At 71.7% G+C, this 57,671-nt stretch carries 50 protein-coding genes (2 of these 50 cut by a window edge); 25 read left to right on the forward strand and 25 right to left on the reverse strand.

The features are described 5' to 3' along the window. From KZ829_RS44690 to KZ829_RS33420, 5 genes are all read right to left on the reverse strand, one after another. Positions 1 to 119 carry the beginning of a DUF4082 domain-containing protein gene (locus tag KZ829_RS44690; RefSeq protein ID WP_220147825.1) on the reverse strand. Its footprint begins 3,583 nt before the window's first position, so 119 of the gene's 3,702 nt are visible here — the first part of the coding sequence; its start codon is at positions 117 to 119; the stop codon falls past the left edge of the window. 160 nt (positions 120 to 279) lie between these two features. After that, positions 280 to 543: an acyl carrier protein gene (locus KZ829_RS33405; protein WP_220147826.1), complete on the reverse strand. Its 264-nt coding sequence runs from the start codon at positions 541 to 543 to the stop codon at positions 280 to 282. 26 nt (positions 544 to 569) lie between these two features. Beyond that, entirely contained in the window at positions 570 to 1,796 is a 1,227-nt protein-coding gene (locus KZ829_RS33410; protein ID WP_220147827.1) for a pyridoxal-dependent decarboxylase, exosortase A system-associated, read from the reverse strand. A 73-nt stretch (positions 1,797 to 1,869) separates the two neighbouring features. Beyond that, positions 1,870 to 3,399 carry an acyl-CoA ligase (AMP-forming), exosortase A system-associated gene (locus KZ829_RS33415; protein ID WP_220147828.1) on the reverse strand — a complete coding sequence of 510 codons (1,530 nt, stop codon included), beginning with the start codon at positions 3,397 to 3,399 and terminating at the stop codon, positions 1,870 to 1,872. Positions 3,400 to 3,436: 37 nt separating this feature from the next. After that, positions 3,437 to 4,282 carry a hypothetical protein gene (locus KZ829_RS33420; protein ID WP_220147829.1) on the reverse strand — a complete coding sequence of 282 codons (846 nt, stop codon included), beginning with the start codon at positions 4,280 to 4,282 and terminating at the stop codon, positions 3,437 to 3,439. Positions 4,283 to 4,605: 323 nt separating this feature from the next. Between KZ829_RS33420 and KZ829_RS44225 the strand changes: the two genes are divergently transcribed. After that, a complete protein-coding gene (locus tag KZ829_RS44225) occupies positions 4,606 to 5,733 on the forward strand; it encodes a hypothetical protein (RefSeq protein WP_220147830.1) in 1,128 nt (375 codons plus the stop codon). A gap of 7 nt (positions 5,734 to 5,740) precedes the next feature. Here KZ829_RS44225 and KZ829_RS33430 read toward each other — a convergent pair whose 3' ends face one another. Both KZ829_RS33430 and KZ829_RS33435 read right to left on the reverse strand, forming a co-directional pair. Continuing rightward, positions 5,741 to 7,123 (reverse strand): O-antigen ligase family protein, encoded by a 1,383-nt coding sequence (locus KZ829_RS33430; RefSeq protein ID WP_220147831.1) that lies wholly within the window; start codon positions 7,121 to 7,123, stop codon positions 5,741 to 5,743. An 11-nt stretch (positions 7,124 to 7,134) separates the two neighbouring features. Beyond that, positions 7,135 to 8,019, reverse strand: coding sequence for a hypothetical protein (locus tag KZ829_RS33435; RefSeq protein WP_220147832.1), 885 nt, complete (start codon positions 8,017 to 8,019; stop codon positions 7,135 to 7,137). Between the two features lie 414 nt (positions 8,020 to 8,433). Here KZ829_RS33435 and KZ829_RS33440 point away from each other — a divergent pair, with 414 nt between their 5' ends. From KZ829_RS33440 to KZ829_RS33450, 3 genes are read left to right on the forward strand one after another with little or no spacing between them, the layout of a single operon-like run. After that, positions 8,434 to 9,720, forward strand: a complete 1,287-nt coding sequence (locus KZ829_RS33440; RefSeq protein ID WP_220147833.1) for a glycosyltransferase family 4 protein — start codon at positions 8,434 to 8,436, stop codon at positions 9,718 to 9,720. Further along, positions 9,717 to 10,562 (forward strand): glycosyltransferase family 2 protein, encoded by an 846-nt coding sequence (locus tag KZ829_RS33445; protein WP_220147834.1) that lies wholly within the window; start codon positions 9,717 to 9,719, stop codon positions 10,560 to 10,562. Before KZ829_RS33440 ends, KZ829_RS33445 begins: the two co-directional genes overlap by 4 nt. Before the next feature lie 6 nt (positions 10,563 to 10,568). After that, positions 10,569 to 11,237 carry a polysaccharide deacetylase family protein gene (locus KZ829_RS33450; RefSeq protein WP_220147835.1) on the forward strand — a complete coding sequence of 223 codons (669 nt, stop codon included), beginning with the start codon at positions 10,569 to 10,571 and terminating at the stop codon, positions 11,235 to 11,237. Here the strand turns inward: KZ829_RS33450 and KZ829_RS33455 are convergent. The 5 genes from KZ829_RS33455 to rfbA form a co-directional block, all read right to left on the reverse strand. Continuing rightward, positions 11,229 to 12,164, reverse strand: coding sequence for a glycosyltransferase (locus tag KZ829_RS33455; protein WP_220147836.1), 936 nt, complete (start codon positions 12,162 to 12,164; stop codon positions 11,229 to 11,231). The two genes, KZ829_RS33450 and KZ829_RS33455, sit on opposite strands and share 9 nt — an antisense overlap. Then, positions 12,161 to 13,582 (reverse strand): UDP-glucose dehydrogenase family protein, encoded by a 1,422-nt coding sequence (locus tag KZ829_RS33460; protein WP_372453949.1) that lies wholly within the window; start codon positions 13,580 to 13,582, stop codon positions 12,161 to 12,163. Before KZ829_RS33460 ends, KZ829_RS33455 begins: the two co-directional genes overlap by 4 nt. Next, positions 13,507 to 14,985, reverse strand: coding sequence for a sugar transferase (locus KZ829_RS33465; RefSeq protein WP_308285765.1), 1,479 nt, complete (start codon positions 14,983 to 14,985; stop codon positions 13,507 to 13,509). The genes KZ829_RS33460 and KZ829_RS33465 overlap by 76 nt, the downstream gene beginning before the upstream one ends. 237 nt (positions 14,986 to 15,222) lie before the next feature. Next, complete coding sequence (locus KZ829_RS33470; RefSeq protein ID WP_220147839.1) at positions 15,223 to 15,834, reverse strand: dTDP-4-dehydrorhamnose 3,5-epimerase family protein; 612 nt, start codon at positions 15,832 to 15,834, stop codon at positions 15,223 to 15,225. Further along, positions 15,831 to 16,685, reverse strand: coding sequence for a glucose-1-phosphate thymidylyltransferase RfbA (gene rfbA / locus KZ829_RS33475; RefSeq protein WP_220147840.1), 855 nt, complete (start codon positions 16,683 to 16,685; stop codon positions 15,831 to 15,833). Before rfbA ends, KZ829_RS33470 begins: the two co-directional genes overlap by 4 nt. A gap of 46 nt (positions 16,686 to 16,731) precedes the next feature. On the opposite strand from rfbA, the gene rfbB reads away from it, so the two are divergent. Together rfbB and rfbD are read left to right on the forward strand one after the other, a co-directional pair. Beyond that, complete coding sequence (gene rfbB / locus KZ829_RS33480) at positions 16,732 to 17,709, forward strand: dTDP-glucose 4,6-dehydratase (RefSeq protein WP_220147841.1); 978 nt, start codon at positions 16,732 to 16,734, stop codon at positions 17,707 to 17,709. Then, positions 17,709 to 18,587: a dTDP-4-dehydrorhamnose reductase gene (gene rfbD / locus KZ829_RS33485; RefSeq protein ID WP_220147842.1), complete on the forward strand. Its 879-nt coding sequence runs from the start codon at positions 17,709 to 17,711 to the stop codon at positions 18,585 to 18,587. Before rfbB ends, rfbD begins: the two co-directional genes overlap by 1 nt. A gap of 74 nt (positions 18,588 to 18,661) precedes the next feature. Here the strand turns inward: rfbD and KZ829_RS33490 are convergent, their stop codons facing one another. The 3 genes from KZ829_RS33490 to KZ829_RS33500 are packed head-to-tail and all read right to left on the reverse strand — an operon-like array spanning position 18,662 to position 21,634. Then, positions 18,662 to 20,173, reverse strand: a complete 1,512-nt coding sequence (locus KZ829_RS33490; RefSeq protein WP_308285773.1) for a tripartite tricarboxylate transporter permease — start codon at positions 20,171 to 20,173, stop codon at positions 18,662 to 18,664. 25 nt (positions 20,174 to 20,198) lie between these two features. Beyond that, positions 20,199 to 20,648 (reverse strand): tripartite tricarboxylate transporter TctB family protein, encoded by a 450-nt coding sequence (locus KZ829_RS33495; protein ID WP_220147843.1) that lies wholly within the window; start codon positions 20,646 to 20,648, stop codon positions 20,199 to 20,201. Beyond that, on the reverse strand, positions 20,645 to 21,634 hold the full coding sequence (locus tag KZ829_RS33500) for a tripartite tricarboxylate transporter substrate binding protein (protein ID WP_220147844.1): 990 nt from the start codon (positions 21,632 to 21,634) through the stop codon (positions 20,645 to 20,647). Before KZ829_RS33500 ends, KZ829_RS33495 begins: the two co-directional genes overlap by 4 nt. Before the next feature lie 103 nt (positions 21,635 to 21,737). Here KZ829_RS33500 and KZ829_RS33505 point away from each other — a divergent pair, with 103 nt between their 5' ends. The 6 genes from KZ829_RS33505 (at position 21,738) to KZ829_RS33530 (ending at position 28,280) form a co-directional block, all read left to right on the forward strand. Continuing rightward, positions 21,738 to 22,625 carry a LysR family transcriptional regulator gene (locus KZ829_RS33505; protein WP_220147845.1) on the forward strand — a complete coding sequence of 296 codons (888 nt, stop codon included), beginning with the start codon at positions 21,738 to 21,740 and terminating at the stop codon, positions 22,623 to 22,625. A 63-nt stretch (positions 22,626 to 22,688) separates the two neighbouring features. Further along, entirely contained in the window at positions 22,689 to 23,606 is a 918-nt protein-coding gene (gene kdgD, locus KZ829_RS33510; RefSeq protein WP_220147846.1) for a 5-dehydro-4-deoxyglucarate dehydratase, read from the forward strand. Continuing rightward, positions 23,603 to 24,925, forward strand: coding sequence for an enolase C-terminal domain-like protein (locus KZ829_RS33515; RefSeq protein ID WP_220147847.1), 1,323 nt, complete (start codon positions 23,603 to 23,605; stop codon positions 24,923 to 24,925). Before kdgD ends, KZ829_RS33515 begins: the two co-directional genes overlap by 4 nt. Before the next feature lie 3 nt (positions 24,926 to 24,928). After that, positions 24,929 to 26,056: an L-talarate/galactarate dehydratase gene (locus KZ829_RS33520; protein WP_220147848.1), complete on the forward strand. Its 1,128-nt coding sequence runs from the start codon at positions 24,929 to 24,931 to the stop codon at positions 26,054 to 26,056. After that, complete coding sequence (locus KZ829_RS33525; RefSeq protein WP_220147849.1) at positions 26,053 to 27,525, forward strand: aldehyde dehydrogenase family protein; 1,473 nt, start codon at positions 26,053 to 26,055, stop codon at positions 27,523 to 27,525. Before KZ829_RS33520 ends, KZ829_RS33525 begins: the two co-directional genes overlap by 4 nt. A gap of 2 nt (positions 27,526 to 27,527) precedes the next feature. After that, positions 27,528 to 28,280 carry a sulfite exporter TauE/SafE family protein gene (locus KZ829_RS33530; RefSeq protein WP_220147850.1) on the forward strand — a complete coding sequence of 251 codons (753 nt, stop codon included), beginning with the start codon at positions 27,528 to 27,530 and terminating at the stop codon, positions 28,278 to 28,280. Between the two features lie 20 nt (positions 28,281 to 28,300). On the opposite strand, the gene KZ829_RS33535 is transcribed toward KZ829_RS33530, so the two are convergent. Further along, complete coding sequence (locus tag KZ829_RS33535; protein WP_220147851.1) at positions 28,301 to 28,780, reverse strand: hypothetical protein; 480 nt, start codon at positions 28,778 to 28,780, stop codon at positions 28,301 to 28,303. Positions 28,781 to 28,809: 29 nt separating this feature from the next. Further along, the gene (locus KZ829_RS33540; RefSeq protein WP_188122158.1) at positions 28,810 to 29,325 is read right to left on the reverse strand and encodes a flavin reductase family protein; all 516 of its coding nucleotides are present in this window, start codon (positions 29,323 to 29,325) and stop codon (positions 28,810 to 28,812) included. Positions 29,326 to 29,546: 221 nt separating this feature from the next. Here KZ829_RS33540 and KZ829_RS33545 point away from each other — a divergent pair, with 221 nt between their 5' ends. Together KZ829_RS33545 and KZ829_RS33550 are read left to right on the forward strand one after the other, a co-directional pair. Continuing rightward, a complete protein-coding gene (locus KZ829_RS33545) occupies positions 29,547 to 30,008 on the forward strand; it encodes a cupin domain-containing protein (RefSeq protein ID WP_220147852.1) in 462 nt (153 codons plus the stop codon). A gap of 225 nt (positions 30,009 to 30,233) precedes the next feature. Next, positions 30,234 to 30,941: a sulfotransferase-like domain-containing protein gene (locus tag KZ829_RS33550; RefSeq protein WP_220147853.1), complete on the forward strand. Its 708-nt coding sequence runs from the start codon at positions 30,234 to 30,236 to the stop codon at positions 30,939 to 30,941. 525 nt (positions 30,942 to 31,466) lie between these two features. Here KZ829_RS33550 and KZ829_RS33555 read toward each other — a convergent pair. Beyond that, positions 31,467 to 32,378 carry an aminotransferase class IV gene (locus KZ829_RS33555; protein ID WP_220147854.1) on the reverse strand — a complete coding sequence of 304 codons (912 nt, stop codon included), beginning with the start codon at positions 32,376 to 32,378 and terminating at the stop codon, positions 31,467 to 31,469. A gap of 178 nt (positions 32,379 to 32,556) precedes the next feature. Further along, entirely contained in the window at positions 32,557 to 33,252 is a 696-nt protein-coding gene (gene deoC, locus KZ829_RS33560) for a deoxyribose-phosphate aldolase (RefSeq protein WP_220147855.1), read from the reverse strand. 70 nt (positions 33,253 to 33,322) lie between these two features. Here deoC and KZ829_RS33565 point away from each other — a divergent pair, with 70 nt between their 5' ends. Then, on the forward strand, positions 33,323 to 34,045 hold the full coding sequence (locus KZ829_RS33565) for a GntR family transcriptional regulator (RefSeq protein WP_220147856.1): 723 nt from the start codon (positions 33,323 to 33,325) through the stop codon (positions 34,043 to 34,045). 17 nt (positions 34,046 to 34,062) lie between these two features. On the opposite strand, the gene KZ829_RS33570 is transcribed toward KZ829_RS33565, so the two are convergent. Further along, a complete protein-coding gene (locus KZ829_RS33570) occupies positions 34,063 to 45,870 on the reverse strand; it encodes a non-ribosomal peptide synthetase/type I polyketide synthase (RefSeq protein WP_220147857.1) in 11,808 nt (3,935 codons plus the stop codon). Between the two features lie 92 nt (positions 45,871 to 45,962). On the opposite strand from KZ829_RS33570, the gene KZ829_RS33575 reads away from it, so the two are divergent. Genes KZ829_RS33575 through KZ829_RS33590 form a run of 4 tightly spaced genes read left to right on the forward strand, consistent with a single transcriptional unit; the run spans position 45,963 to position 49,418 of the window. After that, positions 45,963 to 46,919 (forward strand): ABC transporter ATP-binding protein, encoded by a 957-nt coding sequence (locus tag KZ829_RS33575; protein ID WP_220147858.1) that lies wholly within the window; start codon positions 45,963 to 45,965, stop codon positions 46,917 to 46,919. Next, positions 46,916 to 47,659, forward strand: a complete 744-nt coding sequence (locus KZ829_RS33580) for an ABC transporter permease (protein WP_220147859.1) — start codon at positions 46,916 to 46,918, stop codon at positions 47,657 to 47,659. The genes KZ829_RS33575 and KZ829_RS33580 overlap by 4 nt, the downstream gene beginning before the upstream one ends. A 17-nt stretch (positions 47,660 to 47,676) precedes the next feature. Further along, positions 47,677 to 48,828, forward strand: a complete 1,152-nt coding sequence (locus tag KZ829_RS33585; protein WP_220147860.1) for a sensor histidine kinase — start codon at positions 47,677 to 47,679, stop codon at positions 48,826 to 48,828. After that, on the forward strand, positions 48,825 to 49,418 hold the full coding sequence (locus KZ829_RS33590) for a response regulator transcription factor (RefSeq protein ID WP_220147861.1): 594 nt from the start codon (positions 48,825 to 48,827) through the stop codon (positions 49,416 to 49,418). Before KZ829_RS33585 ends, KZ829_RS33590 begins: the two co-directional genes overlap by 4 nt. Here KZ829_RS33590 and KZ829_RS33595 read toward each other — a convergent pair. Beyond that, entirely contained in the window at positions 49,415 to 51,571 is a 2,157-nt protein-coding gene (locus tag KZ829_RS33595) for a molybdopterin oxidoreductase family protein (RefSeq protein ID WP_220147862.1), read from the reverse strand. The genes KZ829_RS33590 and KZ829_RS33595 overlap by 4 nt on opposite strands. A gap of 109 nt (positions 51,572 to 51,680) precedes the next feature. Between KZ829_RS33595 and KZ829_RS33600 the strand changes: the two genes are divergently transcribed. After that, the gene (locus KZ829_RS33600) at positions 51,681 to 52,103 is read left to right on the forward strand and encodes an RNA polymerase sigma factor (RefSeq protein ID WP_220147863.1); all 423 of its coding nucleotides are present in this window, start codon (positions 51,681 to 51,683) and stop codon (positions 52,101 to 52,103) included. Here KZ829_RS33600 and KZ829_RS33605 read toward each other — a convergent pair. Together KZ829_RS33605 and KZ829_RS33610 are read right to left on the reverse strand one after the other, a co-directional pair. Next, positions 52,085 to 52,738: a DUF3159 domain-containing protein gene (locus KZ829_RS33605; protein ID WP_220147864.1), complete on the reverse strand. Its 654-nt coding sequence runs from the start codon at positions 52,736 to 52,738 to the stop codon at positions 52,085 to 52,087. The two genes, KZ829_RS33600 and KZ829_RS33605, sit on opposite strands and share 19 nt — an antisense overlap. 66 nt (positions 52,739 to 52,804) lie before the next feature. Further along, entirely contained in the window at positions 52,805 to 53,413 is a 609-nt protein-coding gene (locus KZ829_RS33610) for an MBL fold metallo-hydrolase (RefSeq protein WP_220147865.1), read from the reverse strand. 67 nt (positions 53,414 to 53,480) lie between these two features. Here KZ829_RS33610 and KZ829_RS33615 point away from each other — a divergent pair, with 67 nt between their 5' ends. Together KZ829_RS33615 and KZ829_RS33620 are read left to right on the forward strand one after the other, a co-directional pair. Further along, positions 53,481 to 53,969 (forward strand): SigE family RNA polymerase sigma factor, encoded by a 489-nt coding sequence (locus KZ829_RS33615; protein WP_220147866.1) that lies wholly within the window; start codon positions 53,481 to 53,483, stop codon positions 53,967 to 53,969. After that, entirely contained in the window at positions 53,966 to 55,009 is a 1,044-nt protein-coding gene (locus KZ829_RS33620; protein WP_220147867.1) for a hypothetical protein, read from the forward strand. Before KZ829_RS33615 ends, KZ829_RS33620 begins: the two co-directional genes overlap by 4 nt. Before the next feature lie 51 nt (positions 55,010 to 55,060). Here KZ829_RS33620 and KZ829_RS33625 read toward each other — a convergent pair whose 3' ends face one another. Continuing rightward, positions 55,061 to 55,450, reverse strand: coding sequence for a hypothetical protein (locus KZ829_RS33625; protein ID WP_220147868.1), 390 nt, complete (start codon positions 55,448 to 55,450; stop codon positions 55,061 to 55,063). A 10-nt stretch (positions 55,451 to 55,460) separates the two neighbouring features. Then, on the reverse strand, positions 55,461 to 55,739 hold the full coding sequence (locus tag KZ829_RS33630; RefSeq protein WP_246636705.1) for a hypothetical protein: 279 nt from the start codon (positions 55,737 to 55,739) through the stop codon (positions 55,461 to 55,463). A 190-nt stretch (positions 55,740 to 55,929) separates the two neighbouring features. On the opposite strand from KZ829_RS33630, the gene KZ829_RS33635 reads away from it, so the two are divergent. The 3 genes in view from KZ829_RS33635 to KZ829_RS33645 are tightly spaced (at most 25 nt apart) and all read left to right on the forward strand, a layout consistent with a single transcriptional unit that may run on beyond the window. Further along, positions 55,930 to 56,424, forward strand: a complete 495-nt coding sequence (locus KZ829_RS33635) for a SigE family RNA polymerase sigma factor (protein WP_220147870.1) — start codon at positions 55,930 to 55,932, stop codon at positions 56,422 to 56,424. A gap of 25 nt (positions 56,425 to 56,449) precedes the next feature. Then, a complete protein-coding gene (locus KZ829_RS33640) occupies positions 56,450 to 57,433 on the forward strand; it encodes a hypothetical protein (RefSeq protein WP_220147871.1) in 984 nt (327 codons plus the stop codon). Positions 57,434 to 57,451: 18 nt separating this feature from the next. Further along, positions 57,452 to 57,671: the 5' end (the start) of a hypothetical protein gene (locus KZ829_RS33645; protein WP_220147872.1), read on the forward strand. Its footprint extends 536 nt past the window's final position; only the first 220 of its 756 coding nucleotides appear in the window; it begins with the start codon at positions 57,452 to 57,454; its stop codon lies beyond the right edge, outside the window.

Raw genomic sequence — 57,671 nt, forward strand, 5'->3', positions numbered from 1 at the left:
GCGCCGGTGGAGACCATCAGCGCCACACAACTGGCGGCCGCGACCGCCGCCTTGATCACAGACTTCGTGCGGCGCGACCGCCGGGCCACCAGCCCTGGCAGGTCAAACTTCCCGATCACCGCGTCGACTCCCCCACCGTTGCCCCCAAAGAACTGCACACACCGATATCGGCCGAACGCTAACGGGACGCCCGGGCCCGGGCATCGCTCGTCCATCCCCATTGGACCGCCGTCAGTCGTCGCCGAGTCCCCCGTTCGGAGGACGTACCGCAATGGACGGTCAGCTTCTCTTCTCGTCGACGAACGCGGCCAGGCTGCCCAGCGTCTCGAACAGCTCGGCGGTCACCTCGTCGTCGTCGACGCTGATCCCGAACCGCTCCTCGATCCCCGCGACGATCTCCAGCACCGCCATCGAGTCGAACTCCGGCAGGCTGCCCAGCAGAGGGGTGGCCGCGTCCAGCGTGGCGGCCCGGTCCTCGATGCCGAGCACCGAGACGAGCAGCGCCCGCACCTCGGCCAGGTTGTCCGCACTGGTGACACTCACGTGACTTTCCTTCCGGTTGTCGTTGCTCAGAGCAGCATCTCGGCGGGGGCCGGATGACCGAGGAACGCGGTCGGGCTCGCGGTGAGCCCGTACGCGCCGGCCTGGAACAGGACGATCAGGTCGCCGACACCGGCCCGGGGCAGCGAAACGTCCTTGCCCAGCAGGTCCAGCGGGGTGCACAGGCAGCCCACCACGGTCACCGTCTCCTCCGGCTCGCCGTCGATCCGGGTGGCCACGCCGAGCGGATAGTTGCGCCGGATGACCTGGCCGAAGTTCCCGGACGCGGCCAGCTGGTGGTGCAGGCCGCCGTCGACGACCAGGAACGTCGTGCCGCGCGACTCCTTGCGGTCGACCACGCGGGTCACGTACACTCCGGCCTCGCCGACGATGTAGCGCCCGAGCTCGATCGCGACCCGCGCCCGCGGCAGCCCGGCCCGGATCGGCCCGGCCACCAGCTCGGTGAGGTTGGCGCCGATCGCGGCGAGGTCCAGCGGCACGTCCCGGTCGTGGTACGGGATCCCGAACCCGCCGCCGAGGTTCAGGTACCGCACCGGCAGCGGCGACTCCCCGGCCAGCCGGACGGCCAGGTCGACGGTCCGTTGCTGGGCCTCGGCGAGGATGTCGGCGTGCAGGTTCTGCGAGCCGGCGAAGATGTGGAAGCCGAGGAAGTCGACGTCCGCCCGCTCCAGGTCCTTCAGCAGCGCCGGCACCCGCTCGGCGTCCACGCCGAACTGCTGCGGGCCGCCGCCGAGCCGCATCCCGGAGCCCTTGACCGCGAAGTCCGGGTTGACGCGCACCGCGACCCGCGGCCGGATGCCGAGGACCCGGCCCAGCGCGGCGACCCGGTCGGCCTCGTTCTCCGACTCCATCTCCACGGTCACCCCGGCGGCGATCGCCGAACGCAGCTCGGCGTCGGTCTTGCCGGGGCCGGCGAAGCTGATCCGCTCCGGCGGCACCGTGGTGTCCAGGGCGGTGCGCATCTCCAGCGCGGAGGCCACGTCGAGGCCGTCGACCAGGCCGGCGAGGTGCTGCACCACGGCCGGCATCGGATTGGCCTTCACCGCGTAGCTCAGCTTCACCTCGGGCGGCAGGGTGGCCCGCAGCAGCCCGATGCGCTCGGTGAGCAGCCGCCGGTCGTACGCGAAGAAGGGTGTGCTGCCGGCTCTCTCGGCGAGCCGGTCGACGGGCACCCCGCCGACGCTGAGCCGGCCGGCGTCCCGGCCGAAGGCCGCCGCCGTCGCGTTGTCGGTCATTGCGCCACCTCCGCTGCGCTCCGGCGTCGCAATGACTTGACGACTGTGCTGAATGATTCGCTCGCAAGCTCGCTCATGGGGTCAGCTCCTGGCGGATCAGGTTGCGGTCGAACTTTCCGTTCGGCGAGCGGGGCAGCACCGGCCGCGCCACGATCGCCCGGGGAACCATGTAGAGCGGCAGCTCCCGTTTGAACACCGCGGTCAGGGCGGCGGTGTCCAGCTCGGCGCCGTCCGGTGGGCTGGCCACCAGCACCACCCGCTGCCCGAGCGTGTCGTCCGGCAGGCCGAGGGCGACGGCGTCGCGCACCAGGCCGCTGTCGTAGGCCACCTCTTCGATCTCGGTGGGGCTGACGCGGTATCCGGACGTCTTGATCATGTCGTCGGTACGGCCCACGAAGTAGAGGAAGCCCTCCTCGTCGCGGATCACCGTGTCACCGGAGAAGACCGCGATCTCGGGAACCAGCTCGCCCTCCCGGCCCGGCAGGGGACGGAAACGCTCGGCGGTGCGCTGCGGATCGTTCCAGTAGCCGAGGGCCACCAGCGCGCCCCGGTGCACCAGCTCCCCCTCCTCACCGGGGCCGGTGGGCGTGCCGTCCGGGCGCAGCACCAGGATCTCGGCGTTGGGGATGGCCTTGCCGATCGAGTCGGGACGCCGGTCCACCTCGGCCGGGTCGAGGTAGGTGGAGCGGAACGCCTCGGTCAGCCCGTACATGAGGAACGGACGGGCGGCCGGGAAGTGCCCGCGCAGCCGCTCCAGCGTGGCCTTCGGCATCCGGCCGCCGGTGTTGGCGAAGTACCGCAGCGCGCGGGTCGCCTCCTCCGGCCACTTCTGCTCGGCCAGTTGCAGCCACAGCGGGGCCACGCAGGTCAGGCCGGTGACCTGATGCCGGGCGCAGAGCCGGACGACGTCGCGGGCCAGCAGGTAGTTCATCAGCACCACGTGCGCGCCGACGGTGAAGGCGGTGGTGAGCTGGCTGAACCCGGCGTCGAAGCTGAGCGGCAGGGCGGCCAGGAGCACGTCGCCGGGCCGGTTGTCCAGGTACCGGCTGACGCTGTCGCCGCCGACGAGCAGGTTCCGGTGCGACAGCACCACGCCCTTGGGCCGGCCGGTGCTGCCCGAGGTGTAGAGGATGGCCGCCACGTCCACGTCCACGCCGCCCGGCAGCGGCGGCTCCGGCTCGCCGGCGACCATGTCGGTCCAGGACTCGTCGCCGACCAGCACCACGGTCTCGACCGACTTGACCTGCTCCAGCTCGTCGCGGATCAGCGCGTACCGCTCGGGGGTGGTGATCAGGATCCGGACCGAGCAGTCCGCAAGGATGTAGGCCACCTGCCGGGCTTTCAGCATCGGGTTGACCGGCACGAACACACCGCCGGCCGCGGACACGCCGAAGATCGCCTGGACCGCCTCGATCCGCTTCTCGGTCCAGACCGCCACCCGTTCGCCGTCGGCCAGGCCGAGCCGGCGCAGGCCACCGGCCACCCGGCGGACGCCGGCCCAGAGGCCGGCATAGTCGAGGGTCTCGTCTCCGTAGGTCAGCGCGGGAGCGTCACCGCGCCGGGCGGCGGCCTCGGCGACGATCTCATGCAGTCGGGTACGCATGGTGCGGTTGTGTCCTTGTCGTCGGTGTCCGGTGGACTCACCAGTTGAGGCTGACCAGCTCGCTGTAGAGGTAGTCGATGTCGTCCGGGCCCAGGCTCCCGCTGCGGAACATCTTGTGCCGGGGCGAGCCCAGCAGCCGCGACAGCGCGGGGCGCGGGCCGGTCACCCGCAGCTCGGCGAGGGTGAGCGGCACGCCGTGGCGCAGCAGCAGGTGGCTGAACAGCCGGCGGCGCATCCGGCGGAACAGGGCGGGATCGCTGACGTAGAGGATCGAGGCGAACAACGGCAGGCCCTTGCGCCGGTCCCGTCGGAAGATCACCAGGCACGACTCGGCGCCGTCGGTCAGCAGCACGTGCCGGGCGGCGGGCGCGTCGGCGTGGTCCAGGTAGCGGGCCAGGGTGGGGCCGGTGAGCGCGCGGCGGATGCGGTCCGGGTCGGCGGTGACCCGGCGGCGGCCCGGAACGGCCGGCCACGGCAGGTTGGGCACCAGGGCGGTCGCGGTGTCCAGAGGGGTGAAGCCGAGCCGGGTGTTGATCGGCACGACGTTGCCGCTCGGCGAGAGGTCGGTGAAGTGGTAGCCAGGCTGGGCGAGCAGCGCCTTGAGCAGTTTCAGGCTGTGGAACCGGTGCTCCGGCAGCACACACCAGGCCCCGAGGTTGCAGAACCGTTCGGTGTGCCCGCCGATCTCCCGCTCCGAGTAGAAGGCGAGCAGCGCGCCGGCCACCGCCCCGTCGTCGTCGAGAAGCATCCGCCCGTGGTCGGGAGCGTCCACCTTCCACGGCACGTCGACGGCGCGGACCCAGTCCTCGACGGGGACGCGGGTGTTGAGATTGGCGTGGAGGAACTCCGCGACCATCCGGACGTCGTCGGCGGTGATGGGCACTACCCGAACACCCAAAACGGAATCCCCTTCAAGTTCGCGATCGCGCAGACCGTACCGCGCCGAAACGCCGGCACACCCGGCTCTGGCGGATTCCCGTCAGAGCGCCGGAAGTCCGGCCATGATCCGTTACGGTGCACGGCGACCCGCGCGAAAACATGTCATCCCGTCCACACTCGACGGAACCCGCTGAACGGCCGGGAAATAGAGCCTGTCGGGCGCGAATAGCCGGCCCCCGGCGTGCCGCATTGCATTTACTCTTGTCTGTCACCGTGAACGAGCCGGTCAATGGACCATCCGAAGTGACATCGGAGGGAAGAACCGTCGTGAATCAGCAGCAGACGCCCGGCGGGCACCGCCGGCGCCGGCCCTGGATCGCCATCGCCGCCACGGCCGCCGCCGTCGTCGCCGCCACCGCGGGCGCCGCCGTCTACCGGTTCGCGCCCGGCGCGGAACCGGCGAACACCAGCGCCGCCCAGCCCGCCGGGCCACCGGCCGCCTCCGTCGGCGCCCCGTCCGTGCCGGTCTCGGCACGGCCCAGCCTGTCGCTCGGCCCGGCCACCACCGCCTCCGCCTCGGCCAGTGCCAAGGCGTCCGCGTCGCCCAGCCGGTCGACGGCCCGCCCGGCGGGTGGTGGGAGCTGCGCGCTGCCGGCCTACCCGACGGAGTCGTGCGCCGGCGTGCCCGCCGGATGGGCGCCGAAGAAGACCGTCGAGGGCGACCTGAAGATCACCAAGGCCGGCACCACGATCGAGAACTACCTGGTCAAGGGCAGCATCACGGTGCAGGCGGACAACGTCACCATCCGCAACAGCCGGGTCTACGGCCAGATCAACAACTTCGTCGGCGACCGCATCTACGGGCCGCTCACCATGATCGGGCTGGAGGCGGTCAACCCGCCCGGCCAGGAGTTCACCACCAACGGCGAGTTCGCCGTCGGCACCGCCGACTTCACCTGCCGGCGCTGCAAGATCATCAACCGGATCGAGGGCTTCCGGGCCGGCGGCAGCAGCAGCGCGGGCGCCGGGCCGATCCTCATCGAGGACTCGTTCGTCCAACTCGCCGTCCCACCCGGCCTCTGCGCCAGCGAGGACCCGCACGGCGACGGCGTGCAGGGCTACGGCGGCCCGCACATCACCCTGCGGCACAACACCATCGACCAGCGGCAGGACGACTGCCCCACCGCGCCGATCTTCATCCCGGACGCCCAGGGCAACAACGGCGGGGCGGTCGACGACAACCTGCTGGCCGGCGGTGGATACGCACTACGGCTGGGCGGCGGCCAGTTCTCCTCGGTGACCGGCAACAAGATCGTTCAGGGCACGGCGGCGTACGGCCCGGTCGAGGTCACCTGCAGCGAGATCGGCGAGTGGGGCGGCAACGCGGTCGTCACCTACGACTGGGCGACCGGCCGGATCAAGAAGGAGACCAAGAAGATCACCGAGTGCGGCTGAGCTGCCCTCAGCCCAGAATGCGGCGCACCGTGGAGGTCCGGACGGTGCGCCGCGGATGGGTGAAGCGCCACACCGCCCCGCACAGGCCGGACAGCGCGGCCAGGGTGAAGGCGAAGGTGGTGAACCCGAGCGAGTCGAAGGTGCCGCCGACCACGATGGCCAGCACCTGCGTGGCGATCAGGGCCGCGCAGAGATGCCGGTCCTCCTCCGACTGCGAGCGGCGCAGCGCGACCGACGCCAGCACGATGCAGGTGAGGTGCAGCGTGGCCAGCGCCAGGACACCGATGATCCCGCAGGTCACCAGGGTGTAGAGCCACTGGTTGTCGAGGATGATGTAGAGGTCCGGGATCAGCGTGCCCGGACCCCGGCCCAGCCAGGGGCGCTGGGAGAACCAGTGGGCGATGTACTCGTAGTCCTTGGTGCGCCCCTCGATGCTGGGGTCCGCCTCCACCCACAGGAACATCGACTTGAGGGTGCCGAGCAGGCCCGGGCGGACCACACTCATCGCGCCCATCACGGCGATGCTGATCACCGCCAGGTTGTAGCGGACCCGCCAGTTCCACGCGGTGATGAACATGACCAGGAAGGCGACGCCGAGGGCCACCACGCCGGTCCGCGAGATCGCGATCGGGATCGCCACCGCGATGACCAGCGTCAGCGCGCCGAACATGATCCGGCTGCGCCGGCTCTTCGCGAAGCGGGCGAAGTGCAGACCGAAGGGTACGGCCATGGCGAGGACCGTGCTGAACTCGATGTAGTGGGTCGCGGTGCCGGCGACCCGGAAGAGGCCGTCACCGCGCTTCTGGAAGTCGGCCAGATCCGACTTGAGTTCCAGGCCGGGCACCACGAGGTGCTGGGCGACGTCGTACTCGAACAGCGACTGGATGAGCCCGACCAGCGACATGAACGCGGCCGCCCAGACGAACACCTGAATGATCTTGCGAAGCCGGGCCCAGTTGGCGATCCCGTCGGCCGCCATCAGCACCAGCCCGAGGAACTGGAACGTGATCAGCAACGTGAAGGTCTGGCCGTTGGCCTCCAGGGTGGGCAGGCCTCGCAGCATCCCGGCGATGCACGACGCCAGGATCGACATCAGGTAGAACAGGCAGGCCCAGCGCAACGGCTGCGGCCCGATCATCAGCAGTTGCGGGCTCAGGCGCGCCAGGACCCACCAGGCGAACAGCGCCAGCGCCAGCAGCAGCGCGGGCCGGCCGGCGAAGGTCAGCGCCGGCACGATCAGGGTGGCCGGCAGCCCGTAGAGCAGGCAGAACAGCAGGCAGATGACCCCGGCCACGTCCAGTCGCACCCGCAGACGGCGGGACGTGTACGTGCCCGGCGCGATCAGGGACGGCTCGAGATCGACCGGATGGTGCAGTGTCGGCGCCGCCATGGCCGGCCGGCTCAGGAACGGTGCGACGGGTGCGACACCGGCAGCACGACGGTGGAGTCCACCGGCGCGTCCGGCACGGCCCGGTGGCCCGGCGCGCTCCGCTTACGGGCCTCCCCGTTGCGCTGCTCCTCGGACCGGCGCTCGCCGGTGTAGACGTTGTTGCGCGCGGGCTGGGCCGGCGGCTGCGGCCGGATGACCTGGGTCCGCTCCGACGAGGAGGACGCCGCCTCCGACGGGGTGGGCTCGGTGTCGGCCGGCGTGCCCGGGGAGCCGTCACGGCGGCTCGCGCGGCGGCGCAGCCAGTAGTCCAGCGCGATGGTGGACGCGGTCGTCAGCAGCACGCCGAGGCCGGCCGCCACGATGAGCACCCGTTTGCGGGTGCCGCTGTCCACTTCGGGCGCGCTGCCGTCGTTGATCACCAGGGTGGAGATGGTGTCCTCGGCGAGGGTGCCGTACTGCTTCTGCTTGGCCTCGATGTCGTCCTGGAGCAGCTTGATGATCTTTTGCACGGTGCCGGAGGCCTGCTCCCGGCTGTCACCGACGACCTCGATCTCGAAGAGCGGGGTGCGCTCGTTGAGGACCACGGTGATGCTGTCCGAATACCCCTCGGCGGCCAGCTTCTCCAGCGTCGTCGTGTTGGTGACGGTGAGGGCGGCCGCGTTGCCCAGGGCCGCGTAACCCAGGTCGAGCCACGGGTTCGCCGGCCGGGGCTTGGCGTTCGGGTTCGGCGCTTTGCCGGTGCTGGGCGCCGGGATCAGCTGCATGTAGCCCATGGCCTTGTAGTCGGGGGCCACCGTCTGGGCGGCACCGGCCACCACCGCGACCGAGGCCAGCAGCATCGGCACGGCGAAATACCACCGGCGGAGCAGCAGCCTGGTCAGGTCCCAGAGGTCCACGGTTTCCCTCTCGTCATCGGGTCGAATCGCCGACCTGTCACGACACGGATCCGCGAGACGGCAGCAGTGGCCAAGTTTCCACCGCATCCCCGATCTTAGGCAACCGGCCGGACGGCTCCCATCGAACATGAACCCGAGGCCTTGTCATAAAGCTGACAAACCGTTTCGCATTTGCCGAAGATCCACAAGGGATCCCCCCATATCGGCGAATTTGATGGCAACCGTCGATCCATCATGTACGGACAATCTCCGTGATGTCCGCCGACGTACGTCCTACCCGATTTTTTCACTGATGTCGGTCTATGGGTTGCCGCCGGTGAAAGGATGACTCAGCCCCGGCCGGACAGCCGGTTGCTCCGCCGAGCGTCCACTTGGCACTGTCGTCGGCGGACTTCGAAGGAGACGAACGCGTCGATGGCTCGAAACCCGCACATCACCATCCTCATCGCCAATCTGCCGGCCGAGCGCGACCGCCGGGTGATCCGTGAGTGCCTGACCCTGGAGGCCGCGGGATTCGAGGTGACCGTCATCGCGCCACGCGGTGACAAGAGCCTGCGCGTGCTGCCGGGCAGCCGGAACACCCGGCTCAGGCCGTACCCGGTGAAGGTCTACGGCAGTGGCGTGCTGACCTTCGCCGTCGAGTTCGCCTGGTCCTTCCTCTGCATCGCGGTCCGCCTGATCGGCGAGATCCTGGCCGGGCGCGCGCACGCCGTCCAGGTCTGCAACCCGCCGGACGTCTACTGGCCGCTCGCCCTGCTGCTGCGCGCCCTCGGCCGGCCGTGGGTCTTCGACCACCACGACCTGTGCCCGGAGGTCTACGCGTCCCGGGTGGGCAGCGACGGCGTCGCCCGGGAACCCAACCGGTGGGTCACCCGGATCCTGGTCGCGATGGAGTGGCTCACCCTGCGCACGGCGACCGAGGTGGTCGCCACCAACGAGTCGTTCAAGGACAACGCGGTCCGCCGGGGTGTCCGGCCGGAGAAGGTGACCGTGGTCCGCAACGGACCGGCCGGCCGCGAGATCACCGGCGAACCCGACGAGGTCACCCCCGCCGACGGCGTGCTGAACGTCGTCTACCTCGGTGTCTTCGGCCCACAGGACAACGTCGAGGGCGTCGTGCTGGCCGCCGAGGAGCTGGCCCGCCGGCGGGGCCGCACCGGCTGGCGGATGATCCTGGCCGGTGACGGCGAGAGCATGCCGTCGGTGCGCCGCCTCGCCGCCGAGCGCAAGGTCGAGGACCTGGTCGAGTTCACCGGCTGGCTCGACGGCCCGGCCGTCGACGAGCTGCTGCGCGAGGCGGTCATCGCGGTCCAGCCGGACCTGCCGACCCGGATGAACGACCTGTCGACCATGGCGAAGACCGTCGAGTACGTGGGCCGCGGACTGCCGGTGATCGCGGCCGACCTGACCGAGACCCGCCGCACCCTCGGTGACGCCGGCGTCTACGTGCCGGCCGGCGCCCCCGGGGAGTTCGCCGAGGCCATCGACGAGCTGCTCGACGATCCCGCGCGGCGGCAGCGGATGCGCAAGCTGGGCCGCGAGCGGTTCCTCGGCCTGCTGTCCTGGGAGCACCAGGCCGGGCCGTACGCCGCGGTCTTCCGGCGGCTGCTCGCCAAGCGCTTGCCGCCGCCCACGACCGGCGCCCGGATCCCCCGGCAGCGCACCGGCAGCACCGAACCGGCCCCGGAGAAGCAGGGATGACCAGCATCGTCATCGCCGCGCACGACGAGGCGGCGGTGATCGGGCGCTGCCTGGACGCGCTGCTGAGCGACGCGCGGCCCGGCGAGTTCGACATCACCGTGGTCGCCAACGGGTGCACCGACGACACCGTCGCGGTCGCCCGGAGCCGCCCGGGCGTACGCGTCATCGACCTGGCGACCGCCGGGAAGTCCCCGGCCCTCAACGCCGGTGACGAGGCCGCCGCCGGATTCCCGCGCGTCTACCTGGACGCCGACGTGGTACTGACCACCGCCGCGGTGCGATCGCTCACCGCGGCCCTGGAGAACGCGCCGGCCGCCACGGTCGGCCGGGAACTCGACGTCTCCGGGCGGCCGCTGCCGGTGCGCGCGTACTACGCGATCCACGGGCGGCTGCCGGTGCTGCGCGACGGCCTGTTCGGGCGGGGTGTGGTGGCGCTGTCGGAGAAGGGGCGGGCCCGGTTCGGGCGGTTCCCCGACCTGGTCGCCGACGACCTCTTCCTCGACTCACAGTTCGCCCGCGAGGAGAAGGCGCACGTCACGGCTTACACCTCGAAGGTCGCCACCCCGCGCCGCACCGGCGACCTGATCCGCCGTCTGGTCCGTGTCCGCGGCGGCAACGCCGCGATGCGCGCGGCGGCGGCCCGTGGAGAGGTCACCGTGCCGGTCCGGTCCGCGGACCGGTCCTCCTGGCTGCGCGACGTCGTCCTGCCGCGGCCGTGGCTGGCTCCCGCGGCGCTCTGCTACGTGGCGATCACCGTGCTGGCGGCGGTCGCCGCGAAACGGGCCGATGACGGCGGCGCCGCATGGGGCCGCGACGAATCCTCCCGGCAATCCGACTCCTAGGGAATCATGGCTAACGACTCGGTCATCAACGTCTGCTTCCACGGCATCGGCACCCCGCAGCGGGAGCTCGAGCCCGGTGAGGACCGGTACTGGATCAGCGAGGAACTGTTCGGCGCCGTCCTCGACGAGATCCGCGACTGGCCCGGCCTGCGGATCAGCTTCGACGACAGCAACACCTCGGATGTCGGGATCGGCCTGCCCGCCCTGCTCCGGCGTGGCCTGACCGCCGACTTCTTCGTTCTCGCCGGCCGGCTCGACAGCCCCGGCAGCCTCGGCCCGGAGGAGGTCCGGCTGCTGCACCGCAGCGGCATGACCGTCGGCACGCACGGCATGCGGCACGTTCCATGGCGGGGTCTGGACCCGGCCGCGTCCGACGAGGAGCTGGTCACCGCCCGCGAGCGCCTCACCGAGGTGGTCGGCGCCGACGTGTCGACGGCGGCGTGCCCGCTCGGCCGGTACGACCGCACGCTTCTCACCCGCATGCGGCGCCTCGGTTACACCCGCGTCTTCACCAGCGACCGCCGCCCCGCCCGTGCCACGCAGTGGCTGCAGCCCCGCTACACGGTCCGCAACGACGACACCCCGGGTTCCCTGCGCGACGAGGCGCTCCAGGGCCCGTCCCCGATGTCCCGTCTCAAGCTGGAGACCGTCGGTGTGATCAAACGGCTACGCTGACGCGCGGCCGTGGACCGTGTGCGGGCCCGGGGTCTCCCGGAGCCGGGCCGGGCTCACCAGGGAGCGGACCGCGCGCCGGCTGGGCGCCTTGCCGAGCACCGCACGGCTGCTCTCCCGCAGCAGCAGCGCCGCCCAGAAGGCCACCGCGAGCAGCCGGTTGTGGCGGCGGCTGTAGAGACGCACCCGGTTGACGCTGAGCAGCGCCCACAGCGCGGGTGAGACCCGCGAGTCGCCCTCCAGGTGGACGGCGTGGACCGCCGGGGTGAACCGGGTGACGAAGCCCGCGTCGCGGGCGCGCAGGGCGAAGTCGGTCTCCTCGGAGTAGAGGAAGAACGACTCGTCCCAGGGTGCGATCGCCTCCCAGCACTCCGCGCTGATCAGCATGGTGGAGCCCTCGGCCCAGTCGGTGACCGTCTCGGCCCGGTAGCGGCGCGGGTCGGTGACGACCTCGCCGAGGGCCGGGATCCGGCCGGCCCGGCCGGCGCCGAGGAACGCGTCGCCGAGGATGCGGCGTACCGCCGGCTCGCGGCGCATGGTCTCGATGAGCTCGCCGTCACCGTCGAGCAGCAAGGGTACGGCGATGCCGGTCCCCTCGGTGCGCAGGACGCCGAGCAGCGCCCGGATGCAGCCGGGGGTCAGCCGGACGTCGGGGTTGAGCACGAGCACCGCGGTGAACGGGCCGGACTTGGCGACGGCGGCGTTGATGCCGGCCGCGTAGCCCGCGTTACGGCCCATCTCGACGACGGTGGCGTCCGGCGCCAGCCGCCGCAGCGTGGCCACCGTGTCGTCGGCCGAGTCGTTGTCGGCGACGGTCAGGTGCCAGTCGACGCCGTCGAGGCCGGGCCCGAGCGAGGAGAGCAGGTCGGCGAGCAGGCGCTCGCTGTTGTACGTGACGACGACGACCGCGACCGTCTCCGTGCTGTTCACCTACGGTGCTCCTTTTCGAGGGGTGCCACGGTGGGCCGGCCGAGCGCCCGGTACTCCCAGCCGGCGGCCCGCCAGCCGGCCGGGTCGAGCGCGTGCCGCCCGTCGACGATCTTGCGGTGGCGGACCACGGCGGCCATCGCGGACGGCGCGATCTCGCGGAACTCGTTCCACTCGGTCAGCAGCACCACGACGTCGGCGCCACGGGCCGCGTCCAGGGCGCTGGTCGAGTACTCCAGGCCGGGGTGCGCGCGCCGGGCGCTCTCCAGAGCGGCGGGGTCGTAGACGACCACCGTGGCGCCGGCGGCCCGCAGCCGCTCGGCCACGTCGAGGGCGGGCGCGTCGCGGATGTCGTCGGAGTTCGGCTTGAACGCGGCGCCCAGCGCGGCCACCCGTTTGCCGGCCACGTCACCGCCGCAGATCTCCACGACCAGATCCACGGTACGGGCGCGCCGTCGCCGGTTGATGCCATCGATCTCGCGCAGGAACCCGACCGCCTGGCCGACACCCAGCTCCTCGGCCCGGTGCGCGAACGCCCGGATGTCCTTGGGCAGGCAGCCGCCGCCGAAGCCGAGCCCGGGCCGCAGGAACCGGCCGCCGATCCGGTCGTCGTAGGCCAGCGCCTCGGCCAGGTCGTGCACGTCGGCGCCGGTGGCCTCGCAGATCTCGGCCATCGCGTTGATGTAGGAGATCTTGGTGGCCAGGAACGAGTTGGCCGCCACCTTCACCAGCTCGGCGGTCTGGAGGTCGGTCACCTTCACCGGCACGCCCTGGGCGAGCACCGGCTCGAAGGCGTCGCGCAGGCGCTCTTCGGCCCACGCCGAGGTGACCCCGAGGACGAGCCGGTCGGGCCGCATCGTGTCGTCGACGGCGAAGCCCTCGCGCAGGAACTCCGGGTTCCACGCCAGCTCCGCCTCGTTCCCGGCCGGGGCCAGCTCGCGCAGCAGCCCGGCGAGGCGGGCCGCCGTGCCGACCGGGACGGTGGACTTGCCGACCACCAGGGCGCGGCGGCGCAGGCAGGGCGCGAGCATGGTGACGGCCGCGTCCACGTACGTCAGATCGGCGGCCTCGGAATCCGCCTGCTGGGGCGTGCCCACGCAGATGAAATGCACGTCGCCGAAGTCGCCGGCCTCGGCGAACGAGGTGGTGAACCGCAGCCGGCCGGAGTCCAGCGCCTTGGTGAGCAGCTCGGGCAGGCCGGGCTCGAAGAACGGCACCTGGCCGGAGGCGAGCTTCTCGATCTTGGAGGTGTCGACGTCGACGCCGAGGACCTCGTGGCCCATGACGGCCATGCAGATGGCGTGGGTGGCGCCGAGATAGCCGGTGCCGATGACGGTGAGCCTCATCAGTACGCCCCCGAACTGCGCACCACCGCGCTCACGGTACGGAAGAGGATGGCCAGATCCATGGCGAGCGACCAGTTCTCGACGTAGGTGAGGTCGAGCCGGATGGACTCCTCCCAGGACAGGTCGGACCGTCCGGAGACCTGCCACAGGCCGGTGAGTCCGGGTTTCACCACCAGCCGGCGGCGCATGTCGGCCGGGTAGTCGGCGACCTCCTTGGCCAGCGGCGGGCGTGGGCCGACCAGTGACATGTCGCCCTTCACCACGTTCATCAGCTGGGGCAGCTCGTCGACGGAGAACCGGCGCAGCCAGCGGCCGATCGGCGTGATCCGCGGGTCCTGTCGCATCTTGAACAGCGCGCCGTCGGTGTCGTTGAGGTCGCCCAGCTCGAAGAGGCGGGCCTCGGCGTCGACCTGCATGGTGCGGAACTTGTACAGCGTGAACAGGCGGCCGTCCTTGCCGACCCGCTCCTGCTTGAAGATGGCCGGGCCGCGGCCGCCGGGCAGGAACCGGACCAGTGCGGCGACCGTCGCCAGGACCGGCGAGGCGAGCAACAGCAGCAGCATGGCGCCGACCCGGTCGAAGATCTCCTTGACCGCGCGGGCGCTGCCCTTGAGCCGTGGGTGCTCGACGTGCAGCATCGGCAGGCCGTCGACCGGGCGGATGGTGGTGCGGTCGCCGGCCACGTCGACCAGGGTGCTGGCCACGATGAGGTCGACGTCGTCGCGCTCCAGCTGCCAGGCGAGGCGGCGCAGCGCGGGCCCGTCGATCTCCGGGCAGGAGAGCACGATGACGGTGTCGGCGTCGGAGCGGGCGACCGCCGTGGCGACGTCGTCGAACGTCCCGTACAGCGGGGGCAGGCCCGGGGTGGCCGCGGTGCGGGCCGGGCCGGGCGGCAGGCAGGCGCCGATCACGCCGAGGCCGTGGTAGCGCTCGCGGCTCAGCCGGCGGGTCATGTCGATGACGGCCCGCTCGTGGCCGACCAGCACCACCCGGTTGAGATGCCGGCCGCGGGCCCAGGACCGGTGCAGGCGCTGCCGGTAGATGTAACGGGCGCCGAGGTCGACCAGGATGGCGAGCGGCATCGCGATGCTCACATAACCGCGAGCCAAACGCAGATCGAACGCGAAGGAGACAATGGCCAGAGCGGCGGTCAACGCCAATCCGGCGCGGAATACCCGGGCGTACTCCTCGGTGCCCACGAAGAGGTGACGGGGCTCGTACGCTCTGTTGATCGCGAGGCACGTGACCCATGCGATCGGTAATAGCAGGGTCAACAGCAGGTAATCACGCTGGTGCGGATCGGTCCCGGAGGCGCCGAACCGCAGCAGCAGCGCCCCGGAGGAGGCGCAGAGGCCGACGCCGAAGTCGATGAGGTAGAGGGTCCAGGCATACCGGCTCTGCCATCCGCTACGGGCCGCACTGGCCTTGGAGCGGGCCTTGAGCTGCGAAGCCGTCGCCGCGAGGTCGACGGTCTCCACGGATTCAATTGTCTGCACGCCTTGCCCCCACACTGCGTTGGACTCATGATCCACTAATCCGGGCGCTCGGGCACCCCGGAACCTTCCCATGGATGAAACCCACGGGACACATGAGACAGACTCTCAATGCCCCCAGGTCCGCGCTACAGCTTTACGTGCGACGGAAATGGCGATTCGGATGATGCCGGGAACCGATACGTCGGAAGGTGTCCAACTCGGACTATCCGGCATTGTCAACTATCGACTGTCGTCAATCCGACGCAATGTTTCGACAAACCTGTTACATGCGTCGTAACGCGGGAGCAGACCTTTCGCGCCCGCCTCCCCCAGATCCGGCGCGGCGGCGTCCTTGGCGGACAGTACGGGTTCCCCCACCGGCCAGGCAATGCCGAGTTCCGGATCAAGCGGATGAATCCCGTGCTCGCGGCCCGGGCGGTAGGTGGACGAGCACAGGTACGCCACCGTCGCCCCCTCGGTCAGGGCGCAGAACCCGTGCCCCAGACCCTCGGCCAGATAGACGGCGCGCCGGTCCTCGTCGTCCAGCCGGACCGCCTCCCAGGAGCCGAACGTCGGCGATCCGACACGGATGTCCACGACCACGTCGAGGACCGCGCCGGACACACACGTCACGTACTTCGCCTGACCCGGGGGCACATCGGCGAAGTGGATGCCGCGGACCACACCGCGCGCCGACGTCGACAGGTTCGCCTGGGCCAGGTCGAGCGGATGCCCGACCGCCTCGGCCAGCGCGTCGAACCGGTACCACTCCAGGAAACGGCCCCGGTCGTCGCCGTGCTGCACCGGGGTGACCTCGAAGGCGCCCTCGATGCCCAGCGGGCGGATCTTCATCGCAGGCCCCCGTCCAGGAGCCGGACGAGGTACTGCCCGTACCCGCTCTTCAGCAGCGGATCGGCCAGCTCACGCAGCTGATCGCCGGAGATGAACCCGGCCCGCCAGGCCGCCTCCTCGACACAGCCGATCTTCAGGCCCTGCCGCTCCTCGATCACCCGGACGTACTCGGACGCCTGAACCATCGACTGGAACGTGCCGGTGTCCAGCCACACCGTGCCCCGGTCCAGCACCGTCACGTCGAGCCGGCCCTGGCGCAGGTACTCCTCGTTCACCGCGGTGATCTCCAGTTCGCCGCGGTCGCTCGGCACCAGCCGGCCGGCGATCTCCACCACGTCGGCGTCGTAGAAGTACAGGCCGGGGACCACGTACGTCGACTTGGGCTTCTCGGGTTTCTCCTCGATCGACAGCACCCGGCCGTCGTCGTCGAACTCCACGACGCCGTACCGCTCCGGGTCGGCCACCGGGTAGGCGAACACCCGGCCGCCGGAGGGCTCGGTGAAGCCGCCCAGCCCGTGGAAGATGTTGTCGCCCAGGATCAGCGCCACCGGCTCGTCACCGATGAAGCCGGCGCCGATCCGGAAGGCCTGGGCGATGCCGTCCGGCCGCGGCTGCACCGCGTAGGTCAGCTCCAGGCCGAACCGGCTCCCGTCACCGAGCAGCCGGTGGAAGTGCGGCTGGTCCTCGGGCGTCGTGATCACCAGGATCTCGCGGACCCCGGCCGACACCAGCGTGGACAGCGGGTAGTAGATCATCGGTTTGTCGAAGATGGGCATCAGCTGTTTGGACATGGCCATGGTGATGGGCCACAGCCGTGAGCCGGTCCCCCCGGCGAGCAGAATTCCGCGCACCGGGCGACCCTAATCAGGGTCCGCCAACCGTCTACACTCGCCACTCGTGCAGATTTTCGTGACCGGTGGTGCCGGTTTCATCGGATCGGCCTACGTCAGGGCCCTCTTGCAGGACGAGTACGCGGGCATGGCCGGTGCGTCGGTGACCGTTCTGGATCTGTTGTCCTATTCAGGAAATCGTGACAACCTCCCACTGTCGGATTCCCGACTGCGTTTCATAGAGGGAGACATTTCCGATTCTGATCTCCTCCGGGACTTACTCCCCGGCCACGACGCGGTCGTCCATTTCGCCGCCGAATCACACGTGGATCGATCGATTTCGGGCGCGCTCCCGTTCGTGACCACCAACGTGCTCGGCACCCAGGTCCTCCTCGACGCGGCCCGCGCCGCCGGGGTCGGCCGCTTCGTGCACGTCTCCACCGACGAGGTGTACGGCTCGATCGCCGAGGGCTCGTGGACCGAGACCTGGCCACTCGCGCCGAACTCGCCGTACGCCGCCTCCAAGGCCGGCTCCGACCTGCTCGCCCTGGCCGCGCACCGCACCCACGGCATGGACGTGGTGGTCACCCGCTGCTCCAACAACTACGGGCCGCACCAGTTCCCGGAGAAGGTCATCCCGCTCTTCGTCACCAACCTGCTGGACGGCAAACCGGTCCCGCTCTACGGCGACGGCGGCAACATCCGCGACTGGCTGCACGTCGCCGACCACTGCCGCGGCATCCAACTGGTGCTGGAGAAGGGCCGGTCCGGCGAGGTCTACCACATCGGCGGCGGCACCGAGCTGTCCAACCGCGAGCTGACCGGGCGTCTCCTGGAGGCGTGCGGCGCCGGCTGGGACATGGTCCGCCCGGTCGCCGACCGCAAGGGCCACGACCGCCGCTACTCCCTGGACATCAGCAAGATCAGCGAGGAGCTGGGCTACTCGCCGCGGGTCGGCCTGGCGGACGGCCTGGCCGCCACGGTCGCCTGGTACCGCGACAACCGCGCCTGGTGGGAACCCCTCAAGTCCCGGGCCGGCCTCTGATGCCGCCCGCCGGCCCCGCGCCCGCCGCCGGCCTGCGCTGGCTGATCACCGGGGCCGGCGGGATGCTCGGCCGCGACCTCCAGAGGGTCCTGGCCGAGTCCGGCGAGACCGATGTGGTCGCCGCCACCCGCGCCGACCTGGACATCACCGACCCGGTCGAGGTCCGCGACGCGGTGGCCGGCGCCGACATCGTCCTCAACACCGCCGCCTGGACGAACGTCGACGGCGCCGAGACCGGCGAGGCGAGCGCCACCGCGATCAACGGGCTCGCCGTCCGGCTGCTCGCGCACATCGCCGGCAAACGCCTCATCCACGTCTCCACCGACTACGTCTTCGACGGCTCCGCGACCACCCCGATCCCCGAGGACACCGCGCACGCCCCGATCAACGCCTACGGCCGCGGCAAGGCGATCGGCGAACGGGCCGTCCTCGACTCCGGCGGCTACGTGGTCCGCACCGCCTGGCTCTACGGCGAACACGGCCCCAACTTCGTCCGCACCATGCTCACCCTGGCCGCCACCCGCGACACCCTGGACGTGGTCGACGACCAGGAAGGCCCACCCACCTGGTCCTACGCCCTGGCGAGGCAGTTGGTGGCACTGTCCCGCGCCGCCGTCGCGGGCGATGCCGCCCCCGGCGCGTACCACGGCACCGCCGCCGGCTCCACGACGTGGTTCGGCCTGGCCCGGGCGGTCTTCGAGGAGGCCGGCCTCGACCCCGGCCGGGTCCGTCCCACCACGAGCGACCGGTTCCCGCGCCCGGCTCGCCGCCCCGCCTACAGCGTCCTGTCGCACGTCCGCTGGTCCGGAACGGGCATCGCCCCACTTCCCCACTGGCGCGCCCAGCTCACCGAAGCGATGCCCCTGTTCCTGCCCTGACGTGGTCCAGCCAGGACTTCCGCCGTCGCCCACCCCCTTTGCCCCGGTACGCGGTGGACACCCTGGGCAGGCGGTCACGGCTCACCCACCCTGGCGGTACCCGGGGAGGTCTCGCCGTGACCGGCGCTACGGCGGAGCAGGGTCTGGGCCAAGGGCAGCAGGATCACCGCCAGGAAGACGGCGAACAGGACGCCGGAGATGGGCCGGGTGAGGAAGCCGGTCGGGTCGCCGTCGAAGAGCAGCAGGGACCGCCGCAACGAGGTCTCCAGGAGGCTGCCGAGGACGAACGCGAGGACCATCGGCCCGGGGTCGAATCCGGTCTTCTTCATCAGGTAGCCGAGCACCCCGAACGCGATGACCAGGCCGATGTCGAAGACGCTGTTGTTGACCGTGTACGCCCCGATCAGCGTGATCAGCACGGTGACCGGGGCCAGCACGGTGGCCCGGACCCGCAGTATGCGGACGAACACGCCGAGCAGCGGAATACTCATGATCAGCAAGAGGACGTTGCCGAGGTACATCGAGTTGACGACGCCCCAGAACAGTTCCGGATGTTCGGTGACCAGTTGCGGGCCCGGCGTCACGCCCTGGATGAGCAGCGCCCCGAAGATCACCGCCATGGTGGCGTTGGCGGGGATGCCGAGCGACAGCAGCGGGATGAACGACGAGGTGGCGGCCGCGTTGTTGGCGCTCTCCGGTGCGGCGACGCCCTCGATGGCGCCGTGCCCGAAGCGTTCCGGGTGCGGGGAGCGACGCTTCTCCATGGCGTACGCGGCGAGCGAGGAGAGCACCGCCCCGCCGCCCGGCAGGATCCCGAGGGCGAAGCCGATGACCGAGCCCCGGCCGATGGCGCCGGACGACTCCCGCAGGTCGGCGCGGCTCGGCCACACCTTGGTGACCTCGGCCGGCGCCTGCACGGCCCGGTGTCGTTCCTCCAGGTTGTAGAGGATCTCGCCGAGCCCGAAAAGACCCATCGCGATCGGTACGAAGTCGAGCCCGTCGGCGAGGGACAGGGTGCCGAAGGTGAACCGTTCGGCGCTGGTGAAGTCGTCCCGGCCGACCGTGGCGAGCAGCAACCCGATGCTCGCGGCGGCGAGTGCCCGGATCCGGCCGCCGGTCGAGATGGTGGCGACCAGCATGATGCCGAGCAGGGCGAGCACGGTGTATTCCGGTGGCCCGAAGTCGAGCGCGAATCCGGCGACGACCGGCGCGATGAGGCTGAGCGCCACGATGGAGAGGGTGCCGCCGACGAAGGAGCCGATGGCGGCGATGCCGAGGGCGGCGCCGGCCCGGCCCTGTCGGGCGAGCGCGTGGCCGTCGAAGACGGTGACCACCGAGGAGGCCTCGCCGGGCAGCCGCAGCAGGACCGAGGTGATGGTGCCGCCGTACTGGGCGCCGTAGAAGATGCCGGCCAGCATGATGATCGCGGTGACCGGCTCCATGCCGTAGGTGACGGGGAGCAGGATGGCGATGGTGGCGGCCGGGCCGAGGCCGGGCAGGACGCCGATGAGCATGCCGATGACGACGCCGACGAGGCAGTAGAGCAGATTCTCCGGTTCGAGGACGACGGCGAATCCGTCGAGCACCGAGGACAACGGTCCTCCTGGGGGATCAGAACAGATGGGGGATGGTGACGTCGAGCGCGCCGACGAACAGTGCGTAGAGGACGACGACGATGCCGAGACTGACGGCGATCGAGACGCGCCAGGTCTCCCGGCCGAGGAAGCGCAGCCAGACGAGGGCCAGCACCGCGGTGGGGATCTCGAAGCCGATGGTGGCGATCACCGCGACGTAGCCGATCATCGTGCCGACCGCGGCGAGCACGAGCAGGCCGCCGCGGGTGAACCGTTCCGCCTCCCGGGAGTGCCGGGCCTGTACGGCGAGGGCGATGCCGAGGCCGGTCAGTGCCACGCCGACGATCAGCGGCCACGTCCCGGGACCGGGCTCGGAGGGGTCGCCGGCGCCGAGGGAGAGGGAGCCGGCGATCGCCGCGCCGCCGAGGAGGACCACGACGGCGGCGGCGATCAGGTTGCCGGCCGGCCCGGCGGGTTCGCCGGTCACTTACCGCTCAGATTGATCTGGTACTGGTCCACGAGGCCACGATAGGTCTCCAGCGATCCGTTCCACTGCCGGCGGAGAGCCGCCCCGTCCACCTCGTTCGCGGTCAGCAGCCGCTTGGCGTTGAAGTCCCGGTACGCCTGCTCGGCGAAGCCCTTCTGGAAGGCCGCCCGCAGCCGGTCGAGCACCTCCTTCGGGGTGCCCTTGGGCGCCACGACGGCCCGCGACTGCTGGACCGGCACGTTGTACCCGGCCTCGGTAGCGGTCGGGGTGTCCGGCATGTAGCTGGGCCGCTGGGTGGCGAAGGTGACCAGCGGGACCGCCTTGCCCGCCTCGATCTGCTCCTTGGCCTCGCCGAGCTGGACGGCGGCGACGTCGACCTGGGCGCCGAGGACGGCGGTCAGCGCCGGGGCGCCGCCGTTGAACGGCACGGCGGTGGCGTCCACTCCGGCCTGGGCGAACAGCAGCGTCTGGGTGAGCTGGCTGCCGGTGCCGACGCCGGTGGTGGCGAACTTGATCGGCCGCTTGGCGCCGACCAGGTCCTTGATCGTCTTGAAGCCGGTCTTCGGGTGGGTGATCAGCACGAAGTCGTCCTGCGAGATGCCGCTGACCACCTCGTAGTCGTTGATGTCGACGGCCTGGTCGGCCGGTACGGCCAGCGGCGTGATGTAGGCCAGCGAGCCCACGAAGACCATGAGCGTGTACCCGTCGTTCTCGGCGGCGGCGAGTTCCTTGGCGGCGACCGCCCCGTTGGCGCCGGGCCGGTTCTGCACGGTGATCGGCTGCCCGAGGTCCCTGCTCGCCGGGTCGGCCAGGGCTCGTCCGATGAGGTCGGTGCTGCCGCCGGCGTCCTGGCCGATGAGCAGGGTGACGGCCCGTTCCGGGTAGGCGGCGGTGGCGCCGCTGTCACCGTCGGAGCCGAGGTTGCCGCCGCAGCCGGCGAGGACGAGCAGTCCGGCGAGGCCGATCGCGGGGAGCGTTATTTTCATCGGGAAACTCCCGGTGTGAGGGGGGTCACTGGTGCGGCGAGCGTATGGCCCTCCTTTCATGCATGTCCAAGCCCAATAGTGCATTGACTGATACCTTTTCGGCATGACGTACACGCTGGAGCAGCTGCGTGGTCTCGTGGCGGTGGCGGAGGAGCTGCACTTCGGCCGGGCGGCGGCCCGGCTGCGGATGACCCAGCCGCCGCTGAGCAGGCAGATCCAGAAACTGGAGGCGGCCGTCGGCGCGCAACTGCTGGAGCGGGACACCCGCCGGGTCATGCTGACCCCGGCCGGGCACGCGTTCCTGGCCGAGGCGCGGCGGATCCTGAGCATCGCCGAGGCCGCGCCGGCACTGGCCCAGCGGGTGTCGTCCGGGTTCCGCGGCCTGGTCCGGATGGCGTTCACCTCGGCGTCCACGTTCGGCATCCTGGGCCGGCTGCTCAACGAGCTGGAGTCACAGCTGCCCGAGGTGCACCTGGAGCTGTACGAGATGGTCACCCGGGAACAGATCGACGCCCTGACCGGCGAGGACATCGACCTGGGCCTGGCCCGCCCGCCGTTCGACCCGGAGCTGTTCGAGTCCCGGCTGCTGCACCGGGAGGCGCTGCTGCTGGCGGTCCACGAGGAACACCCGCTGGCCGGGCTGGACCGGGCCGTGGTCCCGGCCGACCTGGCCACCGAGCCGCTGATCTTCCACTCCCAGCAGAAGGCGCGGTACTTCTACGACCTGGTGGTGAGCATGGTGCCGCTGGCCCAGGAGCGGGTGGTGCACAGCGTCAGCCAGGTGATGACGATGCTGTGGCTGGTGTCGGCCGGGCGCGGTGTGGCGTTCGTGCCGGCGTCGGCGCGCCTGGTCGGGGTGCCGGCTGTGGCGTTCCTGCCGATCGCCACGCCGATCGCCGAGCCGGTCGAGCTGCACCTGCTGTGGCCGCGCCGGTCGCACAATCCGGCACTGGTCCGGGTGCTGGGCGCCCTGGAGAATGCGATGCTCTAGGGGTATCAATCGATGCCGAAACACTCTTGGACAGGCATCACCGTCCGTTCCTACGGTGACCGGGTGACCCACTTTCCCCCTCTCGACCTGGCCGCCCGGCTGGCCTCGGGCCTGCTGTCGTTCCCCGTCACCCACTTCGACGACGATCTCGCCTTCGATGAGCCCCGCTACCGGGAGCACCTCGCGTGGCAGGCGAGCCACGGCGTCGCCGGACTGTTCGCCGCCGGTGGCACCGGCGAGGGCTTCTCGCTGACCAGCGCCGAGATCGACACCGTGGTACGGACCGCGGTCGACGAGGTGGGCGCGGACGTGCCGGTGGTCGCCCCGGCCACCGGCGGCACCGCGCAGGCGGTCGCCGAGGCCCGCGCCGCCGAGGCCGCCGGCGCCGCCGGGATCCTGCTGTTCCCGCCGTACCTGACCGAGGCCAGCCAGGCCGGGATCGTCGCGCACGTGGAGGCGGTGTGCCGGGCCACCCGGCTCGGTGTGATCGTCTACAGCCGGGCCAACGCCGTGCTCGAGGACGTGACCGTCGCCGAACTGGCCGACCGCAACCCGACACTGGTCGGCCTGAAGGACGGCGTCGGCGACATCGAGCGGATGACCCGGACGTACGCGAGGGTCGGCGACCGGCTGATCTACATCGGCGGGTTGCCCACCGCCGAGACGTTCGCGCTGCCGCTGCTCCAGCTCGGGGTGAGCACCTACTCGTCGGCGCTGTACAACTTCCTGCCCGGGTTCGCGCTGCGCTTCCACTCCGCGGTGCGCGCCCAGGACCGGGCCGCCGTCTACGGGATGCTCAACGACTTCGTGATCCCCTACCTGGACATCCGGGACCGGGCCCGCGGCTATGCGGTCTCCATCATCAAGGCCGGGCTCACCGCGGTCGGGCGCGACGGCGGCCGGGTGCGGCCACCGCTGACCGACCTGACCGCCGACGAACGCGCCGACCTCACCCGGCTCATCGACAAGGTGCGCACATGAGACCCACCGTCGAGCGGATCGAGGTCGTCCCGGTCGCCGGGCACGACAGCATGCTGCTCAACCTCAGCGGCGCCCACGGGCCGTGCTTCACCCGTACCGTCGTGATCCTCACCGACAGCGAGGGACGCATCGGCGTGGGCGAAGTCCCCGGCGGTGAGGCCATCCGGCGCACTCTCGCATCCGCCGGTGAGCTGCTGACCGGCCGGCCGGTCGCGGAATACGCCTCGCTGCTGCGCGGCTTCGCGCAGGTCCACGCCGGCCAGGATTCCCCAGGGCGAGGACATCAGACGTACGACCTGCGCGTCACCGTCCACGCGGTGACCGCCCTGGAGTCGGCGCTGCTCGACCTGCTCGGCCAGCACCTCGGGGTGCCGGTCGCGGAACTGCTCGGCGAAGGCAGGCAGCGGGACCGCGTGCCGGTGCTCGGCTACCTGTTCTACATCGGCGACACGTCCCGCACCGACCTGCCCTACCTGCGTGAGAGCAGCCCGGCCGACGACTGGGAACGGCTACGCCGCACCCCCGCGCTCACCCCGTCGTCCATCGTGGCCCTCGCCGAGGCGGCCCAGGCCCGGTACGGCTTCGGCGACTTCAAACTCAAGGGCGGCGTGTTCCCCGGCGAACGGGAGATCGAGGCGGTGCACGCCCTCGCCGAACGGTTCCCCCGCGCCCGGATCACCCTGGACCCGAACGGCGGCTGGCTGCTCGCCGACGCCGTCCGCCTCTGCGAGGACCTGGGCGGTGTGCTGGCCTACGCCGAGGATCCGGTCGGCGCCGAGGGCGAGATGTCCGGGCGGGAGACGATGGCCGAGTTCCGCCGCGCCACCGGCCTGCGCACCGCCACCAACATGATCGCCACCGACTGGCGGCAGATGGCCCACGCCGTCCGCGCGAACGCCGTCGACATCCCGCTCGCCGACCCGCACTTCTGGACCATGCGCGGCTCGGTACGCGTGGCGCAGCTCTGCCACGACTTCGGGCTCACCTGGGGCTCGCACTCCAACAACCACTTCGACATCTCGCTCGCCATGTTCACGCACGTCGGCGCGGCCGCACCCGGCGAGATCACCGCCCTCGACACGCACTGGATCTGGCAGGACGGGCAGCGACTGACCCGCGAGCCGTTGCCGATCCGCGACGGCGCCATCACCGTGCCGTCCACGCCCGGCCTCGGTGTCGAACTGGACCGGGAGGCGCTTGCCGCCGCCCACGAGCTCTACCTGTCCCGGGGGCTCAGCGGCCGCGACGACGCCGCGGCCATGCAGTACCTCATTCCCGGCTGGCGCTTCGACCGCAAGCGCCCCTGTCTGGTTCGGTGACCCATGCCTGACGCCATCATCGGCCTCACCCTCTCCTCCGTCACGCTGCCGCTCCAGCACGCGATCAGCGACGCCAAGGTGCTCACCGGACGGCAACGGCCGATGACCGAGGTCGCCTTCCTGTTCGCCGAGATCCGTACCGCCGAGGGTTGCGAGGGGGTGGGTTTCGGCTACAGCAAGCGGGCCGGTGGCCCGGCCCAGTTCGCGCACGCGCGGGAGGTCGCGCCGGACCTGATCGGCGAGGATCCCAGCGACATCCAACGGCTCTGGACCAAACTCGTCTGGGCCGGGGCGTCGGTGGGCCGCAGCGGCGCCGCTACCCAGGCCATCGCCGCGATCGACGTGGCGCTCTGGGATCTCAAGGCGAAACGGGCCGGGCTCCCGCTGGCGAAGCTGCTCGGCGCGCACCGCGACTCGATCCGCTGCTACGACACCTCGGGCGGGTTCCTGCACGAGCCGATAGAGCAGATCCTCGACAACGCCACCCGGTCGCTCGGCGCGGGGATCGGCGGCATCAAGATCAAAGTCGGACACCCTTCGGGCGCCACAGACCTTTCCCGGGTACGGGCGGTGCGCGAACACCTCGGCGACGAAGTTCCGCTGATGGTGGACGCCAACCAGCAGTGGGACCGGCCGACGGCACAACGGATGGGCCGCGCCCTGGAGGAGTTCGGGCTGGTCTGGATCGAGGAGCCGCTGGACGCGTACGACGCCGAGGGCCACGCCGCGCTGGCCCGCACACTGGACACCGCGGTCGCCTCCGGTGAGATGCTGACCAGTGTGGCCGAACACCACGAGCTGATCCGGCACGGCGCCGTCGACATCATCCAGCCCGACGCCCCGCGCATCGGCGGCATCACCCAGTTCCTGCGGCTGGCCGCCCTCGCCGAACACGCCAACCTGATCATGGCGCCGCACTTCGCCATGGAGATCCACGCCCACCTCGCGGCGGCCTACCCGCACGAGCCGTGGATCGAGCACTTCGACTGGCTGCACCCACTCTTCGAGGAGCGCCTGGAGATCCGCGACGGGCGCATCCACCTGTCCGCCCGCCCCGGGCTGGGCGTCACCATCAGTGGCCAGGCCCGGAAGTGGACCGTCGACCGCGCCGACATCGGAGGACCCGCGTGACCACCGTGCCCAGCATCGACCCGCGCACCGGCAAGACCGTCGAGATCGCCGCCAAGGAGACCGGAACCGCCCGGGTGGACGAGATCTGCGCGGCCGCGCTCGCCGCCGCCGGGCCGCTCGAGGAGATGGGCCGCGACGGGCGGGCCGCCCTGCTCGACGATCTGGCCACGGCGCTGGAGGAACACCGGGAACGGATCGTCGCGGTCGCCGACCGGGAGACGGCGCTCGGGGCGGCTCGGCTCAACGGCGAACTGACCCGCACCTGCTACCAGCTCCGGCTGTTCGGGGAGGTGCTACGCGACGGCGGCTACCTGGAGGCGGCCGTCGACCACGCCGGGGATACGCCGATGGGGCCGCGGCCGGATCTGCGGCGGATGCTCGTACCGGTCGGGCCGGTCGCGGTCTTCGGAGCCAGCAACTTCCCACTCGCCTTCTCGGTTCCGGGCGGCGACACCGCCTCGGCCATCGCGGCCGGAAGCCCGGTCGTTCTCAAGGCCCACCACTCGCATCCGGCCACCTCGCAGCTCTGCTGCGAGATCCTGGCCGCGGCCGCCGCCAAGGCCGGCGCGCCCGCCGGCACGTTCGGCATCGTGCACGGGTTGCGGGCGGGCGCCGACCTGGCCGCACACCCGGCGATCCGGGCGGTCGGCTTCACCGGCTCGGTGGCCGGGGCCAAAGCCCTGCTCGCGGTGATCGAGAAGCGGCCCGAGCCGATCCCGTTCTACGGGGAGCTGAGCAGCCTCAACCCGGTCGTGGTCACGCCCGCCGCGGCCGCCGACCGCGCCGGGCGGATCGGAGCCGAGTTCGCCGCCTCGTTCACCCTCGGGGCCGGTCAGTTCTGCACGAAACCCGGCCTCGCGTTCGTCCCTGCCGGCCCGGACGGCGACGCCGTGGTGGCCGCGGCTCAGGCCGCGATCGCCGAGATGGCCCCGATGGTGATGCTCAACGCCGGCATCGCCGCCGCCTACCAGCACAGCACCGCCACCGACGGCGGCGGCGACGCTCGGCGGGGCACGCCGATGCTGTTCACCGCCGAGGCCGGCGACCTTCCGCCGGAGGCCACCGGGGAACGCTTCGGGCCGGTCTCGGTGATCGCCCGCTACACCGGCGAGGAGGACCTGCTCGCGGCGATCGCCACGCTGCCGCCCTCGCTCACCGCTACCGTGCACCGCGGGCCCGGGGAGACGGCCCTGCCCGCAGAGCTGGCCCGCCGCTTCCGGCCGCACACCGGCCGGCTCATCTTCGACGGCTACCCCACCGGCGTGGCCGTCGCCTGGGCCCAGCACCACGGCGGTCCGTGGCCGGCCACCAACACCCAGCACACCTCGGTCGGCGCCACCGCGATCCGCCGCTTCCTGCGCCCGGTGACCTGGCAGGACGCGCCCACCGACCTGCTCCCCGCGGAACTACGTGACGGATACGACAGCATTCCGCGACGAATCGACGGAGTGTTCCGGGCGAGACTCTGAGAGTGCGATTGGATCATGCGGCTCTGCTGCTGGCCGGCGGTGTCGGATCCGGGCTGACCGGGTCGATGGCCGGCCTGGCCTCACTGATCAGCTATCCGACCCTGCTGGCCGTGGGGCTCCCGCCGATCGCCGCGAACGTGACGAACTCGGTGGGGCTGCTCGCCAGCGGCGCCGGTTCGGCCGCCGGTTCCCGGGTGGAGCTGCGCGGGCAGGGGCGACGGATCCTGCGGCAGAGCGGCTACGCGCTGCTCGGCGGCACGGCCGGCGCGATCCTGCTGATGAACACCACGTCCAGCGTGTTCGAACGGATCGTGCCGCTGCTGATCGTCCTGGCCGCGCTGGTGCTGCTGCTGCGCGACCGGCTGCGCGGCTGGTACACCCGTCCGAAGGCCCGGTTCGCCCAACCGCCGCTGGGCCTCGCGGTGTTCCTGATCGGCGTCTACGGCGGCTACTTCGGGGCGGCCGCCGGCGTACTCATGCTGGCCGTCCTGTCGATGTCGGTGGTCGAACCGCTCGCCGTGAGCAACGCCGTGAAGAGCGTCGTGCTGTGCGCGTCGAACGCGGCCGCCGCCGTCCTGTACGCGGTGGTCGCCCCGGTCCACTGGACCGCCGCCCTGCTGCTCGGCGCCGGCTGCCTGGTCGGCAGCTGGATCGGCCCGTCCCTGGTCCGCCGCACCCCGGAACGCCCGCTGCGCATCGTGATCGCCCTGGCCGCTCTGGGCCTGGCCGCCTACCTCTGGCACGACGCCGGCTGAGCCGGGACAACGGCTGGCTCTCAGTGCTGACCCTGCTGGTCGATCGGTCCGCTGTCCGTTCCCCCGGCTCGTTCGCGCCGACCAGCGCACACGTAACGGTTCTCGTGGTCGCCCGCCCGCGTCATAGCGGCAGGCCGGGCACACGGACGGCGCGACGTGCGCGCCCGCCGGGCCGGACAGCGCGGGCCCGCGACGATCTGCCGCCGCCGGAGCCCCTGGAACTGTCGGTCTGGCCGCGCCGCGGCCTGCCACCGGAACTGGTCGAGGGCGCCGCCACCGCTGACCAGAATCCTCACGGTCACCGGCTGACGGGCCGGCGACCAGGTCAGCCTGACCAGGATCCTCACGGTCACCGGCTGACCGGCCGGCAACCCGGTCAGCCTGACCAGGATCCTCACGGTCACCGGCTGACCGGCCGGCAACCCGGTCAGCCTGACCAGGATCCTCACGGTCACCGGCTGACCGGCCGACGACCAGGTCAGCCTGACCAGGATCCTCACGGTCGCCGGCTGACCGGCCGACGACCAGGTCAGTCGGCGTGACGCAGCTCGGCGTACCGCCCGGCGTGATAGACCAGCGGCGTCTCCGACTCGCCCAGCCCGTGCTCGCCGTCGAGCGGGCTGGCCAGCACGATCGTGTGGTCGCCGGCCCGGACCCGGTCGACGACCCGGCAGACCAGCCGGGCCAGCACCCCGTCGAGCAGGGGCACCCCGTCCGGGCCCGGCCGCCAGGCGCCGTGCTCGGCGAGGCGGTCGATCCCCCGGGCGGAGAAGGTCCGGGCCACGTGCTCCTGCTCCTGGCCGAGCACGTGCACGGCGACGGTGTCCGCCGCCTCGACGGCCGGCCACGCCGAAGCCGTCCGGGCCAGGCAGAACGAGACCAGCGGCGGGTCCAGCGAGACCGAGGTGAAGGAGGTGGCGGTGAAGCCGGTGGCCGGCTCGCCGGGAGCGGTGATCACCACGACCGCCGCGGCGTGGCGGCGGAGCAGCTGCCGGAAGAGGTCGGCGTCCACGGCGCCGGTCGGTGCGGTCGTCTGCAAGGTCATGACGGGCCTCCATCTTGCTGGTGCACGAAGATCAAATCAGGAGCGGCCCCATCGCCACTCGACCGGTCCGCCCAGCGTGTGATGCCCGAGGTCACGCACTGCCCGGCCGGCACCACCGACGTTGCGCCCCGACCGGCGGTCGCGTCAACACGGTTCCCATATCCTAGTAAACCGATAGGTTCACGTTGACATCTGGAAGGTGGACGGCTCAGGATGCGGGCATGAGCGACGAGGACCCGTTCCACCGCAGGCTGCATCACATCGCGTCCCACGCACTGCACCCCGACACCGCACAGACCAGCGGGATGCGCCGCGCCGAGGCGATCAGCGGCACCACCGTGGGCAGCCGCAACCTCTGGATGGGACAGACCCACGTGGCCGCGAGCACCGCCTCCGGCAACCACCACCACGGCGCCTCGGAGACCGCGATCTACGTGGTCAGCGGCAACCCATCGTTCGTCTTCCTGGACGACGAGCACGGCGAGATCCGGGTCGACACCAAGCCCGGCGACTACATCTACGTACCGCCGTGGGTGCCGCACCGCGAGGAGAACCCCGACCCGGAGAACGAGGCCGTCGTGGTGATCTCCCGCACCACACAGGACGCGATCGTCGTCAACGTCCCCGACCTGAGGTGGGTGGGCCCGGTCGCGGTCGGCACAAAGGACCCCACCGGCCCGTAACCCACCACCACTCACCCAACCGAGCCGCAACCACCGGACCCCTCCTCACCGCCACTCACCGCATCCAGCCCAAACCACCGACCCCTTCCCCGCCGCCACCCACCGCATCGCCCCCAAACCACCGGCCCACTCCCCGCCGCCACCCACCGCATCGCCCCCAAACCACCGGCCCACTCCCCGCCGCCACCCACCCCGCCGAGCCGTAACAGATGTGAACATGTGGGGATGACGATCCGCGTGGCGATGTGGTCGGGTCCCCGCAACATCTCGACGGCGATGATGCGCAGTTTCGGCTCCCGCGCCGACACCGTGGTCGCCGACGAGCCGCTCTACGCCCACTACCTGGCGGAGACCGGTCTCGATCACCCCGGCCGGGATGAGATCCTGGCCGCGCAACCGACCCGCTGGCAGGACGTTGCCCGATGGCTGACCGGGCCGCTACCCGGCGAGCCGGCCGTCTTCTACCAGAAACACATGACGCACCACCTGCTGCCGGGGATCGGCCGGGACTGGCTGGCCGGGCTCCGGCACGCCTTCCTGATCCGCGAACCGGAGCGGGTGGTCGCCTCCTACGCGAAGGTGCGCGGCACCCCCACGCTCGAGGACCTCGGCTATCCGCAGCAGCGGGAGATCTTCCGCGCCTTCGGCGGCCCGGTGGTCGACGCGGCCGACGTGCTCCGCGACCCGGAGGGCACGCTGCGGAATCTCTGTGCGGGCCTCGGCTTCGCCTTCGACCCGGCGATGCTGACCTGGGCACCGGGCCCGCGTCCCACCGACGGCGTGTGGGCGCCACATTGGTACGCCTCCGTGCACGCCTCCACCGGCTTCACCCCCTACGACCCTGCCCCCGCCGACGTCCCGCCCCACCTGCACCCACTGGTCGACGCAGCCCGCCCGTACTACGAGGAACTAGCCGCCGCCCGCCCCCACTGACCCACGCGCCCACCCCGCACTCCCGCGATCTTGGACGTTTCACCACCGGATCCGGTGGCCCACCTCCCAAGATCCACAGTTGTCCCGCAGGTGCCACGCCAACCTCCGCGATCTTGGACGCTTCACCGCCGAAATCGGTGGCGAAACGTCCAAGATCGCGCGAGGAAGAGCGCAAGCGGCACGAACCGGAAGCGGCACGAACCGGAAGCGGCACGAACCGGAAGCGGCACGAACCGGAAGCGGCACGAACCGGAAGCGGCGCGAACCGGAAGCGGCGCGAACCGGAAGCGGCGCGAACCGGAAGCGGCGCGAACCGGAAGCGGCACGAACCGGAAGCGGCACGAACCGGAGACCACGCGGACAGAGAGCACCCCCGCCGGAGAGGGGACAATCCGGATGGCGGCTGGTCTTGTTCCGGCTGGTCGTGGGTGCTGTCTCAAGGCGCTTCGAGAGAGCACCCACGACCAGCCGGACATGGTCGGCCACAGTGCAGTCGTCTGAAGACGGGCACGCCCCGGAGGGTGGTTAGGTGAGGGCCCGGACCAGGCGGGTGCCGTGGGCGGCGGCGTGGTGCTGGTAGAGCTTGGCGATGCGGGCGGTGAGCGGGCCGACCCCGCCGGAGCCGATGACGCGGCCGTCGATGGTCGTCACGGCCGCGATCTCGCCCATGGTGCCGGTGCAGAAGACCTCGCTCGCGGCGTACATCTCGGTCAGGGAGATGTCGCGGACGGTGGCCGGAATGCCGTGCTGCCCGGCCAGGTCGAGGACGGTCTGGCGGGTGATGCCCTCCGGGCAGGCGGCCGTGGTCGGGGTGATCAGGGCACCGCCGGTCACCGCGAACAGGTGGGTGGCGTTGGTCTCGGCGACGAAACCGCGCTGGTCGAGCATGAGGGCGTCGTCGGCGCCGGCCGCGTTCGCCTCGATCTTGGCGAGGATCGAGTTCAGCAGGTTGTTGTGGTGGATCTTCGGGTCGAGGACGTCCGGCGATGGGCGGCGGATGCTGGAGGTGGCCAGGGTCAGGCCGCCGGTGTCGTAGACCGGGGGCTTGTGCTCGGCCAGCACGATCAGCGTCGGGCCGGCGGTGTTGAGCCGCGGGTCCATGCCGCTGGTCACCTTCACCCCACGGGTCAGGGTGAGCCTGATGTGTACGCCGTCCGACATCTCGTTGGCCCGCAGCGTCCGGGTGATCGCGTCGATGATCGTGTCGTCGGACGGGATGTCGGTGAAGTTCAGCGCACACGCTGAACGGCGCAGCCGGGACAGATGCGCGGCGAGGCCGAAGATCGCTCCCCGGTAGAGGCGCAGACCCTCCCAGACCGCGTCGCCACCCTGGACCACCGAGTCGAAGGGGGACAGTCCGGGCTGGTCACGGTGCAACAGCTCGCCGTTGACCCAGTAGACGATGTCCGCGTTGCGCTCGTCGTACCGCTGCAGCATCGGATCAGCATACGGACGCCGCCGCGGCCGGCTGTCCACGGCGGGGGACCGTGAACAGCCGGCCGGTCGTCTCCGGCCCGACGGCGGGGGGCCTGTCGTCGGCCGGGACGATCCGGGGGACCGTCGTCCGGTAGTACGGAGCGGAGATCGGGAACGCTCACTCCGTACCGAAGAAGAATCAGGCCCGGCCACCCGCGACCGAAACCTGGCGACGGGCCAGGTCCTGCAGGATCTCGGCTGTCGCCGACGTGCCGAAACGCGTCACGCCGACGCCGGCCATCGCGATCATCGCGTCCAGGGTCCGCACCCCGCCGGATGCCTTGACCTGCACCTTCGCCGAAACGGCCGAGCGCATCAGCGCGAGGTCGTCGATGGTGGCGCCCTGGGGCGCGAAGCCGGTGGAGGTCTTCACGAAGGCCGCGCCGGCCCGCTCGGCGGCCCAGCAGGCGGCCAGTTTCTCCTCGTCGGTGAGGTACGCCGTCTCGAGGATGACCTTGACGTGGGCGGCGCCGGCGGCCTTCACCACGAGGCCGATCTCGTGCTCGACGGCGGCGATGTCGCCGGAGCGCAGCCACCCGATGTTGAGGACCATGTCGATCTCGGACGCGCCCTGGTGGACGGCCAGCTCGGTCTCGGCGATCTTCATCCCGGTGGGGGTGGCGCCGTGCGGGAATCCGACCACCGTGCCGACCGCGACGTTCGTGCCGCGCAGCAGGTCGACGGCGACGGTCACGTCACACGGGCGGACGCACACCGAGGCGACGTCGTACTTCTTGGCGACCGCGCAGCCTTCACGCAGGTCCTCGAGGGTGAACTCGGGGCGGAGGATGGAGTGGTCGATCATCTTGGCGATCTGCGGCACGGTGAAATTCATGGCACCGAACAGTAGCTGTCTAGACAGGTAGCTGTCTAGACAGGTTCGGCGCATCGGTATGGTGATCGGCATGTCCGGGGATCCCGATTTCGCGCCACGCTACTTCCGCATCGAACAGTCGCTGCGCGCGCTCATCGCCAAGTCCCGGCCGCACGACCCGCTGCCGTCCGAACCCGAACTCGCCCGCGAACACGGCGTCAGCCGGATGACCGCCCGCGCCGCGGTCACCCAACTGGTCAACGACGGCCTCGTCTACCGGGCCCCGGGCCGCGGCACGTTCGTCGCGGTGCCCAGCGGGCCGCGCCGCGCCGATCACCTCATCCGGCTCAGCGAGGAGATCCGCAAACAGGGCAAACGCCCCTGGGCCAAGGTGGTGGTCGCCGAGCTGCGGCCGCCCACCGCACTCGAGGCGACGCGCTTGCGGCTACGCCGCGGGGATGTGTACGCGATACACCGTGTGCGATTCGCCGACGACGAGCCGATCGCGTACGAGCGGGCCATCTACCCGGGCGTCATCCCAGGACTGCTGGACGCCGACCTGTCGCTGTCGGTGCACGAGGCGCTGGTCAAACTCGGACACACCCCCGTTCGGGGTACGGCGACGATCGGCGCGCAGTCGGCCACCGGGGAGGATGCTCGGGAGCTGGGTGTGCCGGTCGGGTCGGCCCTGCTGGTCGAGGAGCGGTTGATCCTCGACCAGAACGAGCGGCCGTTGGAGCTGAGCGAGTCCCGGTACGCGGGGGAGCGCTACCGCCTCGACGTCGCCTTCGGCGTCGAGCCGCTGATCCGGTGACGGCGTCGCTCCTCGTCTCACAGGCGCTGATCCAGTAGGTGCAGTGGGGCCGCCCGGATCCCGGCCTCGTCCAGCGCGCTCCGGTAGGCGGCCGCCAGCTCGGCCGTGACCGGGCCGGTGACCAGCGGCAACTCCGGGCGTGCCGCGTGCAGCAGCGACTCCAGCCGGCAGGACGCGATCGCACCCGGCAGCTGGACGGCGACCGCGGGCAGGCCCTCCGCCACCGTCTGGCGGATCTCCCCGCAGTCGAGCAGCCCACCGCCCACGATCAGCACGTCGCCACGCTCCCGCATCCGGGCCAGCGCCCGGCCGGTGTCGAAGCAGTGCGGGAACGAGTCGTCGACCAGGATCGTGCCGGGCCGCAGCCGGTCGACGTCCAGGGTGCCCGGGCCGCCGCTGGTGGCGGCCACGATGACGTCCGCCGGGTAGACACCTTCCGGGCTCAGCACGATCGACGTGGGCACGTCCAGGGTGTCGGCCAGCTCCGCGAGACGGGTCACGGCGGACGGCAGATCGCACAGGATCAGCCTCGCCGGACGATGATCCTCTTCGGTCAACAGCAGTCGTAGTGACGACGTTCCTATGGAACCGACTCCTAGGATCGCGACGGTGCATTCGCTCAACTTCCGGCCGCTCAACTTCCGGCCGCTCAACTTCCGGCCGCTCAACTTCCGGCCGCTCAACTTCCGGCCGCTCGTCATCCGGCCCTGCGCGGCCACCGCGGCCACCGTCGTGCGCACGACCGAAGCGGCGGTCACCGCATGGCCGGTGGTCAGGCCGACTCCCGAGCGGAGGTACGGCGTGAGCGCCCCGCCGTACCCGGTGTGCGCCGGGATCATGCCCGCCAGAGAGACGGTGCGCGCGCCGTGGGCGGCCGCCAGGTCCGCGGCGGTGGCGGCGTCTTCGGCCAGCCCGGGGTGGGTGAGCTCGTCGGCGAACCGGGGCAGCGCAAGGAACCCGGATCTACCCAGCGGGGTGTCGACGATCTCCAGCAGCCGGGGGCGGCGGCCCGGAAAGAGGGTGTCCCGGATCGTCTCCCGGTCCAGCGTCGGCAGGATCCGCCGGATCTCCTCCGGAAGTGCCGTTGCCATTGCGGCAAGGTGCCCCGGCGCGGGCAGATAGCCGACAAGTGCGGCATCCAGCCCCACCCACTCCGCAATCGTGGACGCATCCCCACCGCCCACGGTGGCCGAACGTCCAAGATCGGCGGCGGGGCGAGCGGTCAGGGCGGCGGTAAGCTCGGCCGTCAGGCGCGCCACCTCGTCGGCGGGGAGCCGGGAGCGGAGGGTCAGGCGCAGCGCGCCGTTCCGTGTCGGGCGCACCGCCAGCAGCACGTCCGTGCCCGGCGGGAGGGCGAGTTCGGCGTCCGCGTCGTCGTCCCAGGACACCTGCAGAGTGCGGCCCGACAGGTCACCGAGCGCTCCGAAATCCAGGTGGGTGAAGAAGTATCGCCAGCCGTGCGGCGCGGTGAACATCCGCGTCCGGGCATCGTCGACGGCGGCGGCCACCTCGGCGAATCCGGCATCCGCGCCGGGACGGACCGCAACGGCCGTCGCGCACGGCCCGAAGATCCGGACCAGATCCGGTACGGCGTGATCGCGACCGGTCACCGCCACACCGATCACCAGGTCGGGGCGAATCGCCAGGCCGGGTTCCGTCAACAGGCCGGAGTCCGTCACTGAATCGGGGACAGCCACCGAGTCGCGGACAGCCACCGAGTCAGGAACAGCCACCGAGTCAGGAACAGCCACTGAGAAGTCGGTGAGGGTCACTGGGTCGGGGAGGGTCACTGGGTCGGGGAGGGTCACTGGGTCGGGGAGGGTCACTGGGTCGGTGAGGGTCACTGGGTCGGGCCGATCGAACACTGGATCGAGCCCGCCGGTGGTCAGGGCGAGCGCCCGGTGATATGCCGTGAGCACCGGCACGAACGGCGTGGCCCCGACCGCGGCGGCGCGTTCTCGCAACCCCGCCACCTCGGCCGCGCCGATCGTGAAACCGGTGGTGACGATCGCTCCCCCGGTGCTGATCCGCCCACCGTCACCGGGCACGGTCTCCAGCGGCACACCACGCAGATGTCCGACGTAGTCGCGGAAGGTCGCGCGCAGCGGCGTCAACTCCTCCCCGTCGTAGAGGGCCAGCAGTTCCCGCATCAGGAGTGCGGTGCTGTACCCGTCACCGATCAGATGGTGCGCGTGCACCAGCAGGACGTGCTCCTCCGGCCCGTATCGGAGCAGCCGCAACCGCACGAGCGGCCATTCCGCCGGATCGAACCGGTGTTCCCGCTCGGCCGCCAGTTCCTCGTCGAGCGCCCGCGGTTCCGCCTGGTAGCCGACGGTCAGGCGGGCGAACGGAAGTTCCCGCTGCACCGGCGGCCGGGCATCGCGGGGGAACACGGTCCGTAGCATCGGATGCCGCGCCACCAGCACGTCCACGGCACGCTGGAACCGGTCGAGGCCGAGCGGCCCGTGCACGCGCGGCGCGGCCAGCCAGGTCGACGCCGCACCGACCGCGTCCGCGAGCAGAAACCCGCGCTGTGTGAGGCTGACCGGAAAGTCCCCGCCCGGTCCGTCCGCGACGGCCCCAAACCTCGAAACGAAAGCGGCTCCAGACACGACAGCCCCGCCGTCCGGAACAGAAGCATCTCTCGGTACGACGGCCCCGGCGCCCGGAACGGAAACATCCCCCGCTACAACAGCCCCGGCGCCCGGAACGGAAACATCCCCCGGTACGACAGCCCCGCCACCCGAAACGAGAACGGCTCCGGGTGTGGCGGGTTCGAGGGCGATCTCGTCCAGCGCGGAAGCGAGCGCGGCGACCGTACGACATCGGTAGACGACCGTGGGTCGCGGCAGTGAGGCCCGGTGTTCCGCCAGGCTCGCGAAAAGCTCGAGCACCCCGATCGAGTCGCCGCCGAGGGCGAAGAAGTCGTCGTCGCGGCCGACCGGTGTGACGCCGAGCTGCTTCTCCCAGAGGGACGCGAGCAGGCGTTCGGTGCCGGTGACCGGCGGCGGGCTCGCCGTCCGGGCCAGCGACGCCCGGTCGATCTTGCCGGTCGCGGTGAGTGGCAGGTCGGCCATCACCTCGATTCGGGACGGTACGAGGTACGCCGGAAGCAGCCCACTCAAATGGGAACGCAACTCGTCACCGGAGACCGTCGACCGTACCCAGGCGAGCAGGCGGCCGCTCTCGACCCGTACCGCCGCCCGGTCCACCGCCGGATGCGCCCGCAGCACCGCCTCGACCTCGCCCGGCTCGACCCGGTACCCGTGCAGTTTCACCTGGTCGTCGACCCGCCCGCGGAACCACAGCAGCCCGTCGGCGTCGCGGACCGCCCGGTCGCCGCTGCGGTACCAGCGCCGCCCGTCCCGCTCCACGAACACCGCGGCCGTCTGCTCCGGGTCGTCGAGATAGCCGTCGGCCAGCCCGGTCCCGCCGATGTACAGCTCACCGACCACACCGTCGCGGCACGGCCGCCCGTCCTCGCCGATCACCTCGACGACCGCCCCGCCGACCGGCCGCCCGATCGGCAGGTGGGTGGCGTCGCCGGCGGGCCGTGAGGTGATCGGATGCCAGGTGGCGTTGATCGTCGTCTCGGTGGGGCCGTACAGGTTGGTGATCCGCTGCTCCGGCCCGAACCGGTCGAACCATCGCCGCACGTGCGCCGGCGACAGTTCCTCACCGCCGACGTGCACCCAGCGCAGCCGCAGGTCGGCGGTGCTCTTCTCGGCGGCGGTCAGCAGCCGCTCCCACAGCGTCGGCACCGAGCTCCAGACCGTCACCCGGTCCCGGGCGAGCCGGTCCACGAGCAGTTCGGGATCGCGGACCGTGTCCCGGTCCCAGGCAACGACGGTAGCCCCGGTCAGCAGCGGCGCGAGCAACTGCCGCACCGACGCGTCGAAGCAGATGGACGCGGTCTGCGCGAGCCGGTCGCCCGCGCGGTAGCCGAAGGTCGCGATCGACCAGTCCAGGTAGTTCGTCATCGAGCGGTGCGTGACGGCCACGCCCTTCGGGCGGCCGGTCGACCCCGAGGTGAAGATGACGTACGCGGTGTCGCCCGGCTCGACGTCCCGGCCCGGTGCCGATCCGCTCTCGCCGACGTCCACCAGCGTGAACGTGTACCCGTCGAGCATCGTCCGGTGCTCCGCGCCACAGACCACGACGTCCGCCCCGGCCCGGGTGAGCTGGCCGGCCAGCCGGGCGGGCGGATGCGAGCCGTCCAGCGGCACCCAGGCCGCACCGGCTTTCAGAATGCCGACCAGCCCGATCACGGTGTCCGCGCCAGGGCCGGTGAGCAGGCCGATCCGCCGCGCCCCGGTCTCCGCGAGCCGCCCGGCAAGCCGGTCCGACGCAAGGTCCAGCTCCCGATAGCTGAGCGGCGCGCCGTCACTCAACACGGCGATTCCCTCAGGGGTACGCGCGCACTGCGCCCGAATCCGCACCGCGATCGACCCCGAACCCGCCGCCTCCGCTATGGCTGTGATCTCCGCCAGGTGCTCCGTGGCGAGGCGTTCCACGGTGGCCGCCTCGAACAGGGTCTCCGGGTAGTTCCAGGAGAAGTGCAGCGCGCCCCGCGACTCGAAGCAGACCAGGCCGAGCCGGGTGGCCGCCGACGCGCTGCCGGCCGTCACGGCGACCACGTTCGCTCCGGTGACGCCCGCGTTCGGGAACCGTGCGAAGCTGAAACCGGCCGGGCTCGCCGTTCGTGGCCCGGCACCGTCCGCTGCCAGCATCCGGGCCAGATCCACGGTTGACACCGATCCGTGCCGCTCGGCGTCGAGCCAGACGTCCCGCAGTCGCGCCGCCAGTTCGGCCGCCGGCTCCCCGGCACGCACCTCGGCGAGCACCGGCAGGCTGTCCGCGAACGGCCCCACCATCCGCTCCACACCCGCCAGCCGCGCGGCCCGCCCGGCCCGCGCCACCGATACCGGAACCGCCGACTGCCCACTCCACCGCGCCAGACACCGGACATATCCAGCCAGGAGAAGATGAAAGACGGACACCCCCGCTTCCCGGGCCCGCACGGTCAGGCGTCGGCTGAGTGCCTCTTCCAAAACCTTCTGGTGTACGGCGTAAGCACCCCGTGGCTCCCCATCCGCATCCCCGTCGAACGGCAGGGCCAGTCGCGGATACCCGGCGAGCGCGTCCCGCCAATAGGCGAGGTCCTGCACGAGCGGCCCATCCCGCCGTACCTCATGATCGGCGAAGGTGGCCGGCGGCGCCGCCGCGACCGCTTCCCCACCGTAGAGTTCCCACAGCTCATCCCCGAGAACGGCAATGCTGTACCCATCCGCGGCCGCATGGTGCACCACCAGAATCACATGCGCCCGCTCCGCGCTCTCCACCGCGAGCAACGCCCGAACCGGCGCCTCCCGCCCGAGATCGAACGGCCGATTCCGCAGCCCGGCGTCCACCCTCTCCAGTACCGCCCGAAGTCCCGCCACCACGTCCCCACCACCGGCCATCACCTCTCCGCCGACGCCCGCGCCTGCGTCAGTCGCCGCTCCGGCCTCACCGCCGGTCCCGCTGCCGGCACCGTCGCTGGCCTCGGACAGGTCGGTGACCGTGAACCATTTCGGTCGCCCGGAGCCGGGTGGTGTGAAGTGCTGGCCGTCCGGCCCGAACCGCACCCGCAGCATCGGATGCCGCCGCTCCAGCTCGGCGAAGGCCAGGCCCAGCCGTTCCGCGTCGACCGGCCCGCGCAGGGTCTGCCGCACATATGCGTAGGCGGGCACCTCCGGATACAGCCGCCCGGTGGTGACGAAGGCTCGCTGCACCGGACTGAACGGGAATTCCACCGGCCCCGCGAGACGTGCCGTCAGTTCGTCGATGGTCCGGTTCTCGAAGAACAGCGTCGTGGACAGGGTCCGGCCCAGCCGCCGCTCCAGATCCTTGACCAGGTCGACGGCGGTGAGCGAGTCCAGCCCGAGCGCCAGGAACGGCTCATCGGTCCCGATCGTCTCCGGCTCCCGCCCCAGCGGCGCGGCCAGAAGCTCCCGCACCACCGCGACGAGTTCGTCCCGGTCCGGTCCGGTCACCCCACCTTCCACGCGCCCCGCTCCGAACGCGTCGCCGGACCACACCCGTGCGGCTGCCGCGCCCCCGGTACCCGGCACCCCACCGCGCCACGGCAGAGCGTGCTCCGTGCCGTCGGCTGCCGACATCTCGCCGGGCCAGGGTGGTGTGCTTTGGGCGTACCCCTCCTGGTTTTGAATTGATCTATGCGTGACCGGCTCGGTGCTGGATGGCGGGTTCGGGTTGCGGTGCGTTCTCGGCGCCGGGGTGACCAGAACCTGGGCGGTGCCGAGTGCCATCGCCTCCCAGAGGGTTTCCGGAAGTTGCTCGATCGGCAGGCCGGCACCGGCGGACAGGCCGTGGCTCGTGGCCAGACCGCCGCCCGTCAGCGGTGGGAGATTCACCGATACGAAACGCCGGCCGGCGGTCGTCTCGGCGGCGGCCAGGGCGTCCAGGTAGAGGTTGCCCGCGACGTAGTCGCCGAGTGCGCCGGCCAGCCCGGGAATCACCGCCGAGACCGAGGACAGGGCCACCACCGGCGGACGGCGATCGCCCAGGGCTTGCAGGAGCAGGCGGGTACCGTCCATCTTGGCGGCCAGGCCGGCGGCCACCTCGTCCGGGGTCTTCGCGCGCAGGCTGCCCGGCCGGACCACCCCGGCCGCCTGCACGACCAGGTCGAACTCCCGCCCGGCTACCAGCTCGGCCACGTCGGCGGGGACGGTCAGGTCCGCCGTACGGTATTCGGCCCGCGCGCCGAGCTCCCGCAGTTCGTCCAGAAGCGCCTGTGGCTCGGCGGACCGGCCCGCGAGGAGCAGCCTCGGCCCGCGGCGTTCCCGATGCGCGGATCCGGTGGCCGGCCGCCTGGCCAGGTGCCGGGCGATCTCCGCGCCGACCGCCCCGGCCCCACCGATGATGAGATAGCTTCCGTCCGGCGGTGGGATCATCGGCTCGCCCGCCCGCGCCGGGGTGAACACCCTGGCCAGTCGCCGTCCACCCCGCCAGGCGACGATCTCCGCGGGTCCGGCGGCCGGTGGTGCGGCCGTCTCCCGGTCTACGGCGGCGCGCTGGTCCCGCGGCGGGTCGTCCGAGCAGAGGTCCACGATCCGTACCCCGGCACGGGGGTTCTCGTCGGCGAACGCCATCGCCAGCCCGGCCCATACCGCGTGTTCCGGGTTCGGGCGTTCCGCCCCGGTGGCGTAGAGGTCCCGGGTGATCAGAAGCAGACTCGCCGCGGAGGGGACGGCGGTGATCGCCCGCAGTGCGTCCGCCGTCGCACCGCCTTCGGCTACGACGACCGATACCCCGCCTCGGGCTGAGGGCGGCTTCGGGGGTGAGGAGACAGCGCCGGGAGACGGCTGGGTGGGAGCGGCTGGGGGTGGGGTTGGGGCCCAGGCGGGGGTTGCGAGGGTGGGTGACGGTGGGTCGGCCGCCCAGTAGCGGCGCCGCTGGAACGGGTAGGTGGGAAGGTCGACCCGGCGGGTTCCGGCGTCGAGGTGGGTGCGGTCGAGTGCGGCGCCGCGCAGCCACAACTGTCCGGCGGTGGTCAGGACGGCGGACGCGTCAAGGCCGGCGTGCAGGACGGCGACCGCGTCGAGACCGACGTGCGGGACCGCGGCCGCGTCGAGGTCGGGCTGCGGGGTGGCGGCGTCGTCGTCGGGGGCGGCGTGTGGGGCGGCGCTTTCCCATACGAAAGGAGAGAGAGTGACCGAAGCACCCAACTCGACCATGGTGTCGTAGCCGGCCGCGCGAAGCCGGCCGACCGCCGCCGCGAAACGCACCGGCCGCACCGCGTGATCCGCCGGGTAGGCGGCGTCGAAGGCCGCGCCCCACTCCCCCGTCACCGTGCTGACCTGCGGGATCGTGGTCGGCCGGGCGCTCGGGGCGAGGCGGGCGAGCATCGCGCCCGGTTCGGACAGTTCGGCGGTGAGACGGCCGCGTTCGGCGGCCAGGACGACGGCTTCCACGGCGGTCAACCGGCCCGTGGAGACGGCCGCGGCGAACTCGCCGACGCTGTGGCCGGTGACCGCGTCCGGCCGGATCCCGTAGGCGGCGAGTTGGGCGGCCTGCGCGACGGCGAACGCGACGACCAGCGGTTGGGTGACCTCGGTGCGGGCGAGTTCGGCGGCGGGGACGTTCGGGTCGGTGCACCAGTCGGTCAGGGTTCGGCCGGCGATCGGCCCGGCCGCGGCCGACACCTCGTCGAGGACGGCGCGGAAGACCGGGGCGGTCGCGTAGAGTTCCGCGCCCTGGCCGGGACGCTGCGTGCCCTGGCCGCCGAAGAGGAACGCCACCCGGGCGGGCCGGCCCAGCGGCGGGCCGGGCTCCACTGCGGCCAGTCGCTCGGCGAGATCACTTCCGGTCACCATCGCGATTCGGTACGCCCCCTCGTCCCGTGCGCTGGAGGCGGTGGCACAGACGTCGCCGATGGGTAGCCCGGGATGCGCCCTCAGGTGGGCCGCTAGTTCGGCGGCCGCCGCCCGAAGCCCGCCCACCGATCGCGCCGACAGCGTGAGCAGCCGTGGCCCGGGTGCGGCGGGCGCGAGAGGCTGGAAGTCGCCCGGAGCGGGAGCGGCGGGCGCGAGAGGCTGGGAGTGGTGCGGGACGGGGGCGGCGAGGATGACGTGGGCGTTCGTGCCGCCGAAGCCGAAACCGTTGACGCCGGCGACCAGCGGGCCGGTCCACGGGCGGCGGGTGGTGGCCACCTCGAAGCCGGCCGCGGACAGGTCGAAACGTGGGGACGGGCGGTCGTGGTGCAGTGACGGGGGGATCTCCCGGTGCTGGAGGGCGAGGATCACCTTCACCAGCGCGGGCAGGCCCGCCACGTTGAGCAGGTGGCCGATGTTGGTCTTGACCGAGCCGACCAGGCGGGGGCGGCCGTCGCCGCGGGGCGGGAAGGCGTGGGCGAGCGACCGGGCCTCGATCGGGTCGCCGACCGGGGTGCCGGTGCCGTGCGCCTCCACATAGGTGACGTCGTCCGGGTCGATGCCGCTGTTGCGGTAGGCGTCGGCGATCACCTCCTGCTGGAGCAGCGGGTTCGGGGCCATCAGGCTCAGCGAACGGCCGTCGTTGTTGACCGCGGTTCCGCACACGACGGCCAGGACCCGGTCGTCGTGCGCGTCGGCGAGACGGCTCAGGACCAGCGCGGCACCGCCCTCGCCCGGCACGAACCCGTCGGCGTCCGCCGCGAACGCCCGGCACCGGCCGGTCGGCGACAGTGCCCGGGCGTCGCCGAGCAGGGTCTCGCCGGTGGCCGTCAGGTTGAGGTTGACGCCGCCGACGACGGCGATGTCGCAGTCGCCGGCGGCCAGGCTGAGGCGGGCCAGGTGCAGGGCGACCAGCGCCGAGGAACAGGCGGTGTCCACGGCGAGTGCGGGCCCGCGCAGGTCGAGCAGGTGGGAGACGCGGGCGGCGATCAGGTTGCGCAGGGTGCCGGTGAGCGCGTGCGGGCCGCCGGCGCCGGTCATCAGTTCGGGGTAGCCGCTTTCGCCGACGGCCGCGAAGACCCCGATCCGGCGTCCCCGGCGGCGCGGTCCGGCGTATCCGGCGCGTTCGAGTGCCTCGTGGGCCAGTTCCAGGAAGATCCGGGCGTGCGGGTCGAGCAGCCGCGCCTCCTGGTCGTCGATTCCGAAATATCCGGCGTCGAACAGGGCCGGATCGTCGAGGAACGCTCCGTGGCCGTCGCCGGCCCACCGGTTCACCGGGGTGACGCTGTCGCGTCCGTCGAGCAGGTTCGCCCAGAACTGCTCGGGCGTGTCCGCGTCCGGGAACCGGCACGCCATCCCGATCACCGCGAGCCGGTCCGCTCCGTGGCCGGTCGGCGCCGCTGGTCCGGCCTCGACGACGGAGTGCCGGAGCAGGCGGTCGGCGAGTGCGGGCACCGTGGCGCAGTCACGCAACGTCGCCGGGTCGAGGGTCCGGCCGAGCACGTCCTCCAGCCCGGCCAGCACTTCCATGGCCGCCAGCGAGGATCCGCCGATCGCCAGGAAACGGTCGTCCGGCCCGATGGTCTCCGCCGGGACACGCAGTACCCGCGCCCACACGGCACGGACGAGCGCCTCCACAGCCGGCCGGGACGAAGGCGCCGGGGCGGACGACAGCGCAGACCCGGACGAAGGCGCCGGCTCGGACGGCAGCGCCGGCTTCGGTGGCGAAACCTGGGGTGCGGCCGGGGAGGCCGAGGCCGGCGCGGCGTGGGTGATGCGGTCGCGGAGGGCCTGACGTCGCAGTTTTCCGCTGGTGGTGCGGGCGAAAGCGCCGTTCGGCACGACCTCCGCGCGAACGCCGTCGTAGGCCAGGGCCTCGGCCACCCGGGCCCGGACCTGAGCGGTGAGCGCGGTGTCGGCCCGGACGGACGGCGCGGACAGGAACACCACGACCTGCTCGCGACCCTCGGCCGGGTCGGTCACGCCGACGACGGCGATCGGGCCGGGATTCAGACCGGGGGTCGCGGCCGCGACCTCCTCCAGGTCAGCGGCGTGGAAGGTCCGCCCGTTCACGAACAGCACGTCCTTGTGCCGTCCGGTCACGACGAGACGCCCGCCGCGCAGGAAACCGAGATCACCGGTACGCAGCCAGGATCCGTCGCGCGCCGCCGCCGTGGCTTCCTCGTCCCGGTGATAGCCGCGGCTGACGTTCGGGCCGCGTACCTGAACGTGGCCGACCAGGCATTCCTCCAGTTCGTCGCCCTCGTCGCCGACGATCCGCAGCTCGCATCCGTGCATCGGGAACCCGACGTCCATCAGCTCGACGACGGTCCGCCCGCTGTCATCGGCCGTCGCGGCGGAGGGCGCGCCCGGCGCGGACGCGGCGGGTGGGGTTTCGGGGAGAGGGAGGGCGACGCCGCGGGAGAGGGCGGCCCGGCTGAGCCGCAGCGGGACGGCGGGGACGCCGAGGGGCGGGCAGGTGACGGCGACGGTGGCCTCGGCCAGGCCGTACACCGGTTGCATGGCCCCGGGGGCGAGGCCCGCCCGGCCGAGCCGCGCCGCGAAGGTGCGCCAGACGGCCGGGGAGATGGGTTCGGCGCCGACCATGAGGAGGCGGACGCTGCTCAGGTCGAGTTCGTCGAGGACGGAGTCCGGCACCCGGCGGTTGACCAGGGCCAGGGCGAAGTTGGCCGCGGACAGCACGGTGCCCCGGTGGCGGGCCGTCTCGCGCAGCCACGTCTCGGGGCGTTTCGCGAAGGCCAGCGGGCTGATCCGGATCTGGCGGCTGCGGGCGTGGAGCGGGGCCAGGTGGGTGCCGATCAGGCCCATGTCGTGGAAGTAGGGCATCCAGGTGACGACCACGTCGTCGGCGGTCACCGACCCGGCCCGGGTGGCCTGGGCGAGGTTGGCGACCACGTTGGCGTGGGTCAGTTCGACACCTTTCGGGGTGCCGGTGCTGCCGGAGGAGAACTGGAGGAAGGCGAGGTCGTCCGCGCGTACCGGAACGGGGGTGGAAAGCGGGGACGCGTCGCGGAGGTCGCGCGCGGAGAGCAGTGCCGCGCCGGGCGTGGCGACGTCGCCCGCCACTGGCGGGCGGTCCAGGTGACGCCAGACGGCGGCCAGGCGGTGCGGTTCCGGCGGCAGGGGCACCGGTACGACGCCCGCGTACACCGCTCCCCAGAAGAGCCCGAGGAAGTCGGCGCTGTCGTCGGCGATCACCGGCAGCGGGTCGCCGGTGGTGAGCCCGGCCGCGCGGAGGCCCCCGGCGACGCGGAGGGCGTCGGCGTGCAGTTCGGCGAACGCGGTGAACCGGTCGTCCCCGCCGACGTGGACGATGCCCTGATCGGGGGCTTCGGCCGCGGCCCGGACCAGCACATCGGTCAGCGTCATGATCGAACCCTACCGAGAGATGACATCTGTCATGGCGGACCGCTGACGGCGGCGACTGCCGTCGATCCGCGTGCTCGCGAACCATGGTGGACATGAGCACGCAGACACTGACCCACACCGATACCGCCGTCGAGGTGGCCGGACTGCGCCAGAGCTACGGCGAGTTCGAGGCGGTCAAGGGCATCGATTTCACTGTCCCGTCCGGGGGCCTGTTCGCGCTGCTCGGCACGAACGGGGCCGGCAAGACGACCACCATCGAGGTGCTGGAGGGGTTCCGGCCGGCCGGTGGGGGCACGGTGCGGTTGCTCGGGCTGGACCCGTACCGGTCGCGGAAGGCACTGCGCCCCCGGGTCGGGATCATGCTCCAGGAGAGTGGCCTGATCGGCGATCTGACCGTGGCCGAGACCGTGGACCTGTGGCGCGACCTGCATGTCAGGCCGATGGAGCGGGCGGCGGCCCTGGCGCTGGTCGGGCTGACCGACAAGTCGGGCGTACGCGTGAGGCAGCTCTCCGGTGGCCAGAAGCGCCGCCTGGACCTGGCTCTGGCCGTGGTCGGCCGCCCCGAGGTGCTGTTCCTCGACGAGCCGACCACCGGCATGGACCCGGAGGCCCGGATCGCCACCTGGCGGCTGATCCAGGATCTGGTCGCGGCCGGCACCACGGTGCTGCTGACCACCCACTACCTGGAGGAGGCGGAGCGGCTCGCCGACCGGGTGGCAATCATGCACCGGGGTGAGATCCGGATCGCCGGGACGGTGCCCGAGGTGGTGGCGGGTCACGGTGACCGGATCGCGTTCCTGGTGCCGGCGGAGGTGCCGATCGACTCGCTGCCCCGGATCGACGGGTCCGCCCCGGAGATCGTGGTGGACGACGGACGGCCGACCGCCCGGTACACGGTGACCGGCGGCGAACCGGACGGCCGCGCCCACCGGACTGTGGCCACGCTGCTGGCCTGGGCCACCTCCCGCAACGTCACCCTGAACCGGCTGTCGGTCCGCCCGGCCTCGCTGGAGGACGTCTTCCTGACCATCGTGGAGGAGAACCGATGACCACCGATCTCAAGCACACCGTCCGGCTGGCCCGGGTCGACATCCTGCTGATCATGCGCAACCGGTCGGCGCTCACCAACGCCGTCCTGATGCCGCTGCTGGTCGCCGGTTTCCTGATCTTCACGGCCCGGGCGCAGGCCGCCGACCAGGTCCCGTTCATGCTGACCGGGCAGGTGGCCACGCTGGCGCTGTTCGCCCCGCTGGTCAACCTGGCCGGCTTCTACACCACCCGCCGGGAGGAGCTGATCCTGAAGCGGCTGCTCGGCGGCCCCGCCTCGGCGACCGCGATCCTGGGTGGCAGCGCGGCCGGCGCGACCGCCGTCTACCTGCTCCAGGTGGTCGCGCTGTGCGTGGCCGCGGTGCCGCTCGGCGTCGGCCTGCCGGAGAACCCGCTGTTGCTCCTGGCCGGGGTGCTCGGCGCGGCGGCCCTGTTCAGCCTGGTCTCCATGGTGATCTCCGGGTTCAGCTCGACCGGGGAGCTGGCGCAGATCGCGACCGTGCCGTTCATGTTCCTCTGCCTGTTCCTGTCGCCGGCGATCGTGCCGTTGGACGCGCTGCCGGAGCAGCTCGGCCGGATCGCCGAGTACCTGCCGATGACCCCGGTCACCGAGCTGATCCGCACCGGTTTCCTGGGAGAGGGCGACGGCGTGCTGCCGAACCTGGGCCTGCTGGCGGTGTGGGTGGCGGTCGCCGCGGTGGTGGCCCGGCGCTGGTTCCGCTGGGATCCACGACGTGGCTGAAAGCTAGGGTGTCCGCCATGACCGCCGCAGTACACCGCGCCCGCCGGCTGACCATGTGGAGTCTGGCGTTCACCCTGGTTCTGGCCTGGTTCGGCGCTCTCGCCGGGGTCGTCCTGCACATCTCCGAGGGCCGGGCCGACCCGGTGCGGTTCGCCGTCGCCGGTGTCGCGCTGGCCGTCTTCAGCTCGTACATCTGGCGTTTCATCCGGGCGGTGTCGGTGCGCTGGCCGGAGGAGGCCCGGGAGAGCCACCGCTACGCGCTGTACTCCGGCATCGCGGTCCTGGTGATCCTGCTGCTGCTGGACGCCGACCCGTCCGGCTTCGGCCTGATCGCGATCTCCTGGGTGAGCGTGGTGACGGTCCGGGCCGGGCGGTTGGCGAGCATCCTGCTGGCAGCCGGCACCGCCGTGTTCTGCGTGCTCCTGCTGTCGCTGAACCCGGGCATCCAGGAGATCCCGATCGCGGCGGCGGCGGTCGTCTACGGGATCATTTGCCTGACCATGCCGTACGCGAACAAGCTCTGGATCTGGATCCTGGACCTGGGTGAACAGGCGCACGCCAGCAAGGACGCCGAGGCCCGGCTCGCGGTCACCGAGGAGCGGTTGCGGTTCGCCCGTGACCTGCACGATCTGGTCGGCCACAGCCTGTCGGTGATCGCCGTGAAGAGTGAGCTGGCCGGCAAGCTCACTGCCATCGACGCGGCCCGCGCCGCGGAGGAGATGGCGGTGGTCCGCGGTCTGGCGCAGGACAGCCTGCGCCAGATCCGGGAGGCGGTCCGTGGTTACCGGGTCCTGGACCTGGCCTCCGAACTGGACAGTATCCGCGCGATCCTGGAGGCCGACGGGGTGCGCTGCGAGATCGACCTGCCGCCGGGAGCCGTCGACCCGGAGACGGCCGCCCCGTTCGCCTGGGTGGTGCGCGAGAGCGCCACCAACATCCTGCGGCACAGCTCGGCCACCTGGTGCCGGGTGTCGTTGCGGGCGGCCGACGGATCGGCGGTCCTCGAGGTGGTCAACGACGGTGCGACAACCGGTTCCGATCCGGCCGGCACCGGGCTGGCCGGGCTGGGCGAGCGCCTGGCCGCGATCGGCGGCTCGCTCACCGCACAGCCCACCGGCGACGGCCGTTTCCTGGTCCGCGCCACCGCCCCGACCGGAGTCGCCGCGTGATCCGTGTCCTGCTGGCCGATGATCAGCACCTGATCCGCGAGGCCCTCGCGATGATGCTGGAGTTCGAGGAGGACCTGACCGTGGTCGCCCAGTGCGGCCGCGGCGACGAGGTGCTCACCGCGGTCGACGCCCACGATCCGGACGTGATCGTCCTGGACATCGAGATGCCCGGCCTCGACGGGCTCAGCGTCGCCGAGCGGCTGCCCGGCCGGGCCATGCTCATCCTCAGCACCTTCGCCCGCCCCGGCCACCTGCGCCGGGCCATCGCGGCCGGGGTGCGCGGCTTCATCCCGAAGGACTCCTCCAGCGCCGAGCTGGCGGACGCCATCCGCCGCATCCACGCCGGTGGCCGCTACCTCGATCCGGAGCTGGCCGCCTCGGCCATGATGGCCGGCGAGAACCCGCTCACCGACCGGGAACGCGACGCCCTCGCCCTGGCCGCGGCGGGCGCCTCGGTCGCCGAGATCGCCGGGCGGCTGCATCTGAGCGAGGGCACGGTGCGTAACTACCTGTCCAACGCGATCACCAAGCTGGGCGCCGCCAACCGGATCACCGCGATCCGTCACGCTCAGCGGATGGGGTGGATCTAGGCGGGCTTCAACTCGACCGGGATCCCGTTGAGGACGCTGTTCCCGGACAGCGGGTCGATCACCAGCTCGTCGGTGAGAAGGTTGGAGTTGACGCCGGGACGCTCGGCCGCGACCGCCATGCGGGTGCCCGGCAGGTCGTGCCCCCAGCCGTGCGGCAGGCTCACCACACCGGGCATCACCCGGTCGGTGACCTCGGCGCGGGCCACCAGACCGCCGGCCCGTGAGGTGACCTGTACGGCGTCCCCGTCGGCGACCGCGAGTCGCTCGGCGTCGGCCGGATGGATCTGGAGCGTGCACCGGTCGCGCCCCTTCACCAGCGCCGGGACGTTGTGCATCCAGCTGTTGTTCGACCGCAGATGCCGCCGTCCGACCAGGACCATCCCGCCGCGCTCCCGGTCGAGGGCGTCCCGCAGCCGTTCCGCCTCGGCGGCCAGCTCGGGCACGCACAGCTCGACCGTGCCGGAGGCGGTCCGCAGCGCGGCCGGGATCCGGGGCCGCAGCGGCCCGAGGTCGATGCCGTGCGGTGCGGCCTTCAGCCGGTCGAGGGTCAGCCCGTCCGGGTTCTCGCCGAAGCCGTCCCCGTACGCCCCGGCGCGCAGCGCCACGTCGAGCAGCCGCTCGGCCGGATGGTCGCCGGTGACCAGGCCGTGCCGGTCCTCCGGAACCCGGCGCAGCGCCTGCCGCATCAGCTCGTCGTGCACGACGGCGGGGTCACTGTCGTCCTGGCCGAGGACGATCAGCATGAGCCGGGCCAGGATGTCGCACTCGTCCGGGACGGCCGGGTCGGGTGGCAGCACCGGCGGCGAGTAGGCCGCGAAGTTGCGCACCGACAGCGCCAGGAAGCTGAAGTCGTAGTGGCCCTTGCGCACCGAGTCGGTCGGCGGCAGCACCACGTCGGCGTGCCGGGTCGTCTCGTTCAGGTACGGGTCCACGCTCACCATGAAGTCGAGCCCGGACAGCGCCCGGTCCAGGCGCCCGCTGTTCGGTGTGGACAGCACCGGGTTCCCGGCGATCGTGATCAGTGCCCGGACCTGCTCGTCGCCGGGTGTCTCGATCTCGTCGGCCAGGGTGGCGACCGGCAGCTCGCCCTTCACCTCGGGCAGCCCGCGGACCCGGCTGTGCCAGCGCCCGGTCCGGAACCCCTTTCCGGGCTTGGCGGCGCCGGACAGGTGCGGGGCGAGCGGGAACATCACGCCGCCCGGCCGGTCCAGGTTCCCGGTGAGGATGTTGACCACGTCGATCAGCCAGCTGGTGACCGTGCCGAACTCGACGGTGCAGGTGCCGATCCGCCCGTACACCGCGGCGGTCGGGGCGGCGGCCAGCTCCCGGGCCAGGCCGCGGATCCGTTCGGCCGGGATCCCGCAGACGTCGGCGACCCGCTCGGGCGGGAAACCCGCGGCCAGTTCGCGGACCGGCTCGACGCGGCTCACGTACTCCGGGATCGTGGCCAGGTCCTCGGCGAAGAGCGTGTGCACGATGCCGAACAGCAGGTACGCGTCGGTGCCCGGCCGGATCCAGAGGTGCTCGTCGGCGTGTTCGGCGGTCCGTGTCCGCCGTGGATCCACCACCACGAACCGCCCGCCGCGCGCCTGGATCGCCTTGAGCCGTCCCGGGAAGTCGGCGGCGGTGGCGAGGCTGCCGTTGGACTCCCACGGGTTGGCGCCGAGCATCAGCAGGAAGTCGGTCCGGTCCAGGTCGGGCACCGGGATGGTCAGCGGATTGCCGAACAGGTAGCCGCAGGACACGTGCTTGGGCATCTGGTCGACGGTGCTCGCCGAGTAGACGTTGCGGCTGCCCAGCGACCGGATCAGCGGTGTCACGTAGAGGCCGCCGGACATGGTGTGGGCGTTCGGGTTGCCCAGATAGAGGGCGACGGCCTGTGCGCCGTACCGCTCGATGATCGGCCGCAACCCGGCACGAACCGCGGCGAACGCCTCCGCCCAGCTCACCTCGACGCCCTTGACCAGGGGCCGGCGAAGCCGGTCGGGATCGTCGGTGAGCTGCCCGAACGTGGCGCCCTTCGGGCAGACGAAGCCGTGGCTGAACACGTGCTCACGATCGCCGCGGGCCGCGACGACCCGGTCGGCGTCGATGGTGAGCTCCAGGCCGCAGGCGGCCTCACAGAGCGGGCAGGTCCGGTACGCGGTCCGCATGGCCGTCTCCCAACGCTGGGTTACTGGTCGGTATCCTGCCACGCCCGACCCCGGATCGGACAGGTTGAAAGACTGACCGGGCTGCCGGACATGTGCGGAGGTGGACCTCGTGAACTCCGACCCACGCCGGGCCCGGTTCGAGCGGCTGGCCCCCACGGTGATCGATGCCGTGCGCCGCTACCTGGCCCGGCGCACCGATCCGGCGACCGCCGACGACGTGCTCTCCGAGACGCTGCTGATCTGCTGGCGGCGCCTCGAGCGGGCCTTCTTCGCCTTCGCCGGCAAGGTGACAAAGATCAACGACGGCGACGTCACCATGAAGGTCACCCACAACTACCGGAATCTGGAGGGCCCGGGCGTCACGATCCCGCAGCCTGAGGGCAGCTCCGAGACGATGCCCGGCAGCGGGCGGTTCGAGCTCGGCAAGGAGTACCTGGTGGCGGCCACCGGCAACGGAGACATGCTGATCTGCGGCTACAGCGGCGAGGCCGGCACGCCCGGCCTGCGCGAGCTCTACGAAGCCGCCTTCTGAGCCGGGTCGTCCACGACCGGGTGACGCAGACCCGGGTGGTCCGCCGGCAGGCTGCGGCGGATCACCCACCAGCTCACCGCCAGACACCCGGCGATCAGCGGCCCGGACAGCCCGAGCCGGGCCGCGGCCAGCGCCTCGGTCCAGCCCGCCTGGTGGAGCGGCAGGAACACGGCGACCCGGATGACGTACTGCATCACCCACACCCAGCTGCCCCGCGAATAGGCCCGCAGCAGCGCCGGATCCCGCCGCCAGCGCGTCCGCTGCCCCAGCACGGTGCCGACCACCAGCCCGAGCAGCGGCCACCGGATCACGATGCTGATGATCCATGCGAGCGCGCTGGCCGCGTTGCTGAACAACTGGAGCAGGAAGAAGTCCTCGGCCTTGCCGGTGTAGAGCGCGATCAGGGCGGCCACACACACCAGGAACAGCCCGATCAGCACGGCCCGCGGCTTGTCACCCTTGCGCAGCCGCCACCAGGAGAGGCCGATCGCCGACAGGACGGCCGCGATCGCCCCGGCCCAGATCGACTCCCCGAAGGCCAGCCACCCGGCCACGAACCCGACCGCGGGCAGCGACGCGTCGACCGCGGCCCGCCGCCCGTTGAGCAACTCCGCCAGCGATTCCGGCTGCGCCATCTCCACCCGCCCCTTATGAGGTTAGGCCACCCTAACCCAGAGGCCATTCTTCCGGTACGGGCGGGCTCAACCCATCCGGGACCGCTCGGCCCCGATCGTGGTGTCCTCGCCGTGCCCGGTGTGCACCACGGTCCCGTCCGGCAGGGCGAACAGCTTCTCCCGGATCGACTCGACGATCAGCCCGGCGTCGGAGTAGGACCGGCCGGTGGCGCCGGGCCCGCCGTTGAACAGGGTGTCGCCGGTGAAGACGCGGTTCAGGTCGGGGGCGTGGAGGCAGACGGCGCCGGGCGCGTGACCGGGCGTGTGCAGCACCTCCAGCACCGACCCGCCCACCTCGATCCGGGCGCCGTCGGCCAGGTCGATGTTCCACCACACCCCGTCGCCGTGGGTCAGCTCCCACAGCGGCCACTCGGCGGGATGCAGCAGGATCGGGGCGCCGGTGCGGTCGCGCAGCCCCGGGGCGACGCGGACGTGGTCGTCGTGGGCGTGCGTACAGATGATCGCCCGCACCTGCCGGTCCCCCACCACCGCGAGGATCGCCTCCACGTCGTGCGGCGCGTCGATCACCACGCACTCGTCGTCGTCGCCGACCACCCAGATGTTGTTGTCGACGTCGAAGGTCTGGCCGTCCAGGCTGAAGGTGCCCGTGACGACACCGTGATCCACTCGCAGCATCCTCGGATTGTCCGTGAAATTCCCGGGCGTCGCTAAGCACTCGCCGGACCGGGAGCGTTACAGGAGCATGACTTTCGAGGAGTTCGTGGTGGCGCGGCTGGGTGCCCTGCTGCGCTATGCGACCGCGCTCACCTGCGATCCGCACCAGGCCGACGACATCGTCGGCGAGGTGATGGTCCGGGCCAACGGGCGGTGGCGGCGCATCGCGGCGATGGAACAACCCGAGGCGTACGTGAAACGCATGGTCCTCAACGAGTTCCTGTCCGTGCGGCGGCGCTGGGCCCGGGTCGTCCCGATGAGCCACGAGCAGCTCGACGACCGGGCCGGCGGCGTCGACCCATACCCCGAACACCACGACCGCGACGACCTGATCCGCCGGGTGGCCACGCTGCCACCCCGGCAGCGGGCCGTCATCGTGCTGCGCTACTTCGAGGGCCACACCCACGACGAGATCGCCGACCTGCTGGGATGCCGGGCATCCACGGTCCGGGCGCACGCGTCGACCGCCCTCGCCCGGCTCCGAGTGGAAGCGACCACCGTGGGAGAGATCCGATGAACGACAACATGCTGCGTGACGCGCTGACGACCATCGCCGACCGGGCGCACGACCCGGGCCCGGTGGCCGCCCGCATCACCGCCCGGACCCGGGTCCACCGGCAGCGGCGAGGGCTGTTGGTGGCCGCCGCCGCGGTGGCCGGGACGACCGCGGGCACGGCCGTGCTGCTCGGGCGTACGCCCCGGGTGGTCTCTGATCCGCCTTCGGTCTCGCCTCCGGTCTCACCTTCCATCTCGCCTTTGCCCGCGCCGACCGGGACCCGGGTGCCGCTGCTCTTCCGGGCGGCCTGGATGCCCACCGGATACGCCGAGACCGCCCGCGACGCCACGCTCCCCGGCGCGCCGGTCCGGCAGGCCCGCTCCTGGCAACGCGGCGACGACGTGATCCACCTCTTCCTTCACCCGCGTACGGAGGAGGAGCTGGCCGGGCGCACCACGAGCACGATCGGTGGCCGCCGCGCCTGGCTGACCGACAATCCCGGCCAGCCACTCCAGGTCCACCTCGACGCGGCTGAGGGGATGCTGCTCGGCATCGCCATCGACAAGGCCGGCGACCGGGCCCGGACCGCACAGCGGATCGCCGCGTCGATCGAGCCGGACGGTGTCTCGGAATGCGCGGTATCGCTGGCACTCGGCTGGCTTCCCGACCGGCTCACCGGCACGGTCACCGCCTCCCTGAACGGCACCCGGACCGACTGGTCCGAGTCGCTGATCCTGGAATCCGGACAGGGCCGGCTCGACGTGTCCCTGGCTCGGGAGGTCTCCACCCCCAAGGGCGAACCGGCCACCCTGCGCGGCGTACCGGGGACGGTCTTCATGGGTGGCGAGATCAAGGACTGCGGGGACGCCGTCGTCCCGCCGACGGACGGGCCGCCGGCGACCTGCCGCGGCCGGGTGGCCTCCAGCGCCCGGATCGAGCTGGGCGGCAGCCGGATCCTGCGGGTGACGACATGGGCCGAGGTGACCCGCGACGAGCTGATCCGGATCATGAACGAGCTGGTGGTCGGCCCGGAACCGGACGTCAGCTGGCTTCCTCGCTGACCGCCAGCCGGGGCGTCCCCTGATCGCATCCGGTCAGCTCGACCTCCACCGTCACCTCACCACGAACCTGGCGGAACTCGCCGTCGTCGTCCTGGTCGTGCACCGCGAAACCCTGCGCCGGCGACATCGAGACGATCCGCTCGCAGTCCGCCACCACCGTGCCGCCCCGGGTCGGAACGACCGGCCCCGGGCGGCCGGCTCGGTCTTCGCCGTCTCGTTCCTCAACGGCTCGGCCGGCATCGACGGAGACGCGTCGCCCAGCCCGTCCAGCGCCCGCTCCACCTCGTCCTCGCTGATCGGGGCGCCCTGCCGGGACACCAGCCCGGACCCGACCAGGCCGATCCCGACCACCCCGACCAGTACGGCGAGCACCGGCGCGACGATCCATCCCGCGACGATGACCAGGGGCAGCCGGCCGAGCCGGTCCAAGAGGCGCACCAAGGACGCGGGATCAGGCGATGCCCTCCGCGACGAGCACCCCGTCGACGTAGGCGTGGACCGGCTGATCCCGCAGACCGCCGAAGAGCAGCTTCCGACGGTGCTCGATCGTCACGTAGTGCTGTTCCCGTGCCCCGATCACGAGGTTGTACCGTTTGACCAGCTTCACCGAGGCGATCCGGACGGTGTTGACGACCTCGTGACCGTCCACAGTGATGGACAGGCCGCCCCAGAACTTGTTGAACGAGAACACCACGGTGTGGCGCTCGTCGGCACCCACATCGAAGCTCATCCGCATCCTTGTCACTGTAGGGAGCGGTGGCCACTCTCGGCTGGCATGACGGCCCATCCCCGCGTCCGCTGCGGCTCCCGAACACCGGCCGGGTCCCGATCAGCCCGTGGCCGTGTCGGCTGAGGTAAGCGGATCCGGCTCGCCGGCGCGTCCTGAAGATTGACGGAGCGAGCGACGGCGGGGAGTGCCAGTGCGGAGCGGGTTCGAGGAGTTCGTGCGGGATCGGGGTGACTCGCTGAGACGGTTCGCCTATCTGATCTGCGGCGATCGGCACCTCGGCGAGGATCTGGTGCAAGAGGTGCTGGTCAAGGCATATCGACGATGGCCAAAGATCGAAACAGACCAACCCGATCGGTACGTGCGGACCGCCATCGTTCGATCGCACGTCTCGTGGCTGCGCCGCCGGTCCAGCGGGGAGCGGCCGGGTGTCGTGCCGGATGCGCCCGTCGACGGTGACTTCGCCGAGGGGCAGGCGCTGCGCGACGAGATCTGGTCCCGGCTCGGCACTCTCACCCGGGCTCAGCGGGCGGTCATGGTGCTGCGGTACTACGAGGATCTCGACGACCGGCACATCGCTGACGTGCTGCGCTGTTCGCCCAGCACGGTGCGGGTCCATGCCGCTCGCGCTCTGGCCCGGTTGCGGGCCGGCCTGGCGCAGGCCACTAAAGAGGATTCGAACCCATGAGTGAGAACAGCACGGAGGTGCCGGCATGAGCTTCGAGGACGACCTTCGGATCACCCTGCGGGACCGGGCCTCGGAGACGATGCCGCCGGCCGATCTGCTGACCGAGACCAATCAAGGGGTACGACGTGATCAGCGCCGCCGTCGGTGGCTGGCGACCGGGGTTGCCGTGGTGGCGGCCGGGGCAATCCTCGCCGTACCGCTGGTGATCCGGGGCGACGGTGGTTTGTCGCCGCGTCTTCCGGTGGCGCCGGGCCCCTCGCTGCCCGACGTGGCGGGTCTCGGGCCCTGGGAGCCGATGGTCACCTTCGATCTGCGACCAGGCTGGGTTCCGGAGGGGGTGGGCCCGGCCACGCTGGAGTTGATGGGCCCCAACCAGGTCCTCCGGTACGAGAAGGACACTCAGATGCTGGCCGCCGAGTTCGGTCCACTCGAACCGGAGTGGGAGGTGGAGGCGACTGCCGAGAGCTCCACGACGATCGGCGACCGTCCCGCGATCGTGCACACCGCCGACGACTACGACAGCGCGGCTCCCGGTCACCGGTATGTGGCCGTTCGCTGGAGAACCGCCGAGGACAAGTGGGTTCAGGTGACGAGCGTCGGGCCGTACAGCGAGGAGGAGGTCCTCCGGTTCGCCCGGGAACTGGGCAGCGAGCCGGGCGTGGTTCCGCCGGTGCCGTCCACGTTCAGGTTCGCCGAGCAGATGGCCGGCATGGCCCCGCAGTACGTGGACCCGACCATGGTCTGCCAGGTTCCGCAGGAGATGTCCGGCAAGCAGCGGCAGCCCGAGGGGTTGTGCGTCTACGTCCTAGAGGAGGAGTTCGCGCCCGGGCCGCACGGGGAGCGGCTGCTCATCGGGGGTAGGCCGGCGTACCTGTATCTCGACGGCGGGATCTTCGACATCGACCTGGGTGGCGCTCGCACCCTGCGGATCGAGTGGGACCAGCAGACGATTCCGTTGGGCCGGGAGCGCATCCTGAGGTTTGCCGCGGGGATCACCTACCGGGGCTGACGCTGGCAGGATGATCAGGTGAGCACTCTGATCGAACCGTGGCCGCGCCCGGCGTTCCGCCCCACCGGCCGTCCGGCGTCGACCATGTTCGTCGCCTTCGCCGAACGGGACGTGCTGAGCGGCCTCGACCTCAAGGTCGGTGCCCCGCCGTCGGCGCCGCTGGCCGCGCTGGACCTGCGTCAGCACCGGTATTCCGACGACCCGGAGTGGTTCGACGGCTGGCGTTCGGGGCCGCTGC

This window comes from Actinoplanes hulinensis (assembly GCF_019429605.1).
Taxonomy (GTDB): Bacteria; Actinomycetota; Actinomycetes; order Mycobacteriales; family Micromonosporaceae; genus Actinoplanes; species Actinoplanes campanulatus.

Coding starts and splice junctions, on each gene's coding strand:
- KZ829_RS33410 (WP_220147827.1), bottom strand. CDS start 1,796: ATGACCGACAACGCGACGGCGGCGGCCTTCGGCCGGGACGCCGGCCGG.
- KZ829_RS33415 (WP_220147828.1), bottom strand. CDS start 3,399: ATGCGTACCCGACTGCATGAGATCGTCGCCGAGGCCGCCGCCCGGCGC.
- KZ829_RS33430 (WP_220147831.1), bottom strand. CDS start 7,123: ATGGCGGCGCCGACACTGCACCATCCGGTCGATCTCGAGCCGTCCCTG.
- KZ829_RS33440 (WP_220147833.1), top strand. CDS start 8,434: ATGGCTCGAAACCCGCACATCACCATCCTCATCGCCAATCTGCCGGCC.
- KZ829_RS33445 (WP_220147834.1), top strand. CDS start 9,717: ATGACCAGCATCGTCATCGCCGCGCACGACGAGGCGGCGGTGATCGGG.
- KZ829_RS33450 (WP_220147835.1), top strand. CDS start 10,569: ATGGCTAACGACTCGGTCATCAACGTCTGCTTCCACGGCATCGGCACC.
- KZ829_RS33470 (WP_220147839.1), bottom strand. CDS start 15,834: ATGAAGATCCGCCCGCTGGGCATCGAGGGCGCCTTCGAGGTCACCCCG.
- rfbD (WP_220147842.1), top strand. CDS start 17,709: ATGCCGCCCGCCGGCCCCGCGCCCGCCGCCGGCCTGCGCTGGCTGATC.
- KZ829_RS33500 (WP_220147844.1), bottom strand. CDS start 21,634: ATGAAAATAACGCTCCCCGCGATCGGCCTCGCCGGACTGCTCGTCCTC.
- KZ829_RS33505 (WP_220147845.1), top strand. CDS start 21,738: ATGACGTACACGCTGGAGCAGCTGCGTGGTCTCGTGGCGGTGGCGGAG.
- KZ829_RS33515 (WP_220147847.1), top strand. CDS start 23,603: ATGAGACCCACCGTCGAGCGGATCGAGGTCGTCCCGGTCGCCGGGCAC.
- KZ829_RS33520 (WP_220147848.1), top strand. CDS start 24,929: ATGCCTGACGCCATCATCGGCCTCACCCTCTCCTCCGTCACGCTGCCG.
- KZ829_RS33540 (WP_188122158.1), bottom strand. CDS start 29,325: ATGACCTTGCAGACGACCGCACCGACCGGCGCCGTGGACGCCGACCTC.
- KZ829_RS33545 (WP_220147852.1), top strand. CDS start 29,547: ATGAGCGACGAGGACCCGTTCCACCGCAGGCTGCATCACATCGCGTCC.
- KZ829_RS33550 (WP_220147853.1), top strand. CDS start 30,234: ATGACGATCCGCGTGGCGATGTGGTCGGGTCCCCGCAACATCTCGACG.
- KZ829_RS33555 (WP_220147854.1), bottom strand. CDS start 32,378: ATGCTGCAGCGGTACGACGAGCGCAACGCGGACATCGTCTACTGGGTC.
- deoC (WP_220147855.1), bottom strand. CDS start 33,252: ATGAATTTCACCGTGCCGCAGATCGCCAAGATGATCGACCACTCCATC.
- KZ829_RS33565 (WP_220147856.1), top strand. CDS start 33,323: ATGTCCGGGGATCCCGATTTCGCGCCACGCTACTTCCGCATCGAACAG.
- KZ829_RS33570 (WP_220147857.1), bottom strand. CDS start 45,870: ATGACGCTGACCGATGTGCTGGTCCGGGCCGCGGCCGAAGCCCCCGAT.
- KZ829_RS33575 (WP_220147858.1), top strand. CDS start 45,963: ATGAGCACGCAGACACTGACCCACACCGATACCGCCGTCGAGGTGGCC.
- KZ829_RS33580 (WP_220147859.1), top strand. CDS start 46,916: ATGACCACCGATCTCAAGCACACCGTCCGGCTGGCCCGGGTCGACATC.
- KZ829_RS33585 (WP_220147860.1), top strand. CDS start 47,677: ATGACCGCCGCAGTACACCGCGCCCGCCGGCTGACCATGTGGAGTCTG.
- KZ829_RS33595 (WP_220147862.1), bottom strand. CDS start 51,571: ATGCGGACCGCGTACCGGACCTGCCCGCTCTGTGAGGCCGCCTGCGGC.
- KZ829_RS33605 (WP_220147864.1), bottom strand. CDS start 52,738: ATGGCGCAGCCGGAATCGCTGGCGGAGTTGCTCAACGGGCGGCGGGCC.
- KZ829_RS33610 (WP_220147865.1), bottom strand. CDS start 53,413: ATGCTGCGAGTGGATCACGGTGTCGTCACGGGCACCTTCAGCCTGGAC.
- KZ829_RS33615 (WP_220147866.1), top strand. CDS start 53,481: ATGACTTTCGAGGAGTTCGTGGTGGCGCGGCTGGGTGCCCTGCTGCGC.
- KZ829_RS33620 (WP_220147867.1), top strand. CDS start 53,966: ATGAACGACAACATGCTGCGTGACGCGCTGACGACCATCGCCGACCGG.
- KZ829_RS33630 (WP_246636705.1), bottom strand. CDS start 55,739: ATGAGCTTCGATGTGGGTGCCGACGAGCGCCACACCGTGGTGTTCTCG.
- KZ829_RS33640 (WP_220147871.1), top strand. CDS start 56,450: ATGAGCTTCGAGGACGACCTTCGGATCACCCTGCGGGACCGGGCCTCG.